At 68.8% G+C, this 55287-nt stretch carries 51 protein-coding genes (2 of these 51 cut by a window edge); 22 read left to right on the top strand and 29 right to left on the bottom strand.

The window, feature by feature from the left end; all coding sequences use genetic code 11:
* From ACVN9Z_RS27530 to ACVN9Z_RS27515, 4 genes are all read left to right on the top strand, one after another.
* Positions 1-450 carry the final stretch of a pilus assembly protein TadG-related protein gene (locus ACVN9Z_RS27530; RefSeq protein ID WP_458212879.1) on the top strand. The gene continues 1650 nt to the left of window position 1, outside the view, so 450 of the gene's 2100 nt are visible here — the last part of the coding sequence; the start codon falls outside the window, past its left edge; its stop codon occupies positions 448-450.
* Between the two features lie 49 nt (positions 451-499).
* The gene (locus tag ACVN9Z_RS27525) at positions 500-1906 is read left to right on the top strand and encodes a sigma 54-interacting transcriptional regulator (protein WP_020928798.1); all 1407 of its coding nucleotides are present in this window, start codon (positions 500-502) and stop codon (positions 1904-1906) included.
* A 115-nt stretch (positions 1907-2021) separates the two neighbouring features.
* Positions 2022-2729 carry a DUF2968 domain-containing protein gene (locus ACVN9Z_RS27520; protein ID WP_045953275.1) on the top strand — a complete coding sequence of 236 codons (708 nt, stop codon included), beginning with the start codon at positions 2022-2024 and terminating at the stop codon, positions 2727-2729.
* 87 nt (positions 2730-2816) lie between these two features.
* Positions 2817-3275 carry a DUF1178 family protein gene (locus ACVN9Z_RS27515; protein ID WP_006387784.1) on the top strand — a complete coding sequence of 153 codons (459 nt, stop codon included), beginning with the start codon at positions 2817-2819 and terminating at the stop codon, positions 3273-3275.
* A gap of 87 nt (positions 3276-3362) precedes the next feature.
* Here ACVN9Z_RS27515 and efp read toward each other — a convergent pair whose 3' ends face one another.
* The 3 genes from efp to ACVN9Z_RS27500 all read right to left on the bottom strand — a co-directional run bounded on the left by efp (position 3363) and on the right by ACVN9Z_RS27500 (position 6458).
* On the bottom strand, positions 3363-3923 hold the full coding sequence (gene efp / locus ACVN9Z_RS27510) for an elongation factor P (protein ID WP_006220534.1): 561 nt from the start codon (positions 3921-3923) through the stop codon (positions 3363-3365).
* A gap of 207 nt (positions 3924-4130) precedes the next feature.
* Positions 4131-5246, bottom strand: coding sequence for an elongation factor P maturation arginine rhamnosyltransferase EarP (gene earP, locus ACVN9Z_RS27505; protein ID WP_054482987.1), 1116 nt, complete (start codon positions 5244-5246; stop codon positions 4131-4133).
* A 9-nt stretch (positions 5247-5255) separates the two neighbouring features.
* Complete coding sequence (locus ACVN9Z_RS27500; protein ID WP_026383342.1) at positions 5256-6458, bottom strand: DUF2863 family protein; 1203 nt, start codon at positions 6456-6458, stop codon at positions 5256-5258.
* 244 nt (positions 6459-6702) lie between these two features.
* On the opposite strand from ACVN9Z_RS27500, the gene ACVN9Z_RS27495 reads away from it, so the two are divergent.
* Positions 6703-7476, top strand: a complete 774-nt coding sequence (locus tag ACVN9Z_RS27495) for a DODA-type extradiol aromatic ring-opening family dioxygenase (protein WP_076472526.1) — start codon at positions 6703-6705, stop codon at positions 7474-7476.
* 43 nt (positions 7477-7519) lie between these two features.
* Here the strand turns inward: ACVN9Z_RS27495 and ACVN9Z_RS27490 are convergent, their stop codons facing one another.
* The 5 genes from ACVN9Z_RS27490 to ACVN9Z_RS27470 are packed head-to-tail and all read right to left on the bottom strand — an operon-like array spanning position 7520 to position 13347.
* Positions 7520-8410: a LysR family transcriptional regulator gene (locus ACVN9Z_RS27490; RefSeq protein WP_006384576.1), complete on the bottom strand. Its 891-nt coding sequence runs from the start codon at positions 8408-8410 to the stop codon at positions 7520-7522.
* A 35-nt stretch (positions 8411-8445) separates the two neighbouring features.
* Positions 8446-9150, bottom strand: a complete 705-nt coding sequence (locus ACVN9Z_RS27485) for a siderophore-interacting protein (RefSeq protein ID WP_024069797.1) — start codon at positions 9148-9150, stop codon at positions 8446-8448.
* Between the two features lie 35 nt (positions 9151-9185).
* A complete protein-coding gene (locus ACVN9Z_RS27480) occupies positions 9186-10715 on the bottom strand; it encodes a DHA2 family efflux MFS transporter permease subunit (protein ID WP_458212878.1) in 1530 nt (509 codons plus the stop codon).
* Positions 10715-11851, bottom strand: a complete 1137-nt coding sequence (locus ACVN9Z_RS27475; RefSeq protein ID WP_070780916.1) for an HlyD family secretion protein — start codon at positions 11849-11851, stop codon at positions 10715-10717. The genes ACVN9Z_RS27480 and ACVN9Z_RS27475 overlap by 1 nt, the downstream gene beginning before the upstream one ends.
* Positions 11848-13347 (bottom strand): efflux transporter outer membrane subunit, encoded by a 1500-nt coding sequence (locus ACVN9Z_RS27470; RefSeq protein WP_159069279.1) that lies wholly within the window; start codon positions 13345-13347, stop codon positions 11848-11850. The genes ACVN9Z_RS27475 and ACVN9Z_RS27470 overlap by 4 nt, the downstream gene beginning before the upstream one ends.
* Before the next feature lie 97 nt (positions 13348-13444).
* On the opposite strand from ACVN9Z_RS27470, the gene ACVN9Z_RS27465 reads away from it, so the two are divergent.
* Both ACVN9Z_RS27465 and ACVN9Z_RS27460 read left to right on the top strand, forming a co-directional pair.
* Positions 13445-14338, top strand: a complete 894-nt coding sequence (locus tag ACVN9Z_RS27465) for a LysR family transcriptional regulator (RefSeq protein ID WP_458212877.1) — start codon at positions 13445-13447, stop codon at positions 14336-14338.
* Positions 14339-14505: 167 nt separating this feature from the next.
* On the top strand, positions 14506-15456 hold the full coding sequence (locus ACVN9Z_RS27460) for an OmpA family protein (RefSeq protein ID WP_238876508.1): 951 nt from the start codon (positions 14506-14508) through the stop codon (positions 15454-15456).
* Positions 15457-15549: 93 nt separating this feature from the next.
* On the opposite strand, the gene acnA is transcribed toward ACVN9Z_RS27460, so the two are convergent.
* Both acnA and ACVN9Z_RS27450 read right to left on the bottom strand, forming a co-directional pair.
* Complete coding sequence (gene acnA / locus ACVN9Z_RS27455; protein ID WP_020928786.1) at positions 15550-18255, bottom strand: aconitate hydratase AcnA; 2706 nt, start codon at positions 18253-18255, stop codon at positions 15550-15552.
* A 304-nt stretch (positions 18256-18559) separates the two neighbouring features.
* Positions 18560-19489 carry a LysR family transcriptional regulator gene (locus tag ACVN9Z_RS27450; RefSeq protein ID WP_006387140.1) on the bottom strand — a complete coding sequence of 310 codons (930 nt, stop codon included), beginning with the start codon at positions 19487-19489 and terminating at the stop codon, positions 18560-18562.
* A gap of 117 nt (positions 19490-19606) precedes the next feature.
* Between ACVN9Z_RS27450 and ACVN9Z_RS27445 the strand changes: the two genes are divergently transcribed.
* The 3 genes from ACVN9Z_RS27445 (at position 19607) to ACVN9Z_RS27435 (ending at position 23043) form a co-directional block, all read left to right on the top strand.
* Positions 19607-20494: an SDR family oxidoreductase gene (locus ACVN9Z_RS27445; protein ID WP_045953644.1), complete on the top strand. Its 888-nt coding sequence runs from the start codon at positions 19607-19609 to the stop codon at positions 20492-20494.
* 68 nt (positions 20495-20562) lie between these two features.
* Positions 20563-22002, top strand: a complete 1440-nt coding sequence (locus tag ACVN9Z_RS27440) for an AMP-binding protein (RefSeq protein WP_458213526.1) — start codon at positions 20563-20565, stop codon at positions 22000-22002.
* A gap of 57 nt (positions 22003-22059) precedes the next feature.
* Entirely contained in the window at positions 22060-23043 is a 984-nt protein-coding gene (locus ACVN9Z_RS27435; protein WP_020928781.1) for a Bug family tripartite tricarboxylate transporter substrate binding protein, read from the top strand.
* A gap of 10 nt (positions 23044-23053) precedes the next feature.
* On the opposite strand, the gene ACVN9Z_RS27430 is transcribed toward ACVN9Z_RS27435, so the two are convergent.
* Positions 23054-23962 (bottom strand): LysR substrate-binding domain-containing protein, encoded by a 909-nt coding sequence (locus ACVN9Z_RS27430; protein WP_006387145.1) that lies wholly within the window; start codon positions 23960-23962, stop codon positions 23054-23056.
* Between the two features lie 118 nt (positions 23963-24080).
* Here ACVN9Z_RS27430 and ACVN9Z_RS27425 point away from each other — a divergent pair, with 118 nt between their 5' ends.
* Positions 24081-25055 (top strand): pirin family protein, encoded by a 975-nt coding sequence (locus tag ACVN9Z_RS27425; protein ID WP_026383333.1) that lies wholly within the window; start codon positions 24081-24083, stop codon positions 25053-25055.
* 284 nt (positions 25056-25339) lie between these two features.
* Positions 25340-27541, top strand: a complete 2202-nt coding sequence (locus ACVN9Z_RS27420; protein WP_006387147.1) for a TonB-dependent receptor — start codon at positions 25340-25342, stop codon at positions 27539-27541.
* 61 nt (positions 27542-27602) lie between these two features.
* Here ACVN9Z_RS27420 and ACVN9Z_RS27415 read toward each other — a convergent pair whose 3' ends face one another.
* The 6 genes from ACVN9Z_RS27415 to ACVN9Z_RS27390 form a co-directional block, all read right to left on the bottom strand.
* Positions 27603-28370, bottom strand: coding sequence for an SDR family oxidoreductase (locus ACVN9Z_RS27415; RefSeq protein ID WP_006387148.1), 768 nt, complete (start codon positions 28368-28370; stop codon positions 27603-27605).
* A complete protein-coding gene (locus tag ACVN9Z_RS27410; RefSeq protein WP_076468366.1) occupies positions 28367-29362 on the bottom strand; it encodes an NAD(P)H-quinone oxidoreductase in 996 nt (331 codons plus the stop codon). Before ACVN9Z_RS27410 ends, ACVN9Z_RS27415 begins: the two co-directional genes overlap by 4 nt.
* Before the next feature lie 19 nt (positions 29363-29381).
* The gene (locus ACVN9Z_RS27405; RefSeq protein WP_053497052.1) at positions 29382-30086 is read right to left on the bottom strand and encodes an ABC transporter ATP-binding protein; all 705 of its coding nucleotides are present in this window, start codon (positions 30084-30086) and stop codon (positions 29382-29384) included.
* The gene (locus ACVN9Z_RS27400; RefSeq protein ID WP_020928776.1) at positions 30079-31860 is read right to left on the bottom strand and encodes a branched-chain amino acid ABC transporter ATP-binding protein/permease; all 1782 of its coding nucleotides are present in this window, start codon (positions 31858-31860) and stop codon (positions 30079-30081) included. The genes ACVN9Z_RS27405 and ACVN9Z_RS27400 overlap by 8 nt, the downstream gene beginning before the upstream one ends.
* A gap of 22 nt (positions 31861-31882) precedes the next feature.
* Entirely contained in the window at positions 31883-32749 is an 867-nt protein-coding gene (locus ACVN9Z_RS27395) for a branched-chain amino acid ABC transporter permease (RefSeq protein WP_006387153.1), read from the bottom strand.
* Between the two features lie 149 nt (positions 32750-32898).
* The gene (locus tag ACVN9Z_RS27390; RefSeq protein ID WP_194957170.1) at positions 32899-34050 is read right to left on the bottom strand and encodes an ABC transporter substrate-binding protein; all 1152 of its coding nucleotides are present in this window, start codon (positions 34048-34050) and stop codon (positions 32899-32901) included.
* A gap of 380 nt (positions 34051-34430) precedes the next feature.
* Between ACVN9Z_RS27390 and ACVN9Z_RS27385 the strand changes: the two genes are divergently transcribed.
* From ACVN9Z_RS27385 to ACVN9Z_RS27375, 3 genes are read left to right on the top strand one after another with little or no spacing between them, the layout of a single operon-like run.
* Complete coding sequence (locus tag ACVN9Z_RS27385; RefSeq protein ID WP_054443849.1) at positions 34431-35213, top strand: SDR family oxidoreductase; 783 nt, start codon at positions 34431-34433, stop codon at positions 35211-35213.
* A complete protein-coding gene (locus tag ACVN9Z_RS27380; RefSeq protein ID WP_458212876.1) occupies positions 35213-36175 on the top strand; it encodes a 3-hydroxyacyl-CoA dehydrogenase in 963 nt (320 codons plus the stop codon). The genes ACVN9Z_RS27385 and ACVN9Z_RS27380 overlap by 1 nt, the downstream gene beginning before the upstream one ends.
* Positions 36168-37103, top strand: coding sequence for a beta-keto acid cleavage family enzyme (locus tag ACVN9Z_RS27375; protein WP_024069782.1), 936 nt, complete (start codon positions 36168-36170; stop codon positions 37101-37103). The genes ACVN9Z_RS27380 and ACVN9Z_RS27375 overlap by 8 nt, the downstream gene beginning before the upstream one ends.
* A 138-nt stretch (positions 37104-37241) precedes the next feature.
* Here the strand turns inward: ACVN9Z_RS27375 and ACVN9Z_RS27370 are convergent, their stop codons facing one another.
* Both ACVN9Z_RS27370 and ACVN9Z_RS27365 read right to left on the bottom strand, forming a co-directional pair.
* On the bottom strand, positions 37242-38309 hold the full coding sequence (locus ACVN9Z_RS27370; protein WP_070540430.1) for a glycerol dehydrogenase: 1068 nt from the start codon (positions 38307-38309) through the stop codon (positions 37242-37244).
* 9 nt (positions 38310-38318) lie between these two features.
* Entirely contained in the window at positions 38319-39023 is a 705-nt protein-coding gene (locus ACVN9Z_RS27365) for a GntR family transcriptional regulator (protein WP_006387160.1), read from the bottom strand.
* A 177-nt stretch (positions 39024-39200) separates the two neighbouring features.
* Between ACVN9Z_RS27365 and ACVN9Z_RS27360 the strand changes: the two genes are divergently transcribed.
* From ACVN9Z_RS27360 to ACVN9Z_RS27345, 4 genes are read left to right on the top strand one after another with little or no spacing between them, the layout of a single operon-like run.
* The gene (locus tag ACVN9Z_RS27360; protein WP_108914219.1) at positions 39201-40016 is read left to right on the top strand and encodes a transketolase; all 816 of its coding nucleotides are present in this window, start codon (positions 39201-39203) and stop codon (positions 40014-40016) included.
* The gene (locus ACVN9Z_RS27355; protein ID WP_458212875.1) at positions 40017-41003 is read left to right on the top strand and encodes a transketolase family protein; all 987 of its coding nucleotides are present in this window, start codon (positions 40017-40019) and stop codon (positions 41001-41003) included.
* A 48-nt stretch (positions 41004-41051) separates the two neighbouring features.
* On the top strand, positions 41052-41861 hold the full coding sequence (locus ACVN9Z_RS27350; protein ID WP_020928769.1) for a shikimate dehydrogenase family protein: 810 nt from the start codon (positions 41052-41054) through the stop codon (positions 41859-41861).
* A gap of 19 nt (positions 41862-41880) precedes the next feature.
* Entirely contained in the window at positions 41881-43479 is a 1599-nt protein-coding gene (locus ACVN9Z_RS27345; RefSeq protein ID WP_458212874.1) for a GMC family oxidoreductase, read from the top strand.
* Positions 43480-43517: 38 nt separating this feature from the next.
* Here ACVN9Z_RS27345 and ACVN9Z_RS27340 read toward each other — a convergent pair whose 3' ends face one another.
* The 7 genes from ACVN9Z_RS27340 to ACVN9Z_RS27310 are packed head-to-tail and all read right to left on the bottom strand — an operon-like array spanning position 43518 to position 49167.
* On the bottom strand, positions 43518-44621 hold the full coding sequence (locus ACVN9Z_RS27340) for a mandelate racemase/muconate lactonizing enzyme family protein (protein ID WP_458212873.1): 1104 nt from the start codon (positions 44619-44621) through the stop codon (positions 43518-43520).
* 13 nt (positions 44622-44634) lie between these two features.
* Positions 44635-45453, bottom strand: a complete 819-nt coding sequence (locus ACVN9Z_RS27335) for a transporter substrate-binding domain-containing protein (protein WP_006387170.1) — start codon at positions 45451-45453, stop codon at positions 44635-44637.
* A 53-nt stretch (positions 45454-45506) separates the two neighbouring features.
* The gene (locus ACVN9Z_RS27330) at positions 45507-46238 is read right to left on the bottom strand and encodes an amino acid ABC transporter ATP-binding protein (RefSeq protein ID WP_024069776.1); all 732 of its coding nucleotides are present in this window, start codon (positions 46236-46238) and stop codon (positions 45507-45509) included.
* Positions 46222-46881 carry an amino acid ABC transporter permease gene (locus ACVN9Z_RS27325; protein ID WP_006387172.1) on the bottom strand — a complete coding sequence of 220 codons (660 nt, stop codon included), beginning with the start codon at positions 46879-46881 and terminating at the stop codon, positions 46222-46224. Before ACVN9Z_RS27325 ends, ACVN9Z_RS27330 begins: the two co-directional genes overlap by 17 nt.
* A 10-nt stretch (positions 46882-46891) precedes the next feature.
* The gene (locus tag ACVN9Z_RS27320; RefSeq protein ID WP_006387173.1) at positions 46892-47575 is read right to left on the bottom strand and encodes an amino acid ABC transporter permease; all 684 of its coding nucleotides are present in this window, start codon (positions 47573-47575) and stop codon (positions 46892-46894) included.
* Between the two features lie 22 nt (positions 47576-47597).
* On the bottom strand, positions 47598-48830 hold the full coding sequence (locus ACVN9Z_RS27315; RefSeq protein WP_458212872.1) for a UxaA family hydrolase: 1233 nt from the start codon (positions 48828-48830) through the stop codon (positions 47598-47600).
* A 10-nt stretch (positions 48831-48840) separates the two neighbouring features.
* Entirely contained in the window at positions 48841-49167 is a 327-nt protein-coding gene (locus ACVN9Z_RS27310; protein WP_054431974.1) for a UxaA family hydrolase, read from the bottom strand.
* Positions 49168-49415: 248 nt separating this feature from the next.
* On the opposite strand from ACVN9Z_RS27310, the gene ACVN9Z_RS27305 reads away from it, so the two are divergent.
* The 3 genes from ACVN9Z_RS27305 to ACVN9Z_RS27295 are packed head-to-tail and all read left to right on the top strand — an operon-like array spanning position 49416 to position 51955.
* Complete coding sequence (locus ACVN9Z_RS27305; protein ID WP_458212871.1) at positions 49416-50186, top strand: SDR family oxidoreductase; 771 nt, start codon at positions 49416-49418, stop codon at positions 50184-50186.
* A 37-nt stretch (positions 50187-50223) separates the two neighbouring features.
* On the top strand, positions 50224-51078 hold the full coding sequence (locus ACVN9Z_RS27300) for a fumarylacetoacetate hydrolase family protein (RefSeq protein WP_024069772.1): 855 nt from the start codon (positions 50224-50226) through the stop codon (positions 51076-51078).
* A 28-nt stretch (positions 51079-51106) separates the two neighbouring features.
* Complete coding sequence (locus tag ACVN9Z_RS27295) at positions 51107-51955, top strand: IclR family transcriptional regulator (RefSeq protein WP_053498358.1); 849 nt, start codon at positions 51107-51109, stop codon at positions 51953-51955.
* 59 nt (positions 51956-52014) lie between these two features.
* Here ACVN9Z_RS27295 and ACVN9Z_RS27290 read toward each other — a convergent pair whose 3' ends face one another.
* From ACVN9Z_RS27290 to ACVN9Z_RS27280, 3 genes are all read right to left on the bottom strand, one after another.
* Complete coding sequence (locus tag ACVN9Z_RS27290) at positions 52015-53151, bottom strand: AAA family ATPase (RefSeq protein WP_054439939.1); 1137 nt, start codon at positions 53149-53151, stop codon at positions 52015-52017.
* The gene (locus ACVN9Z_RS27285; protein ID WP_054443868.1) at positions 53148-54017 is read right to left on the bottom strand and encodes an RNA ligase family protein; all 870 of its coding nucleotides are present in this window, start codon (positions 54015-54017) and stop codon (positions 53148-53150) included. Before ACVN9Z_RS27285 ends, ACVN9Z_RS27290 begins: the two co-directional genes overlap by 4 nt.
* Before the next feature lie 366 nt (positions 54018-54383).
* Positions 54384-55287, bottom strand: the 3' portion of a protein-coding gene (locus tag ACVN9Z_RS27280) for an alpha/beta hydrolase (RefSeq protein ID WP_458212870.1). 143 nt of this gene lie beyond the right edge of the window; the window shows 904 of its 1047 coding nt (coding positions 144-1047); its start codon lies off the right edge, out of view; its stop codon occupies positions 54384-54386.

Below are 55287 nucleotides of genomic sequence, written 5' to 3'. Positions count from 1 at the left end.
ACCACCCTGGTGGGCGGCGGCGGCTCCAATGCCGGCAAGTCCATCTCGCAGGTGGTCAACGATATGCAATGGTCCTCGACCGCGCTCAATCAACTGGGCCAGCGCATGTCCACCGGCGGGCTGACCGGGGTGCTGGGCGGCACGCTGCAACTGGTCGGCAATCTCCTCAATTCGCTGCTGCTGGCGCCGCTGAGCGACGTGACCTGCCTGTTGGGCCTCACGCCGGACGCCATCCGCCAATGCCGCGTCAACGCCGTCTCCACGCTGGCGCTGAGCGGCGGCAACCAGGTGGGCGGCGTGCTGTCGATCGTGGTGACGTTGCTGCAGCCGCTGCTGGGCATGCTGTCGAGCCTGTTGCAGCAGCTGTTGGACCTGCTTGGCCTGAGCGTCGGCCAAACCGATGTATCGCTGCTGTCGGTGGACTGCGGCAAGCCCCGTCTGGTGTACTGATGATGAAGCCCATGATTTTCGCCCAACCCCGGCCGGCGCGAGGGTCGCCATGACCCAGAAATTCGCGCGCGAAGAGTTCGACGTCTACGTCTGGGAAGGCACCTCCGACATCGCCAGCCGCGCTGAACGTTGCCTGGCCGGCATGGATGTCTCGCTGGTGCGGGCCGACGCCGGCACCGCCTTCCCGCCGCCGCGCGATCCGTCGCGGCCGGCGGTGGCGCTGGTATCGGTCTCGGTCATGGGCGACAACCGCTTCAGCGGCTACGACTGGCTGTCGGGCCAGGCGATGCCGGTGATCTGGGTGGCGGCCGAGGCCCGCGGCCGCGATCCGCGTTATTACCCGCCCGAATACTCCTACACGCTGCCGCTGGCCTTCACCACCTCGGACCTGCGCAAGCTGCTGTTCGAGCTGCTGGGCACGCTGGACCAGTTCAGCCGCAGCGCGCCGCGCCGCGAGCAGCCGCTGATCGCGGTGTCCGAACCGATGCGGGCGCTGCTGGCCGAGGCCGACATGTTCGCCGACTGCCGCAGCAACGTGCTGATCCACGGCGAGACCGGCGTGGGCAAGGAACGCGTCGCGCGCCTGCTGCACGATCGCGCCGCCTGGTCGGACGGGCCGTTCGTGGCGGTCAATTGCGGCGCCATCCCCGAAGGCCTGTTCGAGGCGCATTTCTTCGGCCATGCCAAGGGCGCATTCACCGGCGCGGTGGGCGCGCACAAGGGCTACTTCGAGCAGGCCAATGGCGGCACCCTGTTCCTGGACGAAATCGGCGACCTGCCGCTGTACCAGCAGGTCAAGCTGCTGCGCGTGCTGGAGCAGAGCGCGGTGACGCGGCTGGGCTCGACGGTGGAAGTGCCGGTCGATTTCCGCCTGGTGGCGGCCACCAACAAGGACCTGCGCGTCCTGGTGGGACAGGATGAGTTCCGCGCCGACCTCTATTACCGGCTGGCGGTGATCGAGCTGCGCATTCCCAACCTGGAGCAGCGCGGCCCCGATGAGAAGGCGGCGATCTTCCGCGCCTTGCTCGAACGGCTGGGCGCCGAGGGCGAACCGCCGGACTGGCTGATCGAGCGCGTGGCGCGCACCCGCTACGCCGGCAACGTGCGCGAGCTGTCCAACGTGGCCGAGCGCGTGGCCATCGTGCGGCGCCAGTTCCAGGCCTGGGACCGGCCGCGCATCGAACGCATCTTCGACCAGCTCGCCGAGCCGCTGCGCGGGCCGGGCGCGCTGGCCGCCGCCAGCGCCAGCACGCAGTGCGAACCGCCCGTCTTCACCGATGCCGAACGCGCCGAACGGGCCCGCATCCTGGCGGCGCTGGACGTCAACGGCTGGCGCCGCCAGGACACCGCCAATACCCTGGGCATCAGCCGCAAGGTGCTGTGGGAAAAGATGCGCAAACTGCATCTGGGCGGCGGCCAGGGCGAAACCGCGGACGGCATCGTGGAGGCCTCATGAGGCGCAATAGGGAATGGCCCTTAGGGCGCGACAGCGGGGGCGCGGCACATGTAAGCGCGTCAGCCGCGAACGAAATAAATTGCTATAGTTCCGCAACGATTTTTTTGGGGAAGGCATGAACGTCCACTTTATCCGTGCCGCTGCGCGCATGGCGCTGTTGGGTACGGCCCTGTCCGGCCTGGCGGCCTGCGCCAGCGCGCAATCCGAGCCCCCGCGTCCCACGGTGCAGCAGGTCGAGGACAAGCAGGCCGCGTCCACGCCGGTGACCCCGCCCGCGCCGGCGCCCGCCGCGCGCCCGGCCTCCACCGTGTCCGAGCTGCAGGGGCTGATCCAGAACCGCCAGGTCTCCGAGCTGCGCACCAGCTACAACGGCACGTACGGCGCCAGCCTGCTGTTCAAGCCGGACGACCTGACCTACTACGTGGCCCTGTTCCAGCAGAAGGATTTCTGGCGGGTGCTCAAGACCAAGTCGGACAAGCAGGCCGAAGCCACCTACCGCGCTTTCGCCGCCCAGTCGGCCGAGCTGGCCGAGGTGGACATCAAGCGCATCAAGCTGCAGGCCGAGTACACCCATGCCGAGAAGCTGCTGGCCGCCCGCAGCGCCGAACTGAGCACGCTGCAGGCCGACCGCAGCCTGCGCATGCAGCAGGAAGAACAGGTCGCCGCGCGCCAGGAGCAGTCGCGCCAGGAAGCCACCGCGCTGGCCGACCAGCAGAAGGACGTGCGCCAGCAACTGCGCGACCTGCAACGCCAGATCGACGCCTTGCAGGCGCAACAGGCGCAGATCGGCCAGGCGCCGGCCACGCCCAAGCGCGGCAAGTAAGCGCCTCGCGCGCCAGGAAGCGGGCCCCAGGGCCCGCTTTTTCTTTGGCTTTCTTGTATTCTGGTCGCTAGCCCCCATATTTCCATCATGGCTCTCAAAGTTTTCGACCTCCAGTGCGACCACGGCCACATCTTCGAGGGCTGGTTCGGTTCGCACGAAGACTATGACGCGCAGCAGGCGCGTGGCCTGGTGTCGTGTCCCGTCTGCGGCTCGGCCAGCATCACCAAGCGCCTGTCCGCCCCGCGCCTGAACGTGGCGCACCTGCATGCGCCGGCCACGCAGCCGGCGCCGCCGGCCGGCGCCTCCGAGGCCGAGAAGATGGCCGCGCTGCAGGCGGTGGTCATGCGCCAGGTGCGGGCGCTGTTGCGCAATACCGAAAACGTCGGCGCGCGTTTCGCCGAGGAAGCGCGCCGTATCCATGACGGCGATGCCGACGACCGCCCCATCCGCGGCACCGCCACGCGCGAAGAGCGCGAGGCCCTGGCCGAGGACGGCATCGACGTGATGGCCGTGCCCGACTTCCTGGACGACGAGCGCCTGCAGTAAGCCAGCCGCCCCGGGCGCTCGCGCGCGACGGCCAAAAAAAAGCGCCAGACCCCGAAGGGCTGGCGCTTTTTCGTACCTGCTGCCGGATCAGTTGTTGACGCGGCTGCGGTATTCGTTGGTGCGCGTGTCGATTTCGATCTTGTCGCCGATGGCGCAGAACAGCGGCACGTTCAGTTCGTAGCCGGTGTTGATCTTGGCGGGCTTGGTCACCTTGCCCGACGTGTCGCCGCGGACGGCCGGTTCGGTGTAGGTGATTTCGCGCACGATGGTCGTGGGCAGTTCCACCGAGATGGCGCGGCCGTCGTAGAAGACCACTTCCACGGGCATCGCTTCTTCCAGGTAGTTCAGCGCGTCGCCCATGCTTTCGGCTTCGATTTCGTACTGGTTGTACTCTTCGTCCATGAAGACGTACATCGGGTCGCCGAAGTAGGAGTACGTGCACTCCTTGCGATCGAGCTGGACGACTTCGAACTTTTCGTCGGCCTTGTAGACCGATTCGCTGGCCGAGGCGGTCAAGAGGTTCTTGAACTTCAGCTTGACGACGGCGGCGTTACGGCCGGACTTGTTGTATTCGGCCTTCTGGACCACGAGGGGATCCTTGCCGACCATGACCACGTTGCCGACTCGCAATTCCTGAGCGGTTTTCATCGATAAAACTCCGGGGGGAAAGGGTGCACTCGCCGTGCTTGCAGGAAGCCGCCGCAAATGAAGGCGCCAGGCGCCGGTGCCGCGAGGCCCGTCCGTCCTGAGCCCGAAGGCCCGCAAAGGGGCCCGCACACTCGGCTTCATGCACACCCCGGGAGGCGTCATAGTTGAGGCGCCGAAAATTCCAGGCGTCTCAGAAAACTCTCTATTCTAGCGTTTCTTGGCCAACTCTGCGCAAAAGCCGGCCAGATTTTCCGCCAGGTCGGGACGGGCGGCCTGCGCCGCGTCCCAGTCGCGCGCGGCGCGGGCCCAGGCCTGCCAGGCCGGCGGCGCCAGCGCGGCGGCCAGCGCCGCGGCGGTTGCCGCGCCCGCGCCGGGCTGGTTCCAGGCGCGCATGAGCGCGGTGGCGGTTTCAGGGGCCGGATAGCGAGCCAGCCAGGCGTCCAGCTTTTCCAGATGGATGTTCTCGTCCTGGGGGTAGATCTGCCAGACCAGCGGCCTGGCGGCCCAGGCGGCGCGCACGAAGGAATCCTCGCCGCGCACGAAGTTCAGGTCGGCGCACCACAGCACGCGGTCGAAATCCGGCTGGGCCACGAACGGCAGGCGCGCCACGGCCGGGCCGCCGGGCATGGTGCAGGCCGCTTCCAGGCCCGGGGCGACCCCTTCCGGCGCCAGCAGCAATGCCGGTCGCGGGTCCGCGGCCAGGGCTCGCGCCAGGCCGTCGACGGGGGCATCCGGATAACAAAACAGGGACATGGTACGGGCGCCGTTGTGCCGCAGCGACAGATGCGCCTCGGCCACGCCCAGGCCGCGCAGGAACGTGTCCTGGGCCGCCGTGTCGGCCTGGAATGCGTCGCGTTCGGCCGACAGGCCCGGTTCGCGCAGCAGGCCGCCGGTGGCCGGCGTGAAGCCCGGGAAGTAGAAGTGCTTGACCAGCCCGTCGGGCCGCTGCGACGGCAGGCCGTGGCAGCTTTCCACCCAGGCTTCGGCGCTCAGGTATTCCAGGTTGATCCAGGCCGGATGGCGCTGGCGCATGCTATCCAGGAAGGGTTCGGGCGGGTCGCAGGCGAAGGCTTCGATCACCACGTCGCGCGCGCCCAGCGCCGGGTCGGGCGCGTCCGACCAGCGCACGATATCCACGCCATTGAAGGCCTGGCGCGCCAGGCCGGCGTCGATGCCGGGCTGGATGCGCGCGAAGCTGGCCAGGTCGTCGACCCACAGGCGCACCTCCCAGCCATGGCCGTGCGCCAGCCGCCGCGCCAGGCGCCAGCAGACGCCGATGTCGCCGTAGTTGTCGACCACGCGGCAGAAGATGTCCGCTTGCATCGGCGCGGCTCAGTGGAACTTGGCGGGCGCGGCCTCGGCGTCCTCGGGCAGCTCGGCGTGCACCAGTTCGCCCAGCGGATTGGGGAAGTAGGGCGCGCCGCAATCCTCGCAGTATTCGGGCGGCAGCACGCCGGGAATGCGGCGCACGTCGCTCACGCCGTATTCCTTGAGCAGCGCGGCGATTTCATCGACCACGTCGGGCTGGCCCTCGTCGGCCGGCAGGTCTTCCTCGCGGCCGTACAACGGCCAGACGCAGCCGTAATAGACGTCGTTGCTGTTGCGCGCGGTGAAGCTGACGCGGTATTCGTCGACGCGGCTTTCGCCACAGCCGGCGATCACGGCGCGCAGCTGCGAGGCATCGAGGCTGACCGCGCCTTCGAGCCAGCTGATGGCGGCGCGCAGCGACAGCGGCCGCACGCGGCGGTCGGCCTCGCGGTTGCTGACGTAGTAGGCGTCCGGCAGCAGGGCCTCGAAACCGCAGCCCGGCAGCAGGCCGGCCAGCGTCGGCTGGGCCTGCGCGGCCCATTGCGCCAGGCAGGCGTCGCGGCTGGCGTCGGCCTCGCCGATCTGTTCCTGCCAGCGGAACACGGGCGCGAACTCGGGCACCGCCACGGCCGCCACGATGTAGCGCGTGTCGGCCAGCATGTTGGCGGTTTCGACTTCGGTGTTCAGCGCCGGCTTGGTGGTCTCGGCGCCCAGCGCCTGCGAGCCCAGCCGTTGCAGCCATTGCCAGGTTTCGGAGAACGTGCGCGGCATCTGGTCGACGCTGACCAGGTGCGGCATCAGCGCGCTGCGCGCCTGGCTCGACAGCACATGGCCATGCAGCTGCGCCAGCAGCGCCTGCTGGGCGCCGGCCGGGACCGGGCCGGTGGGGATGGCGTAGCGCGTCCAGGCGACGACGGGCGCGACGATCAGCAGGATGTCGTAGCGCACGCCGTTCTTGTCGATCTTCATCGACTCGGACAGCGTCTCGGCCTGCTCGATCAGGACTTCATAGGCGCCCACGTCGCCCTGGGCCAGGTGGTCCAGCGCGGCTTCCAGCGGGGCATCCTGGCCTGCCTTGAGCAGCTTCGGAATCGCTTCGCCAAGCTGATTCTCCCAGTACACGTCTTCGACGCGGCTGCCCGAGCGGTTCAGCGATTGGGCAAGCGTGATGAGGCGGGTGGCGTCGCGGGTCAAGCGGGGAGCGGATTGGCTGCGGGATCGGGCCATAACTTCGGAGGACGTCCAGTAAGTGTGCAACGACGTAGTTTAACGCCCGCCACGCTTGCGGTCGCCGTCGCCTGCCGGCGTGCGCGGGTCCGGCCGCTGGCGCGGTCCGTCGCCATCGGGCCGCTGTTGCGCGGCGTGCCTGCATTGGTGCTTATCTGGCAACAGACCATCCCTTTTGAAAGGGTTTATTGCCGATTGGAATCGCCCGACAATCAAGGCATCGATATTTCCTGGAGGCGCCGCCATGCGCTGGCCCACGCTTTTCGTTTCCCACGGTTCTCCCATGCTGGCCGTCGAGCCCGGCGCGACGGGCCCGGCGCTGGCCGCCTGGAGTCGCTCCCTGGGCCGCAAGCCCGGCGCGATTCTGGTGGTGTCGCCGCACTGGATGGGCCACGGCCTGGCCCTGTCCACCCGAGACCGGCAGGTGGCCTGGCACGACTTCGGCGGCTTTCCGCCCGAGCTCTACACGCTGCAATACGCCGCGCCCGGCTCGCCCGAGCTCGCGGCCCGCACGCAGGCCCTGCTGGCCGAGGCCGGCATCGCCGCCGACCGCGATCCGCGCCGGCCGCTGGACCATGGCGCCTGGGTGCCGCTGCGCTACCTGTATCCCGAAGTCGACGTGCCGGTGGTGCAACTGTCGCTGGACATGGGCCGCGATGCCGCCGGCCAGCTGGAACTGGGCCGCGCCCTGGCGCCGCTGCGCGACGAGGACGTCCTGATCATCGGCTCGGGCTCGCTGACGCACAACCTGCGCGACGTGCGCATGCCGCAGGATGCGCCGCCCGCGCCGTACGTGCCGGCCTTCCAGGCGTGGTATGCCGATCGCCTTGCGGCCCACGACGTGCCGGCGCTGCTCGACTGGCAGGCGCGGGCGCCGGGCGCGGCGCAGGCCCATCCGCACGACGACCACCTGATGCCGCTCTACGTGGCGCTGGGGGCCGGCGGAGCGCGGGCCACGCGGCTCACGGACGAGATTTCGTATGGCGCATTGGCCATGGACGCCTACGCCTTCGACTGAGCGGCTCTTCCCGGTCGTTGCGCGCCATCACGACGCCGCCGGCCTACGTCACCACCCGGGCCACGAGCAGGTCGATGAAGCCGCGGACCCGCGCCGGCAGCGCCCGCGATGCCGTCAGCGCCAGGATGGGCCGCGGCGGCAGTGTCCAGCCGGGCAGCACCGGCGCCAGGGCGCCCTCGCGCACCAGCGCGTCGGCGCGTCCCCGCGTCAGCGGCCCGATACCCAGGCCGTCGCGCAGCAGGTTTTCCACCGCCAGCTGATTGTTCAGCACCAGCAGCGGCGCCAGCGCCACTTGCGCGCTGGCGTTGCCGTCGGTCAACGCCAGGCCCGATTCGGAGTCGGGCATGACGACACAACGGTGCCGCGCCAGCTCCGCCGGATGCGCCGGCACACCGTAGGCGCGCAGATAGGCGGGCGCGGCATACAGCTGATACTCCGCCATGCCGATGCGCCGCCGCACCATGCGGCTGGCCTGCGGCGGTTCGGTGGTGGCGATGCAGATGTCATAAGGCTCGGTGGCCAGGTCCGGCAGCTGCGCTGAGCAATGCAGCTCGAAGCGCACGCCGGGATGGCTGGCGCAGTAGTCGGCCAGCGCGGCTTCCGGAAAATAGGCGTTGAAGTCGACCGGCGCGCAGACGCGCAGGTGGCCGGTGGGGCGGCCCATTTCTTCTTCGAGTTCGCCGCTGATGGCGCGGGCGCGGTCGACGACGTCGGTGATGCGTTCCAGATAGCGCTGGCCGATGTCGGTGAGCGCCAGGCGGCGGGTGCTGCGATGGAGCAGCTTGACGCCGATCTGGCTTTCGAATTCGGAGATCCGGCGCGACAGCGTCGAGGCCGGCACGCCGGTGCTTTCGGCGGCGCGCGTGAGCGAGCCCAGGGCCGCCACCTGGACGAACAACGCCATGTCCCGCATGCGATCCAGTTCCTTCTTCATGGTCGTTCCTCCTGTTCACAGGCCCAGGCCGGCGCCTATTCCTTGTAGTCCTGCTCGCCCGCCTTCCAGTATCCCTTGGCCGAGAGCCGCGCCGGGTCGAAACGCAGGCGTTGCAGCCAGTGCGCGCGCCAGGCCTTGACCCAGGCGGCCTGGCCGGCCAGCCAGACCTGGCCGGGCCCGTCGGGGGCGGGGGCGGAAGGTTCATCGCCGCCGGGCGGCAGGCTGCGCGCCGCCCATTGCGGCGCGCGCGCGCTGGCGATGGCGGGCCAGTCGTCGTCGCCGGCCGGGTGGCGCACGCCCAGGACCTGGATGCCGCCGGGCAGTGATTCGATGATGCGCGAGGCCGCCGGCCAGGCCGAGGCGTCGGCGCCGAGCCAGACCCAGCGCGTGTCCGCCAGCAGCGAGAAGCCGCCGTCGCGCGGCCCGGCGATCGAGACGGCATCGCCGGGACGGGCGCGGCGCGCCCATTCGGAGACGGTGCCGGGGGCGTCGCCGTGGACCACGAAGTCGATCTCGACGCTGGACGCCTCGAAGTCGATGCCGCGCAGGGTATAGGCCCGGCCCGGCACGCCGGGCGGGAACACCTTGACCCAGGCGCCGGGCTGGTCGACGCCCGGGCGCGCCAGCCAGGCGCTCAGTTCGGGGCCGCCCAGCGTCAGCCGGCGCATGTCGCGCGCCACATCGCGCGCCCGCAGCACGATGCAGGGCACGTCACGGCGCGGCAGGGAAAAGGGTTGCATGTCGGATCTCCTTGGGGCGGTAAGCGCGGCGGCCGTCAGGCCTTGGCGGCGCGGTTGTGGCGGGCCAGCCAGACGAGCGCGATGGACAGCGCGAACGCGAGGCTCGACCACAGGAAGAAGTCGTTCAGCGCCAGCATGTCGGCCTGGGTCTTCAGGCCGTTCCAGATCACGCCCCACGACTGCGGCTCGTCCAGGCCCGCGCCCGCCAGCGCGTTCAGGGTGTCCTGCACGGCGGGCCGGGCGGGCGTGGCGCTGTCGACCAGCACGTTCTGGTAGTAGCGCGAGCGCTCGTCCCAGTACGTCGACGCGAGCGAGGCGACCAGGCTGCCGGCCATCATGCGGATGGCGGTCTGCAGCCCGGACGCGGCGGCGATGCGCTCGGGCGGCAGGCCGGCCAGCGACAAGGACACCAGCGGCGTCAGGAACAGGCCGATGCCGATGCCCTGCAGCAGGCAGGCCAGCGAGATCAGGCCGACGCCGACGTCCGTGGTCATCGACGCGCGCCACCAGGCCACCAGCGACCACGCCACGAAGGCCAGGCTGGCGAACACGCGGGCGTCGCCGCGCTGCACCCAGCGGCCCAGCAGCGGCGCCAGCAGGATGCCGAACACGCCCATCGGCGCCGTGGCCAGGCCGGCCCACGTGGCCGTGTAGCGCATGTCGGTCTGCAGCCACAGCGGGATCAGCACCAGCGCCGCGAAGTACAGGCCGAAGCCCACCGCCACGGCCAGCGTGCCCATGGCGAAGTTGCGGTGGCGGAACAGGCTCAGGTCGACGATCGGATGCGCTTCGCCCAGTTCCCAGATGACCAGGAACACGAAGCCCAGCGCCGACAGCAGCGCGGTGGTGACGATGAACGGCGAGGCGAACCAGTCCAGCGTGCGGCCGCGGTCCAGCGTCAATTGCAGGCAGCCGATGGCAACGGCCAGCAGGATCAGGCCGCGCAGGTCCACCGGCAGGCGGGTGCTGGGCGTGTCGCGGCCGCGGAACATGGTGGCGGTCACGGCGACCACGGCGATGCCGACGGGCGCGTTGACCAGGAAGATCCAGGGCCAGCTGAAATCGTCGGTCAGCCAGCCGCCCAGCACCGGTCCGGCCACGGGGCCGGCCATGTTGGTCATGGCCCACATCGACAGCGCCAGCGTGCGCTTGTCGGGCGGGAAGATGGCGACCAGCAGCGCCTGGCTGAGCGGCACGATGGGGCCGGACACCATGCCTTGCAGCACGCGGAAGGCCAGCAGCGATTCGAAGTTCTGCGCCACGCCGCACAGCACCGAGGCCAGCGTGAAGGCCGCCACCGACAGCACGAACAGGCGCACCTGTCCGAGCCGGCGCGACAGCCAGCCGGTCAGGGGAATGCAGATGGAGTTGGCGATGGCGAAAAAGGTGATGGCCCATTCGCCGATTTCCGGGCTGACGCCCAGGTTGCCGGAGATGGTGGGCACCGAGACGTTGGCGATGGTGATGTCCACCACCGCCATGAAGGACGCCAGGCTGATGGCCACCGCCGCGACCACGCGCGGCAGCCCGGTCATCGGCTCGATGGGACGGGGCGCGGCGGACATCACTGCAATCCCTGGCCGGCCTGCGCCAGCGTGTCGGCGGCCTGGCGCTGCTGCCGGTAGATGTCGGTGGTCTCGCCCCGGGCCGCGCCGGCCTGCGCCGGATCGCAGCGCGCCGTGTCCACCGTCACCTCGGCCGACAGGCCGATGCGCAGCGGGTGGTCCGCCAGTTCCTTGGGATCGAGGTTGATGCGCACCGGCACCCGCTGCACCACCTTGATCCAGTTGCCGGTCGCGTTCTGCGACGGCAGCAGCGCGAAGGCCGAGCCGCTGCCCGCCATCACGTCGCCGACGCGGCCGCGATAGCGCACCTTGGCGCCGTGGGCATCGACGGTGACGACGGCCGGCTGGCCGGGGCAGATGCCGGCCAGCTGGATTTCCTTGAAGTTGGCGTCGATCCACATCTGGTCCAGCGGCACCACGGCCATCAGCTTGTCGCCGATCGCCACGTGCTTGCCCAGCTGCACGCTGCGCTGGGCAACCATGCCGCCGACCGGTGCGCGGATGGTGGTGCGCTGCGCGTCCAGCGCGGCGGCGCGCAGGCGCGCCTGGGCCAGCGTCACGTCGGGATGGGTATCCGGGGTCACGCCGTCCACCTGGGCCTGCGCGGCGCGCTCGGCGGCTTGCGCCACCGCCAGCGCGGCGCGGGCGGCGTTCAGCGCGTCGGCCGCATGGCGGGCTTCTTCGGACGTGATGGCGCCTTGCGCGGCGATGCCGCGCCGGGCCGAGACGTCGGCCTGGGCGCGGTCCAGTTCGGCCTGGCGGCGCGCGACTTCGGCGCCGGCCTGGTCGCGGCTGGCGAACAACGCCTGCACGCGGCGGCGGGCGCGGGCCAGGTCGGCGCGGGCGCCGGCCAGGGCGATCTGGGTGTCGGCGGGATCCACCTCCACCAGCGTCTGGCCGGCGCTGATGCGGTCGGCATTGTCGGCCCAGATGGCCGAGACGGCGCCGCCGACCTGCGGCGTGATGGCCACGACGTGGCCATTCACGTAGGCGTTGTCGGTGGTCTGGGTCGCGGCGCCCGCCAGGAAGGTCCAGGCGGCCCAGCCGGCGCCGGCCAGCAGGGTGGCGCCGCCGGCGAGCATCAGGCGGGATTTGCGGGTCGAGGTCCGCGAGTCGGGAGTTTGCGTGGCAGTCATTTCAGGGCTTCGTTGTCAGAGGATTGGGAGGGCGACCAGCGGCCGCCGAGCGCGCCGGCCAGCGCCGTCCGGGCCAGGCCCAGGTCCAGGTCGGCCGCGGCCAGCTCGCTGTCGGCGCGCAGGCGTTCCAGGTCGGTGTCGATTTCGTCCTGCCGGGCCGACAGGCCGCGGCTGGCGCGCACCGCTTGCAGCCTGGCCAGCGTGCCGGCCTCGCGCAGCGAGACGCGGGCGGCGTCGCGCCGGGCGCGCGCCTGGGCCATGCCGGCCAGGCCGTCGGCGACTTCCTGCAGGGCGCGCACGACGGTGGCGTCGTAGTCGGCCACCGCCAGGTCGTAGCCGGCGATGCGGTCGCGCAGTCCGGCGCGCAGGCGGCCGCCGTCGAAGATGGGCAGGGTCAGGGCGGGGCCGATGCCGGCCGCCAGGCTGTTGCCTTGCAGCAGGTGCGACAGCCCCAGGCTTTGCAGGCCGGCAAAGGCCTTCAGGTCGATATCCGGATAGAACTCGGCCTTGGCGGCCTCGATACGCCGGTCCGCCGCGTCGAGGCGCTTGCGCTGCGCCAGCACGTCGGGCCGCAGGCCCAGCAGGCGGGCGGGCAGGGCCGCGGGCAGGGCGGGGTCGGCGCGCAGCGCCAGCCGGGGGCGGCGCAGCGCATCGCCGTAGCCGGGGGCCTGGCCCGCCAGCGCGGCCAGCGCATGGCGCTGGCGCGCAATCTCGCGGTCCAGCCGTTCGACCTCGGCATCCATCCGGGCCAGGCGGCCGCGGGCGTCGGCGACGGGGGCGTCGCTGCCCAGGCCGGCCTGGCGGCGCGTCTGGTGCAATTCCAGCGCTTGCCGCTGCCGCTCGCGCTGTTGCCGCGCCAGCTCGTGCAGCCGGAAGGCGGCGTCCAGGCGCAGGTAGGCGGCGGCGATGCCTTGTTGCAAGGCCAGTTGCGCATCCGCATGGGCCAGCGCCGCGCCTTCGGCATCGAGCCGCGCGGCATCGGCCAGCGCGCGCCATTTGCCCCAGATGTCCAGGCGCAGGCGCAGCGAAGCCAGCAGCGAGCCGCTGCCGCCGGTGTTGTCGGCGTAGGGGGCGCCGTAGGTGTAATGGCCGGGGTAGCGGTCGGCGGTGATGGTGGCGCTGCCGTCCAGCGTCGGCTGGCGGTTCGCGTCGACGCTGCCGAAGACGGCTTCGGCCTGGCCCAGGCGGGCCTGGGCGGCCCGCACGCCCGGCGCCTGCCGCAGCGCATCCGCCATCAGGCGGTCGAGTTGATCGTCGCCCCACGCGCGCCACCAGGGCGCGGCGTCGTCGGCCGTGTCGCGGACGGCGGCGGCGATATCCTGGCCGGCATCCAGCGCGGCCAGGTCCAGGGGCTTGCCGGCGGGGCGCAGGCCGTCGTGGCTTGCGCATCCCGCGACGGCGACAAGCGCCGCCAGCGCGGCGGCGAGCGGGGCATGCCGCAAACGCATGCGGCGCGCGGGCCGGGCGTCGGGGCGATACCGTGTTGAGTGAATCATGGCGTGCTTCCGTGTTGAACTGGCCGCCATGGTGCCGCTGCGCTACAGTTGCGTATATGGACAAGCTGATAACTAATACTTGCGTTTGGTGCAACTGATGGATCTGAACCTGTTGATCGCGCTCGATGCGCTGCTGGCCGAGGGCAGCGTCACCGGCGCCGCCGAACGCCTGCAATTGAGCGTGCCCGCCATGAGCCGCACGCTGGAGCGCATCCGCCGCATGATGGGCGACCCGCTGTTCGTGCGGGCCGGGCGCGGCCTGGTGCCGACGCCGCGCGCCGAAGCCCTGCGCGAACCGGTGCGCGCCCTGGTGGCGCAGGCCCGGGAACTGTTGGCGCAGGATGCCGCCTTCGATCTCAAGACCCTGCGGCGCGTGTTCACCATCCGCGCCGACGACGGCGCCGTCAGCACGCTCGGGCCGGCCTTGCTCGACACGCTGGCCAAAGAGGCGCCGCGGGTCACGGTGCGCTTCATCTCGCAGGGCAAGCAGGACGTGCTGTCGCTGCGCGAAGGCGCCATCGACCTGGACATCGGCGTGATCGAGGACATGGGGCCCGAGATCGTGCGGCAACGCCTGTTTCCCGATCGTTTCGTGGCGGTGTTCCGGCCGGCCAATCCCCTGGCGCGGCATCGCAAGCTCACCCCCGAACGCTTTGCCAGGGCGCGCCACGCCACGGTCTCGCGCCGCGGCGTGCTGAGCGGTCCGGTGGACATCGAACTGGGCAAGGTCGGCCTGGCGCGCCATATCAGCGCCGTCACCCATTCCTTTGCCGAGGCGCTGGCGATCACCCGCAAATCCGATCTGGTCGCCACCGTGCCGGACCTGCTCACGCTGCACCTGCGCGACGATCTGCAGATGCGCGCCTTGCCCTTCGACACTCCCGCCGTGACCATCTCGCAGGCCTGGCATCCGCGCTTCAACGAAGACCCGGCCCATCGCGCCATCCGGCAGATGGTGCACCGGATCAGCCTGGCGATCAGCGGCCGGTGACGCTGTCGGCGTTGGTCACCGCGACCAACGTTTGGTTACCCGATGCGGTTCCAAACGGTGGACCGTCTATGCATAATGGCTGCCGCCCGCATCGCGGGCGTTTCCTTGTTCTGGACGCATGCCGGCGCCTGCCGGCCGGGAGTGTAGAGATCGTGAAAGCGCATATCGTGAAAGTCGCGAGTCTGGCCATCGTCGCCGCCACGCTGACGGCGGCTTCGTCCGCCTGGGCCGGGGACGTCGAGGGCTCGCGCGACCATCCCGCCCTGACCCGCTTCGAGGGCGCCGAGATCCGCGCCTACGAACACAAGGACTACGACGAAGCCTTGATGCCCGACCGGCCCGTCGCGCGGGAATCCGAGGCCAAGGGCCTGACGCTGGAAGGCAAGCTGACGCGCATCGCCTATCGCATCGACGGCAAGAAGTCGGCGCTGGAGGTCTACCGCAACTACCAGGGCGCGCTGCAGGCTGGCGGCTTCAAGACCGTGTTCGAATGCAAGGGCGACGAGCAGTGCGGCGGCGACTTCCAGTCGTTCGTTCTTAACAGCGGCAAGGTCAGCCAGCCCGGGCAGGGCGACGCCGCGTTCGGCGGCAAGTACTACGTCGTGCTGGCAAAGAAAGAGGCGCCCACTGGCGACATCTACGTGTTCCTGGACGTGATGGAAGACAGCTCCAACAACATCACGCCGGTGTTCCAGCAGGTGATCGAGACCAAGCCCATGCAGACCGGGCAGGTCAAGGTGCTGGACATGGCCGCCATGCAGAAATCACTGGCCGAATCGGGCCGCGTCGCGGTCTACGGCGTGTACTTCGATACCGACAAGGCCGAGGTCAAGGCCGAATCGAAGGCGGCGCTGGACGAGATGGGCAAGCTGCTCAACGCCAACCCCAAGCTGAAGGTCTACGTGGTCGGTCACACCGACAACCAGGGCACGCTGGCCGGCAACCTGGAGCTGTCGCAAAAGCGCGCCGACGCCGTGGTCAAGGCGCTGGAAGCGGGCTACAAGATCCCGGCCGCGCGCCTGTCGGCGCGCGGCGTGGCCTCGCTGGCGCCGGTGGCGGCCAACGACGCCGAGGCGGGCCGCGCCAAGAACCGGCGGGTCGAATTGGTCGCGCAATGATGCGGTGAGCCTGCCTAATCTTGAGGCGGCTCTACGATGAAAAAGCCCCTGGAACCTCGCGGTTCCAGGGGCTTTGCCTTTGCGGCCCGGGCGTTACGCGGCCAGCAGCTGGCGCAGCACGAAGGGCAGGATGCCGCCGTGCTGGTAGTAGTCGACCTCGATCGGGGTGTCGATGCGCAGCAGCAGCGTCACGTCCTGCTTCGAACCGTCCTTGCGGGTGATCGTCAGCGTCACGTCCTGCATCGGCTTGATGCCGTTCTCCAGGCCCGAGATGTCGTAGGTTTCCTCGCCGGTGATGCCCAGCGACTGCACGCTGTCGCTGCCCTTGAACTGCAGCGGCAGCACGCCCATGCCCACCAGGTTGCTGCGGTGGATGCGCTCGAAGCTGCGCGTGATGACGGCCTTGACGCCCAGCAGCTGGGTGCCCTTGGCGGCCCAGTCGCGCGACGAGCCGGTGCCGTATTCTTCGCCGCCGAACACCACGGTGGGGGTGCCCGCCGCCACGTACTTCATGGCCGCGTCGTAGATCGACATCTGTTCGCCGGTGGGCTGGAACAGGGTTTCGCCGCCCTCGAAGCGGCTGCCGTCGGGGCGCGCCGGGATCATCAGGTTCTTGATGCGCACGTTGGCGAAGGTGCCGCGCATCATGATTTCATGGTTGCCGCGGCGCGAGCCGTAGCTGTTGAAATCGGCCTTCATGACGCCGTTTTCCTTGAGCCACTTGCCCGCGGGCGAGGTCTCCTTGATGGAGCCCGCCGGCGAGATGTGGTCGGTGGTGACCGAGTCGCCGAACACGCCCAGCGCGCGGGCGTTCTTGACGGTCGGCATCGCGCCCGGGGTCATGCCAAAGCCCTCGAAGAACGGCGGCTCGGCGATGTAGGTGGAATCGGGCCAGTTGTAGGTCTCGCCCGTGACGCCCTTGATGTTCTCCCACAGCTTGCCGGGGTTGCTCTTGACCTGGCCGTAGTTGGCCTCGAACGCCTTGGGGTCCAGCGCGTACTTGAGCAGCGCCTCGACTTCCTCGGTGGTCGGCCAGATGTCGCCCAGCCAGATGTCGCCGTTCTTGCCGCGGCCGACCGGTTCGGTCATCAGGTCGCGCGTCACGGTGCCGGCCAGGGCGTAGGCCACCACCAGCGGCGGCGAGGCCAGGAAGTTGGCCTTGATGTTCGGGTGGATGCGCGCCTCGAAGTTGCGGTTGCCGGACAGCACCGCCGAGCACACCAGGTCGTTGCTGGTGATGACCTCGTTCAGGTCGGGCGTCAGGTCGCCGGCGTTGCCGATGCAGGTGGTGCAGCCGTAGGCGGCCACGTCGAAGCCCAGCTTCTCCAGGTAGGGCAGCAGGCCGGTCTTGGTCAGGTATTCGGTGACCACGCGCGATCCGGGGGCCAGCGAGGTCTTGATGTGCTTGGGCACCTTCAGGCCGGCTTCGACGGCCTTCTTGGCCAGCAGGCCCGCCGCCAGCAGCACGCTGGGGTTGGACGTGTTGGTGCACGAGGTGATGGCGGCGATCAGGATGTCGCCGTTCTTGACCTTGGTGCCGGTGCTGGTGGTGAAGGTCTGCTGCAGCTTCTCGGCCGGCTGGTTGAAGCCGTTCTCGGCGACCGGCTTGGAGAACAGGTCGATGAAGGTGCTCTTGACGTTGCCGATCTCGATGCGGTCCTGCGGGCGCTTGGGGCCGGCCAGCGACGGCGCCACGGTGGACAGGTCCAGCGTCAGCAGCTTGGTGTAGTTGATGTCCTGGGCGGCGGGCACGCCGAACATGTCCTGGGCCTTGAAATAGGCCTCGAACGCGGCGATTTCGTCTTCGGTGCGGCCGGTGCCGCGGAAGTAGTCGATGGTGCGGCCGTCGACCGGGAAGAAGCCCATGGTGGCGCCGTACTCGGGCGCCATGTTGCCGATGGTGGCGCGTTCGGCCACCGACAGGCTGGCCGTGCCTTCGCCACAGAACTCGACGAACTTGCCGACCACTTTTTCACGGCGCAGCATTTCGGTGATGGTCAGCACCAGGTCGGTGGCGGTGACGCCGCCGCGCAGCTTGCCCTTGAGTTCCACGCCGACCACGTCAGGCGTCAGGAAGTACACCGGCTGGCCCAGCATGCCGGCCTCGGCCTCGATGCCGCCCACGCCCCAGCCGACCACGCCGATGCCGTTGATCATGGTGGTGTGGCTGTCGGTGCCCACCAGCGAATCCGGGTAGTAGACGTTGTTCTTCTTGTCCTGGTGCACGCCGCGCGCCAGGTATTCCAGGTTGACCTGGTGGACGATGCCGAAGCCCGGGGGCACCACGCCGAAGGTGTCGAAGGCCTGCATGCCCCACTTCATGAACTGGTAGCGCTCCTGGTTGCGCTTGAATTCCAGCTTCATGTTCAGGTCCAGCGCATTCTTGGTGCCGAAGTAGTCGATCATGACCGAGTGGTCCACCACCAGGTCCACCGGCACCAGCGGCTCGATGCTCTTGGGGCTCTTGCCCATCTTGTCGGCCACCGAACGCATGGCGGCGATGTCGGCCAGCAGCGGCACGCCGGTGAAGTCCTGCAGCACCACGCGCGCCACCACGAACGGGATTTCATCCTCGCGCTTGGCGTTGGCCTGCCAGTTGGCGAGCTGGCGCACGTGTTCCTCGGTGACCTTCTTGCCGTCGCAGTTGCGCAGCACGGATTCCAGCACGATGCGGATGGAGACCGGCAGCCGCTGCACGTCGATGCCCAGGGCCTTGCCCAGCGCCGGCAGCGAATAGTACTGACAGGACTTGTTGCCGATCTTGAAATTCTTGAGTGTATCGAGGGTGTTGTGCGGCATGATGGACTCCGTGGTTTTGCCCGCGTAAAGCCGGCATTTTCAGGCGTTTCGGCGCGTTTGTCATTCCGGGCGACAGCGGCGCGGGTTCGGTCTATGTCTTATATCTTATATAAGACTTGAGGGGCGCGTCAAAGTTCCCGCCCGCGCCGGCCTGCGGGTTGCGCGGCGGCCGCGCAAACCCCTACTGTGCGGCAGCCGCGCCATCCCTGCAAGTCCCCCGTTTTTTAACAAAGAAGTCCTACAAGCGCATGGCGGGGGACGGAGGGCCGCCGCCGTGGCGCGCCACCGGGTGGCAGCCCCCCGCTCAGGCCAGGAAGGTGCGCAGCAGGGGTTCCAGTTCCCGTTTCAGGAAATCGACCAGGGCGCGTTGGGCGCTCGAGGGATAAGGGGTTGGCGAGGTCAGGATATAGAGCTTGTCGCCCGGGCCTTCGGCCTGGTAGGCGGGCAGCACCTGCAGCAGGCGCCCGGCCTCCAGGTCGGGACGCACGATGTAGGCCGGCAACAGCGCCACGCCCGCGCCTTCGCGGGCGGCTTGGGCCAGGAACGGGAAATACTCGGATTGCAGGCGAGTGGCCAGCTTGACTTCATGCGGTTGGCCCTTGCCGCGCAGGCGCAGCGTTGCCTGGGGGCGGGGGCCGGGCGGCCCCAGGAAATCGAAGCGGCCCAGGTCGCGGGGATGGGCCGGCATGCCCATGCGCGCCAGGTACTCGGGCGCGGCGCACAGGTGCCATTTGATGCGGCCGAGTTCGCGCGCCACATAGTCTTGCGGCGGCACCGAGATGGCCCGCAGCGCCACGTCGATCTCCGAAGAAATCAGGTCGCTGACGCGGTTCGAGAACAGCACCCGCAGGCTCAGGCTGGGGTGTTCCAGGGCGAAGCGCACCAGCAGGGGCCGCAGCATGTCCAGTTCGCCCAGGCCGGTGGGCAGGCTCAGCCGCACGTGGCCGGTGGGCTCGGCGCCCAGCTTCTGCAGGGCATGGCGCGCCGATTCCACTTCGCGCGCCATGCGGGCGCCATGGTCGTACAGGACGCTACCCTCGTGCGTCAGTTCCAGCCGCCGGGTGGTGCGGCGGATCAACTGCGCGCCGAAGGCCCGCTCCAGCTTTTGAAGGTTGCGGCTCACATGCGAGCGCGTCACACCCTGGCGCAGCGCCGCCTCGCTCAGCGTGCCGGCCTCGACGATCGTCACGAACAGCTGGATCAGGTTCAGGTCGAGCACGGGCGGGGTGGTCATGGGCAGTCTTCATTGTTGCCTGTGAGGAAACAGAGTTTACCCATCCTGAAGGATTGTCGCGGCAAAGGTTCGTGGATATTCTGAAAAAAACCAAGGAGACACCCCATGCGGCAAACCATGTTCCGCGCCGACCTGTTCCAGGGCCAGCGCATCCTGATCACCGGCGGCGGCACCGGCCTGGGTTATGCCATGGCCCGCCAGCTGGCGGCGCTGGGCGCCACCGTGCACCTGTGCGGACGCCGCCTGGCGGTGCTGGAACAGGCCGCCCAGGCGCTGCGGGGCGAGTCCGGCGGCCAGGTCCACGTCCATCCGGTCGACATCCGCGACGCCGGCGCGGTGGACGCGATGGTGGCGCGCATCTGGGACCAGCATGGCGGGCTGGATGCGCTGGTGAACAATGCCGCCGGCAATTTCATCAGCCCCACCGAAAAGCTGTCCGAACGGGGTTTCAATGCCATCGCCGACACGGTCTTTCGTGGCACGTTCTACATGACCCAGGCCGTGGGCAAGCGCTGGATCGGCAGCGGCGCGTCCGGGGCGGTGGTGTCCATTGTCGTGACCTGGGTCTGGACCGGCTCGCCGTTCGTGGTGCCGTCCGCCATGTCCAAGGCCGGCATCGACGCCATGACCAAATCGCTGGCCGTCGAATGGGGCCGGCACGGCATCCGCCTGAATGCCATTGCGCCGGGCGTCATCCCGACCGAGGGCGCATCGGCGCGGCTGCGGCCCAACGACAGCGGCACCGACGCGCTGGTCAAGCAGAATCCGATGCAGCGGCTGGGGCAGGGCCAGGATATCGGCGAACTGGCCGCGTTCCTGCTGGCGCCGGGCAACGATTGGATCAACGGCCAGACCATCGCCCTGGACGGGGGCGACTACCTGGCCAATGGCGCGTACTTCAAGCAGTATTTCGATTGGTCGGACGAAGATTGGGCCGCCGCGCGCGCCGCCATCGAGGCGCGCACCGCCGCCGACAAGGCGCAACGCTCGGCGGGCCAGGCATGAGCGCATCCGTCACGCAAGGGGCCGGCCGCATCATCGCCGGCGACTGCCAGCTGGACCGCGCGGCCCTGATGCGTCGCGGCGAGCAGGTCGCGGCGGGCCTGGCGGCCATGGGGATCGGGCAGGGCGACGTGGTGGCGGTGCTGCTGCGCAACGGCATGCCCTACCTGGAAATCATCCAGGCCTGCAAGCGCCTGGGCTGCTATTACTGCCCGATCAACTGGCATTACACGCCCGACGAGGTTGCCTACCTGGTGCGCGACAGCGGCGCGCGCCTGCTGATCGCCGAGGAAGACTTGTGGCAGGCCGCCAGGGCGGCGCTGCCGGCGGACCTGCCGTCGCGTCGCGTGGGCGCGGCTGCCGTGTCCGAGGATTACGCCAGCTGGCGCGAGGCGCAGGCGCCCTACGACGGCCCGTTGGTCGCGCCGCGCGGCCACATGGCCTATACCTCCGGCACCACCGGCCGGCCAAAGGGCGTGGTGCGCGCGCCGTTTCCGCTGGACCAGTTGGCGCAGCGGCTGGCGGCGGTCGAGGTGGTGGTGGAGCAGGCGTACGGTTTGCGGCCCGGCTGCCGCGCATTGCTGCCCGCGCCGGTCTACCATAGCGCGCCCAGCGTGTTCGCCCAGGTGGCGCTGCGGGTCTGCGAGACCCTGGTGCTGGCGCCGCGGTTCGATCCGCTGGAGGTGTTGCGCCTGATCGAGCGCCATCGCATCGACACGGTCTACCTGGTGCCCATCATGTACGTGCGCCTGCTCAAGCTGGATCCGGCCCAGCGCGCCGCCTTCGACCTGTCTTCGCTGCGCTTCGTGGCCTCGACCGGGGCCCCCTGCGCGCCGGCGCTCAAGCGCGCCATGATCGATTGGCTGGGGCCGGTGATCCACGAGACCTATGCCTCCAGCGAGGCCGGCATGGTGACCGTCATCGATTCGCACGAAGCGCTGGCCCGGCCGGGCAGCGCCGGCCGGCCGATCGGCGGCGCGCAGATTCGGATCTACGGCGACGACGGCGCGCTCTGCGCGCCGGGCCAAATCGGCCGCATCCATGTGCGCCAGCCGGCCTACGCCGACTTCACCTACCGCAATAACCCGGAAGCGCGCAGCCGGATCGAACGCGATGGATTGATCGGCCTCGGCGACCTGGGCTACCTGGACGACGACGGCTACCTGTTCGTGTGCGACCGCGAATCGGACATGGTGATCTCCGGCGGCGTGAACATCTATCCCGCGGAAATCGAACACCACCTGACGCAGTACCCGGGCGTGGCCGATTGCGCGGTGTTCGGCGTGCCTGACGACGAGTTCGGCGAGCGCTTGCTGGCACTGGTTCAGCCGGCGGCGGACACCGCGCTGGCGCCCGAGGAAGTGCTGCGCTGGCTGTCCACGAGGGTGGCGCGCTACAAGGTGCCGCGCGAATTGCGGTTGCGGCAGACCCTGCCGCGCGATGACAACGGCAAGATCGCCAAGCGCCGCCTGCGCGACGCGTTCTGGGCCGAGCGCGACAGGAAGGTCTAGGAATACCAAGGCGGCGCGCATCCCGGGCCGTACGCCATCACCACAGGGGAGACAAGCATGTTCATGAGGAATTTTGGGATAGGCCGCGCCGCGGCCGCGCTGCTGTTGTGCATGGCCGCCGCATCGCCCGCCCAGGCGGCGTTTCCGGAGCGGCCGGTCAAGCTGGTCGTGCCGTATACGCCGGGCGGCGCGGCCGACCTGTTGTCGCGGGTGCTGGCCGAAAGGCTGTCGCAGGAACTGGCGCAACCGGTGGTGGTGGAAAACAAGCCGGGCGCCAACACGATGATCGCGGCCACGCAAGTGGCGCGGGCGCAGCCCGATGGCTACACGCTGTTCCTGGCCAGCAATGCCAGCATGGTGCTCAACCCCATGCTCTATCGCAAGATCTCGTACGACGCGCAGCGGGACTTCCGGGTGCTGTCGGTGGTGGCGGAATTGCCGCTGGTGGTGGTCGCCAACAACAGCGTGCCGGCCTCGACGCTGGCGCAATTCGTCGACTACGCCCGCGCCCGCCCGGGCAAGTTGAACTATGCCTCCGTGGGCATCGGCAACCCGCTGCAACTGGCGACCGAACTGCTGAAGTCGCGCACCGGCATCGACGTGGCGCATGTTCCCTATAACGGTAGCGCGCCGGCATTGAGTTCGCTGATGGCCAACGACACCCAGCTGATGGTGGACGTCATCAGCACGTCATTGCCGCTGGTTCGCGAGAACAAGATCAAGGCCCTGGCCGTGACCGGCGCCCAGCGGCTGCCGGTGCTGCCTGACGTGCCCACCGTGGCCGAGAGCGGGTTCGCCGGCTTTCGCGCCGCGACCTGGTTTGGCGTGGCCGTGCCGCGCGGCACGCCGCCGGCCGAGGCGGACAGGCTGCGCGAGGCCGTGGCCGCGGTGATGCGCCAGGCGGATTTCCGCGACCGCTTCCAGGCGCAAGGCCTGGTGATCCAGGCGCCGCGCGGCCAGGCCGAGGTCGACGCCTATCTGGCCGAGGATCGCGAGCGCTGGAATGGGGTGATCCAGGCCAACCATATCCGCCTGGATTGAGAGGCGCGCGTCAGGCCAGCAACGCCGGCATTTCGGCGGCCGCGAAATCCAGGAAGCGCCGCAAGGCCAAGGGCGCGCCGCGGCGGGCGGGCATGACGGCGTAGATGCGTGCCGGCGCGGCGCGCCAGGCGGGCAGCAATTGCGCCAGGTCGCCTTTGGCCAGGGAGCCTGCGCACAGGTAGTGCGGCAGCAGCGCCACCCCCAGTCCGGCGCGCGCCATTTCGCGCAGCGCCGCCAGGTTGCTGCTGAGGCAGCGGGGGCGGAATTCGATCGATTCGGCCTCGCCCGCCGGGCCGACGAAGTGCCAGCTCTGCGGGCTGTCCTGGGTCGCATGGGCCAGCAGCGGCAGCGCGTTCAGGTCGCGCGGATGGCGCGGCGCGGCCCGGGCCATGGCGGGGGCTGCGACCAGGATCAGCGGCACCGGCGCCAGTTCGCGCGCCACCAGCCGCGAGTCGGTGAGCGAGGCGCCCTGGGCGCGGAAGGCCAGGTCGTAGCCTTCGCCCACCAGGTCGATGACCTGGTCGCGGGTGTCCAGCAGCACCCGCACGCCGGGATGCTGCAGGCAAAAGCGAGCCACCAGTTCGCCCAGCAGCGTCACCGCCAGCGCCGAGGGCGCCGTCATGCGCAGCAGGCCGCTGGGCGTGTCGCCCATGGCGGCCGCCAGGTCGAAGGCGCTGCGGGCCTCGCGCGCCATCGCCAGCGCATGCACGTAGATCTGTTCACCCATGGGCGTGAGCGAGACCCGCCGCGTGTTGCGCTGGAGCAGCCGCAGGCCCAGGCGCGCCTCCAGCTCGGCCACGCGCCGGCTGAGCTTGGAGCGCTGCATGTTGAGCACGCGGGCGGCGGCGGAAAAGCCGCCTTTTTCCACCACCTCGGTGAAAAGCAGCAGATCGTCGAGGTGATGGATATAGGAATGCATGGGGGCTGGGCGAGTGATTGTCCTGTAGCGCAGGACAATTATTCCTGAAATTTGGCTCTACTGTGCCGGTGGCGGAACCCATAAGCTCTGCGCCAATTTGTCATCAGGCCATACATCCTTGACCATCCGCCTCAGCCCGCCCGTCGCCCGCCCGTTCGAACCCGAGGGCGACATCTGTTCGTACCGGCATTTTCGGCATTCCGATTTCCCCCAGGGCATGTCGCCGCTGGTGCTGGTGGACCACTTCATCATGACCGGGCCGGCGGTCGCGCCGCACCCTCACGCCGGCATATCGACGGTGACGCTGCTGCTGGAAGACACCCAAGGCGGCCTGCGCATCCGCGACAGCCTGGACAACGAACACGAAGCCCGGGCGGGCGACCTGCACTGGACAGTGGCCGGCCGCGGCATCGTGCACGGCCACGAATTGGTGGGCGCGGCGCGGCTCAATGGCCTGCGGTTGTACGTCAACCTGCCGGCGCGACTGAAATCGATGCCACCATCGGCAACGCTGGTGCGGGGCTGGGAAATGCCGGTGCTGCAAAGCGATGCGGGCCGGGTGCGGGTGGTGTCGGGCCGCTACGACGGCTGGGACGCGCCGCTGGCGACGCCCGAGCCGCTGCTCATCCTGGACGGCTGGCTGCGGCCGGGAGCGTCGCGCCTGGTGCCGCTGCCTGCGGGCTGGAACGCATGGTTGTACGCGGCGCAGGGGGAACTGGGCGTGCGGGCACGGCATGAGACCACGCCGCCGCCGCGACCGCCGGTAGAAGCGGCGCCGGTCATTCCGGCGGCACGGTTCCGCCCCGCCGGGCGCGCGGCGACGACCGGTCGGCGCGCGGCCGATCCCGATTTCGCCGTCCTGCCCCCGGGCGCGGCGCTGACCGCCACGGCGGACCGCGACGGCTTTCTTCAACTCCTGGCGGCGGGCGCGCCGGCGCACTTCATCCTGGTGGCCGGAGCGGCCATCGACGAGCCGGTGATCCAGCGCGGCCCCTTCGTCATGACGGACGCGCGCGCCCTGGCGCAGGCCGTCGCGGCCTACGAAGCGGGCGACTTCGGCCAGCTGCGCCAGGAGAGCGGCGTGCCGGGCTGAGCAAGGCGCCGCCCGGTGACAGCGGGCTGTCAGGATAGGGGACAGATCTGTTGTGTGATGGCAACAAAATGGCTTTCTATATAAGGGACGCAATGAGAATGATTTCTCTTTATATAGAATTCAAAACGCACGATCTCAATCCCTCCCATGGTGAACGGGCTCGACAAGGCCGGCACGACCGGCCCTGCCGCAGTTCGAGTGGCAAGCCGTTACCCGCGTGACCCCCCATCGGGATTTTTGCGATTCCCAGCTTCTCGCGAAGCGCCCGCCTACTGACTCCCGATATGAAAATACGAACTCTTGCGTGCGTGGTTGCGGCCCTGCCGTACACCGCCATCGTCCACGCCCAGTCCGCCGCGCCCGCCGCCGACGGTTCCGTCGTCTCGATGGAAGCGATCAAGGTCGAGGCCAGCGCCGACGCCTCGGCCGGCGGCCTGGCCCAGCCCTATGCCGGCGGCCAGGTGGCCCGCGGCGGCCGCGTCGGCGTGCTGGGCACGCAAGACATCATGAGCACGCCGTTCAGCGTCACCAGCTACACCAACGAGCTGATCCAGGACAAGCAGGCGCGCAGCGTCGGCGACGTGTTGCAGAACGATGCCGGCGTGCGCGTGGCGCGCGGCTTCGGCAACTTCCAGGAGTCGTACTTCATCCGCGGCTTCATTCTGAGCTCCGATGACGTGGCCTACAACGGCCTGTACAGCCTGCTGCCGCGCCAGTACATCGCCACCGAACTGTTCGAGCGCGTCGAAGTGCTGCGCGGGGCGTCGGCCTTCCTGACGGGGGCGGCGCCCAGTGGCGGCGGCATCGGCGGCGTCATCAACCTGGTGCCCAAGCGCGCGCCCAACGAGCCGCTCACCCGCTTCACCACCGGCGTGTCCAGCGGCGGCCAGTTCTCCGTGTCGACCGACATCGCGCGCCGTTTCGGGCCGGACGACAGCACCGGCATCCGCCTGAACGTGGCCAACCGCAGCGGCGACACCGGCATCGATGACGAGCATTCCCGCACCAGCCTGGTGTCGCTGGGCCTGGACTGGCGCTCGGCCGACACGCGGTTGTCGGCGGATATCGGCTGGCAGGAGAACAAGCTCAAGCGCGCGCGGCCGAACGTCACGCTGCGCGGCGTGACCAGCGTGCCGGACGCTCCGGATGCCAGTTCCAACTACGCCCAACCCTGGTCGTACTCGAACGAACGCGATGTGTTCGGCACGGTGCGCGCCGAGCACGATTTCAGCGACAAGCTGACCGGCTGGGCCGCCTTCGGCATGCGCCGCAGCGACGAGGCCAATTCGCTCGGCAACGTCACCGTGACCAATGGCAGCACGGGCGACGGCAACTTCTATCGTTTCGACAATACCCGTGAAGACAGCGTGAACACGGGCGAACTGGGCCTGCGCGCCAAGGTGCGCACCGGCCCGGTCGGCCACGAATTCGTCGCGTCCGCGTCCTTCTTCGATCTCAAGAAGAAGAACGCGTACGTCATGGACTACCTGAACACCTTCCCGACCAACATCTACGACCCGGTCAGCTACGACCGTCCCGCCTACGGCTCCAAGGCGCTGTTCGGCAACGACCTGGACGATCCGGCGCTGCAGGGCCGCACCCGCCTGAGCAGCTATGCGTTCGGCGACACCATGTCGTTCCTGGACGACAAGGTGCTGCTGACGCTGGGCATCCGCCACCAGCGCCTGTCGCAGCGTGACTACGCCTACAACACCGGCAAGGAGCAAAGCGCCTACGACGCCAGCCGCAACTCGCCGGCCGCCGGCATCGTCTTCAAGGTGGCGCCGAGCGTGTCGCTGTACGCCAACTACATCGAAGCCCTGGTGGCCGGCGATACGGCGCCGCAGACGGCCAACGGCAAGCCCGTGCCCAACGCCGGCCAGAGTCTGCAGCCCTACGTGTCCAAGCAGAAGGAGATCGGCGTCAAGTACGACGGCGGCGGCCTGGGCGCCGGCCTGGCGCTGTTCTCCACCGACAAGCCGCGCGCGGCCTACAACGCCAGCAACGCATTCACCGCCTCCGGCAAGGACCGCCACCAGGGCATCGAACTGACGGTGTTCGGCGAACCCGTCAACCGCGTGCGCGTGCTGGGCGGCATGACCTTCCTGGACGCCAAGCAGCGCTCCACCGGCAACAGCGCCATCGACGGCAACCGGGTCATCGGCGTGCCGCGCTTCCAGGCCAACCTGGGCGCGGAATGGGACATTCCCGGCGTGCAGGGCCTGACGGTGGATGGGCGCGTGGTCTACACCGGCGCCTCCTATGCGGACGACGCCAACACCCTCAAGGTGCCCGGCTGGACCCGCTTCGACGCCGGCCTACGCTACATGATGGACGTCGACGGCCACGTGGTGACGCTGCGCGCCCGCGTCGAGAACATCGCCAACCGCAACTACTGGTCGTCGGTGGGCGGCTACCCGGGCAACGGCTACCTGGTGCTGGGCGGCCCGCGCACGTTCTCGCTGAGCGCCAGCATGGACTTCTGAGCGCGGATGCCCGCCGCCAGGCGGGCGCCGCGCAGGCCAGGAAAGGCAACGCCCCGGCGGTCTAGGTCATCAGCCAGCCGCCCGCCACGTCCAGCACCTGCCCGGTCACGAACCGCGCCTGGTCCGACGCGAAGAACAGGCAGGCGTCCGCCACTTCCTCGGGCGTGCCGAGCCGGCGCAGCGCGGTGACCTCGGCCACCGCGTCGTTGATCTCCTTGGGCACGCTTTTCAGCAGCGGCGTGCTGATGCGCCCCGGCGCCAGGCCGTTGACGGTGACGTCGTGCTCGCCCAGTTCCGCGGCCCAGTGGCGCGTCAGGCCCAGCAGCGCCGCCTTGGTGGCGGCGTAGTGCGCGGCGACGATGTCGCAATAGGCCTTGCCCGCCACCGACGACATGTTGATCACGCGTCCCTGGCGCTGGCGCACCATGTGCGGCGTGGCCAGGTGGGTCATGTAGAACACGCTGTTCAGGTTGACCGCCACCACCTTGTCCCATTCGCCCGGCGTCATCTCCCACACCTTCAGCGCGCGGCCGTCGGTCTTGGGCGAGATGCCGACGTTGTTGACCAGGATGGTGGCCGGCCCCAGGTCGCGCGTGATGCGCTCGTAGGCGGCCTGGCACTGGTCGAAATGCGAGACGTCGGCATGCACGAAGCTCACGGCGTGGCCGCGCTTCTTCAGCTCCTTCTCGTAGGCCTGGCCGCCCTGCGAATTGAAGTCGATCAGCCCGACCTTGCCGCCTTCGGCCAGGAAACCCTCGACGATGGCCGAACCGATGCCGCCGACGGCGCCGGTGACGATGATGACCTGATCCTGGAAGCGCGCGCTCATGCCCGCACCTTCAACATGATCTTGCCGATGTGCCGGCTGCTTTCCATCAGCGCGTGGGCCTGGGCCGCCTGTTCCAGCGGGAACACCTGGTGGATCAGCGGCAGGCAGCGCCCCTGTTCCATCAGCGGCAGCACCTTGTCGGCCAGCGCCTGGGCGATGGCGCCCTTGTCTTCGTCGGAACGCGGACGCAGGGTGGAGCCGGTGAACGACAGCCGCTTGGTCATGATGGGCAGGGCGTCGATTTCGGCCTTGCTGCCTTCCAGGAAGGCGATCTGCACCAGCCGGCCATTCACCGCCAGCAGGCGGATGTTCTTGTTGATGTAGGCGCCGCCGACCATGTCCAGGATCACGTCCACGCCCTGGCCGCCGGTGGCCTGGCGGATGTCGGCCTCGAAGTCGGTGTCGCGGTAGATCAGCGCGTGCTGCGCGCCGGCCTTAAGGCAGGCCTCGGCCTTTTCCTGGTTGCCCACCGTGGTCCAGACCTCGGCGCCGAAGGCGCGCGCCAGCTGGATCGCGGTCAGGCCGATGCCGCTTGAGCCGCCGTGCACCAGGAACTTCTCGCCAGCCGCGAGGCGGGCGCGCTCGAACACGTTGGTCCAGACGGTGAAATAGTTTTCCGGGATGGCGGCGGCGGACAGCAGGTCCAGGCCGCGCGGCACCGGCAGGCAGTGGCGTTCGTCGGCCAGGCAGTACTGGGCGTAGCCGCCGCCGGGCGTCAGCGCGCAGACCCGGTCGCCGACCTGCCAGCGCGTGGCGTCGGGACCGACGGCGACGATGGTGCCGGCGACCTCCAGTCCCAGGTAGGGCGAGGCGCCGGGCGGCGGCGGATACGAGCCCGAGCGTTGCAGCACGTCGGGGCGGTTGACGCCGGCGTAGGCGACCTCGATCAGCACCTGGCGGCCGGCGGGCGCGGCCATCTCGCGTTCGGCCAGGCGCAGGCAATCGGGCGCGCCGCCGGTGCCGTGGTCGATGAATGTGCAGCGTAGAGACATGAATGCGGTCCTTCGGATTTCAGTGGCCCAGATAGGCCTTCTTGACATGGGGGTCGGCCAGCAGCTCGGCGCCGGTGCCCGTGCGCACGATGGCGCCGTTCTCCAGCACGTAGCCGCGGTCGGCCAGGCGCAGCGTGCGGAACACGTTCTGCTCCACCAGCAGCACCGTGACGCCGTGCGAGGTGACGTCGCGGATGATGTCGAACATCTGCTGCACCAGCAGCGGCGACAGGCCCAGCGAAGGCTCGTCGAACACCAGCAGCTTGGGGTCGGCCATCATGCCGCGCGCGATCGCCACCATCTGCTGCTCGCCGCCGGACAGCGAGCCGGCGTACTGGCCCAGGCGCTCGCGCACCCGCGGGAAGATCTGCAGCACTTCCTCCAGCTTGCGCTGCACGATGGGGCGGGCGGCGCGCTTGTACGAACCCATCAGCAGGTTGTCGCGCACCGTGAAGTGCGGGAACAGCTGGCGGCCCTCGGGAATCATGGTGATCCCGGCGTCGACGATGTCGTAGGGCGTGCGGTTGGTCAGGTCGAGGCCCTCGAACTCGACCCGGCCGGCGGTGGCGGGAACCACGCCGCACAGCGTCTTCAGGGTGGTGGTCTTGCCGGCGCCGTTGGCGCCGATCAGCGTCACGATCTCGCCGGCATTGACCTCGAAGTTCAGGCCGTTGAGCACCTGGCTCTTGCCGTAGCCCGACGACAGATCCGAAACCTTAAGCATCCTGGTACTCCTTGCCCAAATAGGCCTCGATGACGGCGGGGTTCTCGACCACGTCCTTGGGGGCGCCGCTCACCAGCACCGCGCCTTCGTTCAGCACGATGATGCGGTCCGACAGCGCCATGGTGGCCTGCATCATGTGCTCGATCAGCAGCACCGACACGCCCGAATCGCGGATGCGGCGGATCATCTTGATCGACTTCTCGATGTCGGTGGGGTTCAGCCCCGCCATGACCTCGTCCAGCAGCAGGATGCGCGGCCGGATCGCCAGGGCGCGGGCGATCTCCAGCCGCTTCATGCCGCCCACCGTCAGGCTGCGGGCCTCGGTGTTCAGGTACTTGAGCAGGTCGGTTTCCTCGGCCACCTTGAGCGCGATCTGCTCGGCCTCCTCGCGGTCGGACGTGCGGATGAAGGCGCCCAGCATGATGTTCTCCAGCACCGTCAGGCCGGTGAACGGCTTGGCGATCTGGAAGGTGCGGCCCAGGCCCTGGTGCGCGAACTGGTCCGGCGTGCTGCACGAGACCCAGTTGCCCTTGGCGTCGACCATCGACACCGCGCCCTTGTCCGGCGACAGGAAGCCCGACAGCAGGTTGAACACCGTGGTCTTGCCGGCGCCGTTGGGGCCGATCATGCCCAGGATCTCGTACTGGTTCAGCGTCAGCGACACGTCGTTGGTGGCGCGCAGGCCGCCGAAGCTCTTGAACAGGTTCTCGGCCTTGAGCACCGGCTGCTCGCGCCGCGCCGCGTCGGTCGGGCGGGCCGCCTCGACCAGCTGGCGCCGGGCGCGCGGCGTGCCCAGGTAGGGCAGCCGCGCCAGGGCGCGCTCGATGGCCGGACCGAAGGCGCCGGCCAGGCCGCGCGGGATGGTCAGCACCACCGCCACCAGGATCAGGCCGTAGATCAGCCCGTGCATGCCGTTGCCCACGCTGGACAGCCAGCCGCGCGCCAGCTCGGCGATCGGCAGCACCAGGAAAGTGCCGGCGATGGGGCCGGCCACCGTGCCCAGGCCGCCGATCAGCGCGAACATCGCCACCTGGATCGACAGTTCCAGCGAGAACGCCGAGCTGGGATCGACGAAGGTCAGGTAGGTGATGTGGAAGGTGCCGATAATGCTGGTCAGCATGGCCGACACCACCGCGGCGATGATCTTGACGCGCACCGTGTGGATGCCCACGGCCAGCGCCGCGTCCTCGCGTTCGCGGATGGCGATCAGGTAATGGCCGATGCGCGACTTGCGGATGGTCCACGACACCCAGGTCACCAGCAGGAACAGCCCGAAGGCGATGATCACGTAGTTGATCTTCTCGCGGAACACGATCCAGGCCCAGCCGATGTTCAGCGGCAGGCTGATGCCGCTGGAGCCGCCAGTCCAGCTTTCCTCGTGGATCACCAGCAGCCGCACCACTTCCAGGATGGCGATGGTGGCCAGCGCGAAGAACGGCCCGCGCAGCCGCAGCGTGGGATAGCTGATGATGATGGCCACCACGGCCGAGATGGCCGCGCCCACCAGCATCCCGAACCACGGCGAGATGCCGAAGTTCTGCGTCAGCAGGGTGGCGGTGTAGCCGCCGATGCCGTAGAACACCGCGTGGCCCAGCGACAGCTGGCCGGCGTAGCCGCCGACGATGTTCCAGGCCACCGACAGCGCGGAAAAGACGAACAGCAGGACGAACAGGTTGGTCCAGAACGGCGTGCCCGTGGCGACGGGCACGATGAACATGACGATCAGCAGAATCAGGCTGACGTAGGCTTTGGGGCTTCGAAAGTCGGGAAACACGTCTCGCTCCTTGTGGCTCTGATCACTCTGTGCCGACGCCGAACAGGCCGGTCGGACGCAGGACAAGGATCAAGAGGAAGATCCCGAAATAGACGACCTCTTTCAGGTCGGGGGCGATGTAGTAGCCGGCCAGCGTATCGACGATGCCGATGATCATGGACCCGGCCACCGCGCCGTACAGGCTGCCCAGGCCGCCCAGCACCACGATCACGAAGGCGGTCAGCACGAAGTACGTGCCCACCGTCGGGAACACCGGATACTGCGGCGCCAGGAGGCCCGCGGCGATGCCGACGAAGGCGGTGCCCAGGCCGAAGGCGATGGCGTAGACGTTGTTGACGTTCACCCCCATCAGCGTGGCGGCGTAGCGGTGCTGCGCCACCGCCCGCAGCGCGCGGCCCAGGTAGGTGCGGTGCATGAACAGGTGCAACAGCACGGCCAGGCTCAGGCCGACCACGAAGGTCACCAACTGGCCGGTGACCATGGAGTAGTTGCCGACGTCCAGGGTGCTGGTGCCCAGTTGCACCGGGGCGCGGAACACGTTGGCGCCGAAGATCACCAGCGCCAGGTTCAGCAGGATGGTGGACACGCCCACCGTGGCGAAGATCTGGATGTGCTGGTCGGCGTTGAGCAGCGGCTGGATGATGCCTTTCTGCGTCAGCGCGCCCAGCGCGAACAGGATGACCGCCACCGGCACCAGGCCGATGTACGGGTGCACGCCGAACTGCGCCGCGATCAGGTAGACCGCGTACATGCCGATCATCAGGAATTCGCCATGCGCGAAATTGACGACGCGGACCACGCCGAAGATCAGCGTCAGCCCCAGGCTGATGATGGTATAGGCGCCGCCCAGCAACAGGCCGTTGATGACCAGTTGAATGAAGATATCCATGGTGCAACCTCTTGGAACGGGGCGCGTCCCGGCCGCGCGCCGTCGCCGGCGGGGCCGGGGCCGCGGGCCCCAGTGAAACGCCGGACGCCCCCGAGCGTCCGGTTTGCTGGCTTGCCGTGCCGGGCCTGCCGGGTGGCGGCCCCGGCGTTCTATTTCTTGAAGACGGGCTTGCCCAGCGCGAGGTTGTCAGGCGCGATGGTGACCAGCTTGCCATCCTGCCACTGCATCACGTAGAAGGTCGAGGCGTTGTTCTGGCCATCCTCGCCGAAGTCGAAGGCCCAGCCGTTGGCGGTCTGGCCGGCCGGCTTCTTGTACGCCAGCACGGCCGCGCGGATCTTGTCCTTGTCGGTCGACTTGGCGTTGGCGATGGCTTCGAAGAAGGCCTTGGCGCCGACGTAGTTGGTCAGGCTGTGGCCGGACTGCGGATCGCTCTTGTAGGTGGTCTTGTAGGCTTCCAGGAACTTGTCCAGGCCGGGCGCGCCGGCCGGATTGATGGACGATTGCGGGAAGTCCAGGTCGAACACGCCGTTCATGTCGGCGCCCACGGCCTTGGCGGTGTCGGCCAGCGAATAGCCGCCACCGGCGCCGATCACCACCTTGGGCTTGAAGCCGGCGGCGCGCGCCTGGCTGAAGTACAGGATGGCGTCGTTCTGGTAGGCGGTCTGCAGCACCACGTCGACCTTGGCGCCCTTCAGGCGCAGGATCAGCGAGGACAGGTCGACCGTCTTGGCCGAATAGGGCAGCACCTCGGCCACGGTGTAGCCGAGTTCCTGGGCGCGCTTTTTCTCGGTGGCGGCCACGTCGGTGCCGTAGGGGCCGTCCTCGTGGATGATGCCGATGCGCACTTCCTTCGGGTTCAGGCCCATGCCCGGCCCGATGATGTCGTGCAGCGCGTTGACCACCGACACGCCGTACAGCGCGGTGTTGGGGTTGCTGCGGAACAGGTACTTGTAGCCGCGCGTGGTGATCTTGTGGGCGGTGGCGCCCAGCTCGAAGTAGGGCACGCCGGCCAGTTCGGTCACGGGCGAGGCCGCGTACGAGATGCCCGAGGCGTAGCTGCCGAACACGCCGACCACGTTCGATGAGATCAATCGCTTGGTCTCGGACACCGCCTGGGTCGGGTCGACCGCGTCGGCCTTGATGATCTGGATCTTCTCGCCGTTGATGCCGCCGGCGGCATTGATTTCGTTGACGGCCAGTTCCAGGCCGCGATAGCTCTCCTGTCCCAGCAGCGCCAGCGCGCCGCTGAACGGGAAGAGCGCGCCCACTTTCATGTCGGCCGCCGCGGTGCCGCTGGCCATGACGCCGCACAGGCCCAGCGCGATGGCGAATTGTTTGATCTTGAACACTGTCTACGCTCCTTTGTGGGTTTGGATGCGGACTGTTGTCTGAGTCGTCCGTCTGTTTTTGAATATATGATATATGAGCCGGCGGGGTGTGAGAACCTCGTCCTGGATTCTAGTGCCGGACTTGGCCGGCTGAATCGGGGATTTCCCTCAAGCCGCATGAATAAAGCGTTTGCGGGCAGTTTTCCGCTGCGCGGCAGGGCGGATTTCGCTGTCCGGACGCTGTTTCGCGGACCTTTTCATGGCTGCGTTGATGGCAATAAAACTCCCCTTTGAATCATATATCCTATATGATCAAAAGGCGTTTGAGCATAAGAATCCAGGAGACAAAGAGCATGTTCGAGGAAGTGGATTTCGCCGGAAAAAAGGTACTGATCACCGCCGGCGCCGATGGGCTGGGCCTGGAAATGGCGCAGGTGTTCCACCGGGCCGGGGCGTCGGTGCTGGTGTGCGATGTCAACCGCGAGCGGCTGGCCGCGCTGCCGGCCGAATTGCCCGGCGTGCGCGCGGTGCATGCCGACGTGTCGGATGAAGACAGCGTGGCCGCCCTGTTCGACGCCGTGCGCCAGCAGCTGGGCGGCCTGGACATCCTGGTCAACAACGCCGGCGTGGCCGGCCCCACCGGTTTCGTCGAGACGCTCTCCAAGGCCGACTGGGATCGCACCCTGGCGGTCAACATCACCGGCCAGTTCCTGTGCGCGCGCCAGGCCATCCCGCTGCTCAAGCTGTCGCGCGCCGGCGTCATGATCAACCTGTCGTCGGCCGCCGGGCACCTGGGCTTTGCCGGGCGCTCGGTCTATTCGGCGTCCAAGTGGGCGGTGATCGGCTTCACCAAGTCGCTGGCGATCGAGCTGGGCGGCCACGGCATCCGCGTCAACGCCATCCTGCCGGGCGCGGTCGAAGGCCCGCGCATCCGCGCCGTGATCGAGGCCAAGGCCAGGACGCTGGACAAGCCGGTCGAGGAAATCGCCGCGCTCTACGAGAACCAGGCGGCGCTGGGCCGCATGGTCACCGCGCGCGACATCGCCAACATGGTGCTGTTCAACGCCAGCGAGGCCGCCCGCAGCGTCACGGGGCAGGCCATCGTGGTGGACGGCTTCACGCAGAAGCTCTACTGATGGCGGCCGATCCGCGGCGGCGCCGCGCCGCCATCATCGGCACCGGCCTGATCGGCCAGGCCTGGGCCATCGTGTTCGCGCGCCAGGGCTGGCAGGTGCGGCTGTACGACGTCGACGCCGCCATGCTGGCCGAGGCCGGCGCGCTGATCCGGCGCCAGCTCGATGCATTGCAGGCGCACGGCCTGCTGCGCGACGCGGCGGTGGCCGCCGCCCGCATCGAAGTGGCCGCCAGCCTGCCCGAAGCGCTGGCCGGCGCCCGCTACATCCAGGAGAACTCGCCCGAGCGGCGGGATCTGAAGCGCGATCTGTTCGCGCAGCTGGACGCGGCGGCCGATCCCGACGCCATCATCGGCAGTTCCACTTCCAGCATTCCCGCCAGCGAATTCACCGAAGGCCTGCCCGGCCGCCACCGCTGCCTGGTGGCGCATCCGGTCAATCCGCCTTACCTGATCCCGGTGGTGGAGCTGTGCCCGGCGCCCTGGACCAGCGAGGCCGCCATGCAGGCGGCGCGCGACATCATGCTGGATATCGGCCAGAAGCCGGTGACGATGCGGCGCGAGATCGAAGGCTTCATCCTCAACCGCCTGCAGGGCGCGCTGCTGCACGAGGCCTTCCGCCTGGCCGCCGCCGGCATCGCCAGCGCCGAGGACATCGACACCACGGTCAAGGACGGCCTGGGCCTGCGCTGGTCGTTCATGGGGCCGTTCGAGACCATCGACCTGAACGCGCCCGGCGGCATTGCCGACTACTGCGCGCGCTACGGCGGGCTGTACCAATCCATCGGCGCCAGCCAGCGCGAACCCGTGCCCTGGGACGGCGCGCTGGTCAAGGCCCTGGCGGCCGAGCGGCGCGGCCTGCTGCCGGCCGATGAGCTGACGGCGCGCCGCTACTGGCGCGACGAGCAACTGATGCGCCTGATGCGCCACAAGCAACAGCAAGACAACGGAGACGAAAATGGCTAAAGCCAAGCAGAAAGTCGTGATCACCTGCGCCGTGACGGGCGCCATCCACACGCCCAGCATGTCGCCGCACCTGCCGGTGACGGCCGACGAGATCGCCGAGGCCGCCATCGGCGCGGCCCGCGCCGGCGCCGCCGTGCTGCACCTGCATGCGCGCGACCCGCAGACCGGCAAGCCGTCGCAGGACCCGGCGCTGTTCGAGCCATTCCTCAAGCGCATCAAGGCCGAGACCGACGCCATCATCAACATCACCACCGGCGGCAGCCCGCACATGACGGTGCAGGAACGCATGCGGCCGGCCACCACCTTCAAGCCGGAGCTGGCGTCGCTGAACATGGGCTCGATGAACTTCGGCCTGTTCCCGATGCTGGGCCGCTTCCAGGACTTCAAGCACGAGTGGGAGCGCGAGCACCTGGAGAACAGCCGTTCGCTGATCTTCCGCAACACCTACCAGGACATCGAATCGATCCTGGAGCTGGGCAACGCCAACGGCACCCGCTTCGAGTTCGAGTGCTACGACATCAGCCACCTGTACAACCTGGCGCATTTTGTGGACCGCGGCCTGGTGAAGTCGCCGCCGTTCATCCAGTCGGTGTTCGGCATCCTGGGCGGCATCGGCCCGCACCCCGAAGACCTGATGCACATGAAGCGCACCGCCGACCGCCTGTTCGGCAATGAATACGAATGGTCGATCCTGGGCGCCGGCCGCAACCAGATGCCGCTGGCCACCATCGGCGCGGCCATGGGCTCGAACGTGCGGGTGGGGCTGGAGGATTCGCTGTGGATCGGGCCGGGCCAGCTGGCCGAGTCGAACCGCTCGCAGGTCGAACGCATCCGCACCATCCTGGAGGCGCTCAACCTGGAAGTGGCCACGCCCGCCGATACCCGCGCCAAGCTGGGCCTGAAGGGCGGCGACAACGTGGCGTTCTGACGCCAATCCGGGCAAGGGCGTGCGCGCCGCCGCCGGGCCGATGCCCCCGCTGATGGGGCGGCGCGCGGCCCGCCGGATGCGGGTCGCGGCGCTCCCGGGCGCCGCCCGCGGGAGGCCGCCGGCGCGAGCGGCGGGGCGTCAGGCGTGGCGGCGCAAGGCGGCGACGAGGGTCTTGATGTCCAGCGGACGATCGAAATTGGCGGCATGGCGCGCGGCCAGCGTCAACTCGGCCGCCCGCGCCAGTTCGGCGTCGGACGGCGCGGCCGCGCCCAGCGCTTGCAGCGTGGTGGGCAACCCCACCTGTTCATACCACTGCGTCAGGGTGGCCAGCATGCCGTCCTGGCGCGCCTCCAGGTCCAGCTGCACCAGCAGGCCGACGGCCACCTGCAGGCCGTGCGGCGCGCTGGCCAGGCCGGCGATCTTCGGCAGGCCGCGCGTCAGGGCGTGGGCGATGGACAGGCCGCCGCTCTCGAAGCCCAGGCCGCTCATCAGGATCATGGCTTCCACCACCCGTTCGAAGGCGGGCGTGGGCTGGCCGCTGCCGGCCGCCGCCAGCGCGTCGGCGCCGTCGGCCAGCAGCGTGCGCAGGCAACCGTCGGCGATCAGCTGGGCCGTCAGCGGCGGGACGCCGTCGTACATGTTGCGTCCGCCGTTGCGGGCGCATTGTTCGGCTTCGAATTTCTTGGAGATGGCGTCACCCAGGCCGGCGCGGAAGAACGCCGCCGGCGCGGTGGCGATGACGGCGGTGTCGACCAGCACGATGGTGGGGTTGAACAGCATGTGCTCGACCGCCAGGAGGTTGTGATGGGCGTCGTACAGCACGTAGTTCTTGCTGGTGGGGGCATCGTTCGAGGCCACCGTGGGCACCGTGACCAGGTGGCAGTGCTCGGCCTTGGCCACCGCCTTGCCGGCGTCCAGCGCCTTGCCGCCGCCCACCGCGATCACCATGTCGACGCCGGCGGCCGCGGCCTGCGCGCGCAGCGCCGCGATCAATTCGGGCGTGATGTCGCCTTCGACCGGCAGGGCCGTCAGCGCCACGCCGTGGGCACCGCACAATGCCTCGATTCTCGGGCCCAGCACGCCCTGCACGTAGCGGTCGATGACCAGGGCGGCGCGGCGGCCGAACAGGGCGGCGTATCCGCCCAGCGCGTCGAGCGCGCCGGCTCCCTGGATGTAGCGGCCGGGAGCGCCGAAAATCTTCAGCATCGAGTCTTCCTATTTGCGAGGCCCGGGCGGGCGGTAGTCGAGTTCTTTTTCGCGTTCGACCAGCCAGTCGATCATGATCTTGCCGCCCCACACCAGGTCGGCCTGGATCGCCTTGGTGGCGGCTTCGGGGTCGCGCGCCTCCAGCGCGGCCAGCACGGCCTCGTGGCGGTGTTCGTCCTGGGAGTAGTCCAGCCCGGCCGTCTTGATGTGGAACACCTTGAGGATCGGGCCGGTGATGACCCAGAACGATTCCACGGTATTGCGCAGGATGGGCTTGTTGCTGGCTTCCAGGATGCCGAAGTGGAACTTGCGGTTCAGGTAGCTGGCGCGCTTGGGATCGGTCGAGGTGCAGGAGATGAAGTCCTTCTGCAGCGCGATCAGGTTGTCCAGTTGCTTGCGCGTGATGTTCCTGGCGGCCTCGGCCGCGCCCATGCCTTCCAGGTGGAAGCGGATCTGCTGGATCTCGCGCAGCTTTTCCGAATTGACGTAGGGCACGTAGACCGCGGTGGCGGCCTGCATTTCCAGGCCCTGTTCGCTGATGAGGCGGAAGATGGCCTCGCGCACGGGCGTGATCGAGACGCCCATTTCCTGGGCCAGCTCGCCAATGATGAGGCGCTCTCCGGGTTCGTACTGCCCGTTGATCAGGGCGTTACGGATCTCGTTGTAGACCTTGACGGAGAGGTTCTCTTTTTTTACCGGTTTAAGGCTGGGCATGACGGTCGAGGCTTGGGTTCGATGGAATGGCGGAGGCCGTGAAACGGCGCCCGGCTGAATTCTATCCCGCCCTGGCCAATTCAAGCGCGATGGGTATATTATATATCATATATTTTGATAAGCGAAGGAGACGCCATGCGCCAGGACCGGGGAGACCCAAGCGAAGACGAGGTCCGGATGCTGCGGGAAAAGGCCCGCCACATCCGGTTGGAAACCATCCGGCTGATCGAGATCGCCAAGGTCGGGCACTACAGCTCGGTCTTTTCGTGCGCCGAGATCTTTGCCGCGCTGTACTACGACGTGATGCGGCTGCGCCCGGGCGAGCCGGCCTGGCCGGACCGCGACCGCTTCCTGATGGGCAAGGGCCACGCCGCGGTGGGGCTGTTCCCGGTGCTGGCCGACCATGGCTTCATCCCGCATGAACTGCTGGACGGCTACACCCGCCTGGGCAGCCCGCTGGGCGACCACCCCGACATGACCAAGGTGCCGGGCGTCGATTTCAGTTCCGGCTCCATCGGCCACGCGCTCTCCAACGGCGCCGGCATGGCGCTGGGCGGCCGCATGAGCCAGCGAGACTTCAACGTGTTCGTGATGCTGGGCGATGGCGAGATGCAGGAAGGGCAGGTGTGGGAAGCGGCGTTGTTCGCCGCGCACCACAAGCTGTCGCGCCTGGTCGCCATCATCGACCGCAACGGCTACCAGCTCGACGGCAAGGTCGACGACGTGATCGGCGTGGAATCGCTGCGCGACAAGTGGCAGGCCTTCGGCTGGGAGGTGCACGAGGTCGACGGCCACGACCTGGTGGCGCTGACCGCGCTGCTGCGGCGGCTGCGCGCGGACGAGGCGCGCGAGCGGCCGGCCTGCGTCATCGCCAAAACCATCAAGGGTAAGGGCGTTTCCTATATGGAGACCGAACCCGGCTGGCATCTGGGCTACCTGGCGCCGCAGGACGCGCAGGCCGCCATCGACGAAATCATGACCCGCGAGATCTGAATGGCACAGGCACAGACGCTTTCCCCCGATTCCTGGCAGTACCGCGCGCTGAACGCGGTGAACCCCGGGCTGTCGTATCTTTCCGACGCGCTGATCGACCTGGCGCGGGCCGGGCATCCGGTGGTGGCCGGCTCGGCCGACCTGCAGTATTCCAACGGCCTGAACCGCTTCGCCTCGTCCTATCCCGAGCGCTACGTGCAGTTCGGCATTTCCGAGCAGAACATGGTGTCGGCCGCGGCCGGGCTGGCCACCACCGGCGCGATGCCGTTCGTGGCGACCTTTGCCTCGTTCCTGGGTCTGCTGTGTTGCGAGCAGATCCGCATGGACGTGGCCTACACCAAATTGCCGGTGCGGCTGATCGGCCATCACACCGGCATCAGCCTGGGCTTCTATGGCACCTCGCACCACGCCACCGAGGACATCTCCACCATGCGCGCCATCGCCGGCCTGACCGTGGTGTCGCCGGCCGACGGTCCGCAACTGGCCGCCGCCATCAAGGCCTCGGTGGACTGGCCCGAGCCAATCTACTTCCGCATCGGCCGTGGCCGCGATCCGCAGGTCTATGAGGACGGCGCGCCGTTCACGTTCGGCCGCGCCATCGTCCACTCAACCGGCAGCGACCTGAACATCATCGCTTGCGGCATCACGCTGCACGCGGCGCTGGAAGCGGCCGCCCGGATGCGCGAGGACGGCCTGTCGGTGGGCGTGATCGACATGCCCACCCTCAAGCCGCTGGACCGCGAGGCGGTGCTGGCGGCGGCCGGGCAGGCGTCCGTCCTGCTGACGGTGGAAGAGCACAATGTGATGGGCGGTTTGGGCTCGGCGGTGGCCGAGGTGCTGGCCGATGCCGGCAGCGGCACGCGGCTGCGGCGCCATGGCATCTACGACGAATACAGCCTGATCGCCCCGCCCACCACGCTGTACGCCCACTACCGGCTGGACGGCGCCGGCATCGAGGCGGTGGCGCGGGAATTGGTGCGGCGCTAGGACAGCATTGAAGGGCGCCCGGCGTGGCGCCACGACACGGAGACAGCAATGAAGGAAATCAGCGGCAACACCCGCCTGTTCGGCATCCTGGCCGACCCGATCTACCACGTCAAAACCCCGCAGCGCCTGAACGAGCATTTCGCCCGCATCGGCTTCGACGGCGTCTGCGTGCCGTTCCATGCGCGGCCCGACAACCTGGCCGAGGTGGTGGCCGGACTGCGGCGGCTGGAGAACCTGGGCGGCCTGATCGTCACCATGCCGCACAAGACGGCGATCCTGGCCCTGGCCGACGAGGCCACGCCGGTGGCGCGCAAGATCGGCGCGGCCAACGTGGTGCGGCGCGAGGCCGACGGCCGCCTGGTGGCGCACATGCTGGACGGCGAGGGCTTCGTGCGCGGCCTGCGCACGCACGGCGTGGCGCCCGAGGGCAAGAGCGCCTATCTGGCCGGCGCCGGCGGCGCGGCCAATGCCATCGGCTTCGCGCTGGCGCAGGCGGGCGTGTCGCGGTTGACGATTGCCAACCGCACGCCGGCCAAGGCCGAGGATCTTAAGGCACGCATCCTGTCGCTGCACCCCGAGGCCCGCATCAGCGTCGGCACGGCCGATCCGTCGGGCCACGACCTGGTGGTCAATGGCACCTCGCTCGGCATGAAACCGGACGACGCGCTGCCGCTGGACGCGGCGCGGCTGACGCCGGACCAACTGGTGTGCGAGGTCATCATGCAGCCGGCCGACACGCCGCTGCTGGTGGCGGCGCGGGCGCGCGGCTGCAAGGTGCACTACGGCGCGCCGATGCTGGCCGGGCAGATCGAGCTGATGGCGGAAATGATGGGCGTGGCGCCGGCCGCGCAGGGCTGAGGCGGCGACGGACGAGACGATGGGCGACTACGACTTCATTATCGCGGGCGGCGGCACCGCCGGCTGCATCCTGGCCAACCGCCTGACGGCCGATGGCCGCCACCGGGTGCTGATGCTGGAAGCGGGGCACGAGGCTCGCAGCATGTGGATCTCGATCCCGGCGGGCTTTTCCAAGCTGTTGGTGAATCCGGACTACAACTGGCGCTTCGCCACCGAGCCGGAGGACAACGTCTACGGCCGCACCATCGCCGTGCCGCGCGGCAAGGGCCTGGGCGGCTCGACGCTGATCAACGGCATGATCTACGTGCGCGGCCGGCCGCAGGACTACGACGGCTGGGAGGCCGCCGGCGCCACCGGCTGGGGCGGCGGCACCGCCGAGCGGGTATTCCGCAAGATTGAACGCTATGAGCCCGGCGGCGAGACCCGCGGCAAGTCCGGGCCGATGCACCTGGAGGAAGTGGCCGAGCGCTTTGCGCTGTCCGACGCCTTCCTGCGCGCGGCGCAGGAGGATGGCCTGCCGCTCAACCCGGACTACAACGCCGGCCGCCAGGACGGGGTCGGCTATTACCAAGTGGTGCAGCGCCACGGCCGCCGCTGGAGCGTGGTCGACGGTTACCTCAAGCCCGCCGCCGGCCGCAAGAACCTGACGGTGGAGTGCGGCGCGCACGTGACGCGGCTGCTGTTCGAGGGCAAGCGTTGCGTCGGCGTGGCCTACCGCAAGAACGGCCAGGAATTCACCGTGCGGGCGCGGCGCGAGACATTGCTGTGCCTGGGCGCGGTGCAGTCGCCGCAGTTGCTGGAGCTGTCGGGCGTGGGCAACCCCGCGCTGCTGCAATCCTTCGGCATTCCGCTGGTGCACGCGCAGCCGCAGGTGGGCGAGAACTACATCGACCACTTCGCCACGCGCATGAACTGGCGGGTCAGGAACACCGTGACGCTCAACGAGATGTCGCGCGGCTGGCGCCTGGCGCAACAGGTGGCGCGCTACTACACCCGCCGCAAGGGCATCCTGACGCTGGGCACGGGGCTGGTGCATGGCTTCGTCAAGAGCGCGCCGGACCTGCCGGCGGCCGACGTGCAGTATTTCTTCGTGCATGCCAGCTATGCCAACGCGGCCGAGCGCATCCTCGACCGCGAGCCGGGCATGACCATCGGCGTGGCGCAATTGCGGCCGGAGTCGGTCGGGTCGATCCACCTGAAGTCGGCCGATCCGCTGGCCGCGCCGTCGATCCGGCCCAACTTCCTGTCGGCGCAGATCGACCGCGACAGCCTGGTGGGCGGCATGCGAGTGGCGCGCCGCATCGTGCAGCGGCCGGCCATGCAGCGCTATATCGAAAGCGAGTTGAGCCCGGGGGCGGATGTGGACAGCGACGAGCAATGGCTGGACTTCGCGCGCCGCAACGGCCAGACCATCTATCACCCGATCGGCACCTGCCGCATGGGCGCGGATGCCGGCGCGGTGACCGATCCGCGCCTGCGGGTCAACGGCATTGCCGGCCTGCGGGTGGTGGACGCCTCGGTGATGCCGAAGATGGTGTCGGGCAACACCCAGGCGGCGGTGATGATGGTGGCCGAGCGCGGCGCCGAGATGATCCTGGAGGATGTTGCCGCGGTGTGAGGGCGGGTCGGCCCGCATGGGCCGGCCGCCTCGCGCTTTCAACCGTGCCGGCTGCGGTGCAGGGTCAGCTTGCCGATGCGGTCCCAGTCCCAGGCGATGCCCAGGCCGGGCGCGTCCGACGCAATGGCGCGGCCGTTCTCGATGCGCATGCCGTGCTCGGTCACCATGTCCAGCTGCGGGATGTATTCCAGCCAGCGGCTGTTGGGCACCGCGCAGCACAGCGCCACGTGGATCTCCATCAGGAAGTGCGGGCACACCGGCACGTTGTAGGCTTCGGCCATGTGCGCCACCTTGAGCCACGGCGTGATGCCGCCGATGCGGCCCACGTCCACCTGCACGATGGAGCAGGCCTCGCCCTGAAGGTAGTCCTTGAATTGCGACAGGCTGTAGAGCGATTCACCCACGGCAATGGGCAGGGTGGTGGACTGGCTCAGGCGGCGATGGGCCTGCACGTCGTCGGCGTGGATGGGCTCCTCGAACCAGGCCAGGTCCAGCGGCTCGAAACAGCGCGCGCGGCGGATCGCCTCGGGTAGCGAGAAGCCCTGGTTGGCGTCGGTCATGATGTCCCAGTCCGCGCCGACGGCGGCGCGCACCGCGGACAGCCGCGCCACGTCCTCGGCCACGTGCGGCCGGCCGACCTTGATCTTCGCGCCGCCGAAGCCGGCCTCGCGCGCCTTGAGCGCCTCTTCCACCAGTTGCGAGGGCGGCAGGTGCAGCCAGCCGCCCTCGGTGGTATAGAGCGGGATGTCCGACTTGGCGCCGCCCGCCAGCCGGTGCAGCGGCAGCCCGGCGCGGCGCGCGCGCAGGTCCCACAGCGCGGTGTCGATGGCGGCCAGCGCGATCGAGGTCAGCGCGCCCACGGTGGTGGCGTGCACGCGGTACATCAGGTCGCGCCAGAGCTGTTCGATGTCGTCGGCCTCGCGCCCCAGGAGCAGCGGCGCCAGGTGGTCGTCCAGCAGCCGGATCACGGACGAGCCGCCGGTGCCGATGGTGTAGCTGTAGCCGGTGCCGGTGACGCCATCGGCGTCGGTGATGCGCACGATCGGCGTTTCCTGGCGCTCGAAGCTCTGCACGGCGTCGGTGCGCCGGACCTTGGGCTGCAGGTCGACCTGCAGGATCTCGACGGAAGCGATGCGGGCCATGGGGTCTCCTGGGTCAGCCGCCGGCCTTGCCGACTTCCTGCGGCAGGTCGACGCCGTGGAACTGCTTGTAGATGGTGTTCAGTTCACCGCTCTTGAGATTGGCGCGCACCCAGCCGTCCAGCTTGTCCTTGAGCGCGGGCTCGTTCTTGCGCAGGCCGATGGCCAGCATGTTCAGGCGCATCACGAATTTCGATTCCATCTGCTTGGCCGGCGCCTTTTCGTTGATGGTGCGCAGCAGGGCGGGCGCGGTGGCGAAGATGTCGGCCTGGCCGCTGACCACCGCGGTGATCGAGGTGGCGTCGTCGTCGAAGCGGATGATCTGCGCGTCCTTGGGGGCGATCCGGGTCAGCTCGGTGTCGTTGGTGGTGCCGCGGGTGGCGATGACCTTCTTGCTGGACAGGTCGGCCGCGCTGGTCAGCTTCATGTCCCTGGGCGCGCCGACCACCGCCAGGATGGCGGCGTAGGGCGTGGAAAAGTCGATGACCTTCTGGCGTTCGGGCGTGACCGACATGCTGGAGATGACGATGTCGGCCTTGCCGGTCTGCAGGAACGGCACGCGGTTGGCGCCGGTGGTGGGCACGATCTCCAGCGTCACGCCCAGGCCCTTGGCCAGCAGGCGCGCGGTCTCGACGTCGGAGCCGGTGGGGTTGAGCGCGGCGTCCTTCATGCCGTAGGGCGGCACGCCCAGGTCGATGGCCACGCGCAGCTTGCCGGCCTTCATGATGTCGTCGAGCTGGTCGGCGTGGGCGGCGCCGGACACGGCCAGGCCGCCGATCAGGGCCAGGCCGGCGAAAGCGGCGCGCAGCCGCGGCGGGAATACGGACTTGTTCATGCGGGTTGTCTCCATTGTCGTTGTCATCGGGGCAGGGGGCGGGGCCGGCGGCCCTACAGTCCGCTGCCCAGGAACTGCCGCAGTTCCGGCGTGGCGGGGGCCGACAGCATGCTGGCCGGCCCCTGCTCCCAGACCTGTCCCTGGTGCATGAAGATGACCTTGTCGGCCACTTCGCGCGCGAACGCCATCTCGTGCGTGACCAGGATCATGGTCATGCCGTCGGCGGCGAGGTTTTCCATCACCTTGAGCACTTCGCCGGTCAGTTCCGGGTCGAGCGCCGAGGTCACTTCGTCGAACAGCATCACCTTGGGCTGCATCGCCAGCGAGCGGGCGATGGCCACGCGCTGCTGCTGGCCGCCCGACAACTGCTCGGGATAGGCGTCGGCCTTGTCGGCCAGGCCGACGTGGGCCAGCGCCTGCATCGCCTGTTCGCGCGCCTGGGCCGGCTTGACGCCCTTGACCGAGCGCGGCGCCAGCGTGATGTTCTGCAGCGCCGTCATGTGCGGGAACAGGTTGTAGCTCTGGAACACGATGCCGACATCCTTGCGCAGCGCGCGCAGGTCCAGCCCGTCGCGGTCGTGCAGCGCGTGGCCGCAGACGCGGATGGTGCCGGCGTCGGTGGTCTCGAGCCGGTCCATGCAGCGCAGCGCGGTGCTCTTGCCCGAGCCGCTCTTGCCGATGATGGCCGCGACCTCGCCGCGGTTGACGGAAAACGACACGCCGCGCAGCACGTGGGTGCCGCCGAAGCGCTTGTGGACCTGGTCCAGTTCAACGACGGGATGCATTGAGTCTCCTTTCCAAGGAACGGCTCCAGCGCGACAGCGGGTAGCACATGAGGAAGTACAGGATGGCGGCGCAGCCGAAATAGACGAAGGGCTGGAAGGTCGAGTTGTTGAGGATCTTGGCGTTGTAGGCCAGCTCCGGATAGCCGATCACCAGCGAGGCGATCGAGGTGTTCTTGATGATCTGCACCAGGAAGCCGACGGTGGGCGGGGTGGCGATGCGCAGCGCCTGCGGCAGCACCACCTTGGCCATGCGCTGCAGCCGCGACAGGCCCAGGCATTCGGCCGCTTCCCACTGGTTCTTCGGCACCGCCTGGATGCAGCCGCGCCAGATCTCGCCCAGGAAGGCGCTGGAATAGATGGTCATGGCCAGGCCGGCCGCGGCCAGCGCCGACAGCTCGCCCAGGCCGAACAGGCTGGGGCCGAAGAAGCACAGGCCCATCAGCACCAGCAGCGGCGTGCCCTGGATCACCTGGATGTAGCCGGCCGCGGCCGCGCGCAGGGCGCGGCGCGGCGAGACGCGGGCCAGCGCCAGCAGCAGGCCGGCCAGGCCGCCGCCGGCGAAGGTCCAGGCCGACAGTTTGACGGTGCCCCAGGCGCCTTCCACCAGATACCAGGCGTGTTGTTCGGGAATGAAGAAAGCCATGGCGCGTCCCCTACAGCGGCGTGCCGAGCTTGCGCCGGCGCGGGAACACGACCTGGGCCAGCAGCCAGAACCCCAGCCGCATCAGCCACGACAGCGCCAGGTACACGCCCCACAGCACGATGAAGACCTCGAAGTTGCGGTAGGTGTCCGACTGGATGCGGTTGGCCACGCCCAGCAGTTCCTCGGCGCCCACTGCCGACATGATGCTGGAGGCCAGCATCAGCAGCACGAACTGGCTGGTCAGCGACGGATAGACGCGTTCGACCGCCGGGCGCAGCACCACGTGCCAAAACACTTGCAGCCGCGACAGCGCCAGGCATTCGCCGGCCTCGAGCTGGTCCTTGGGGATGGATTCGATGCCGGCACGCACGATCTCGCAGGTGTAGGCGCCGATGTTGATCACCAGCGCCAGCACCGCGCCCGCCATGATCGGCATGGTGAGGCCGGCGCTGGACAGGCCGAAGATGAGGAAATAGGCCTGGATCAGCAGCGGCGTGTTGCGGATCAGTTCCACATAGCCGCCGGCCACGGCGCGCAGCCAGCCCAGGCGGCTGTTGCGCGCCAGCGCGCACAGCGTGCCGAGGATGAAGCCCAGCACGGTGGCGCAGAACGACAGCTTGACCGTGACCCACGCGCCCTGCGCGAGCAGGGGCCACTGTTCAAGCACCGAGGCGAAATCAAACGTGTAGTTCACCGTCTCGCTCCCTGGGGCCGCGTCAGGCCGCGCGGCTCAATGGCAGGCAGGACGGGCCGATCGGCTCGAACGCCTTGTAGGTGAGGATGAATTCGCGGTGGCCCAGGTCCTCGGATTTGCTGGGCGCGCCGTTGGCGACCGCGCGGACCTGGGCGTGGATTTCCTCGGCCACTTCCTGCAGCGAGCCGCGGCCCTCCAGGATGCGGCCGGCGTCCACGTCCATGTCCTCGCCCAGGGCGCGGTAGGTGTCGGGGTTGGCGCAGACCTTGATGACCGGGGAGACCGCCGAGCCCACCACCGAGCCGCGCCCGGTGGTGAACAGGATCACGTGCGAGCCGCAGGCGATCAGTTCGACGATCTCGGCGTTGTCGCTGATGTTGGGAAAGCCGAAGCGCGGTTCGCCGTCGGGCACCACGTCCAGCAGGTACAGGCCGCCGAAGGGCGGCACGTCGCCCGGCTTGATGATGCCGTCGATGGGCGAGGCGCCGCTCTTGGCGTAGGCGCCGAGCGATTTTTCCTCGATGGTCGAGAGGCCGCCGTCGGCGTTGCCTGGGGCGAAGCTGCCGTGGCCCATGATGCTGTAGTAGCGCGCCGCCTTGTTGACGCAGGCCACGATCTCCTCGCCCAGTTCGGGCGTGGCGGCGCGGCGCCGCATGTGGAATTCGCAGCCGACCAGTTCGCCGGTCTCTTCGAAGATACAGGTGGCGTCCTGCGCGATCAGCATGTCGAAGGCGCGGCCGACTGCTGGGTTGGCGGTGATGCCGCTGGTGCCGTCCGAGCCGCCGCAGATGGTGCCGATCACGAGTTCGTCGATGCCCATCGGCACGCGCTGTTGCCGCGCCAGGTCCTGGGCGGTGGCGCGCACCCAGGCGCGGCCCTCGGCCACGGTGCTGCGGGTGCCGCCGCGCTGTTGGATGGTGAGGGTCTGGACCGGCCGGCCGGAGTCGGCGATGGCCGCTTCCAGCTTGTGCTTGTTCATGCTTTCACAGCCCAGCGACACCAGTAGCGCGGCGCCGACGTTGGGATGGGTGGCGATGGCCGTCATCATGCGTTCGGCATAGGCGTTGGGGTAGCAGCCGGGAAACCCCACCAGGTGCACCTGCACGTCGCCGGCCAGGTCGCGGAAATCCAGCGCGATCTCGCGCGCCACGTGATGGGCGCATTCGACCAGGTAGGCGACGACGACCACGTTGCGGATGCCTTTGCGGCCGTCGGCGCGCGGATAGCCCTGCAAGGGCTGGGACAGATCGGTCATGGCGGAAACCTCAGTGCCGGTCGGTGAAGGCGCGGCCTTCTTCCAACGTGTAGGTGGGGGTGTAGTCGCTGTCGAGGTTGTGGGTGTGGATGTGGTCCCCGGCCGCGACGGCGGCGGTCAGGCTGCCGATGATGGCGCCGTACTTCAGGATCTTTTCGCCGGCCGGCATGGCGTGGCGCGCCAGCTTGTGGCCCAGGCCCAGCGGCGCGGCGATGACGGCGCTGCCGTCTTCGAGCTGCACGCGGGCGCCGGCGGGCAGGGCGTGGCGCACGATCAGGCAGTTGTCTTCGGGGGAGATCAGCAGGAGCTGAGGGTCCAGGGTGGCTTGTCTCGTCATGATTTTTGTGTGTTGATGTTTTGCATATAAAAGCAAGTTTCATATTCGTGGTCAACACACGTTTGCCCTTGAGTGAGGGAAAAAGGGTTGAAATTCGGGTAATTACTGAGTTGTTCGGCATGTCGCCGGCTTGCGGTGCGCCATAAATCCCGTATATTTGTTTTTATGAATGAAATTTAGTTTTCATAAGGCAAATGAGGGCGGCCATCCGGCCGGCACTCCAGGCCTATCCACCCACGGGAAGAGACATGACCCTACGTTTGCAGGACAAGCGGGCGCTGGTCACGGCGGCCGGCAACGGCATCGGCCGCGCCAGCGCCCTGGCCATGGCGCGCGAGGGCGCCCAGGTCTGGGCCACCGACATCAACGAGGCCGCGCTGGCCGATCTGGCGCGGGAGGCGCGCGCGGCCGGCCTGGACGGATTGCGCACCCGCGTGCTGAACGTGCGCGACGGGGCGGCCGTGGCCGACTGCGCCCGCGAGACCGGCGCGGTCGACGTGCTGTTCAATTGCGCCGGTTTCGTCCACGCCGGCTCCGTGCTGGACTGCGACGAGGCCGACTGGGACTTCAGCATGGACCTGAACGTCAAGACCATGTACCGCACCATCCGCGCTTACCTGCCGCTGATGCTCGAGCGCGGCGGCTCGATCATCAACATGGCCTCGGCCGCCTCCAGCGTGAAGGGCGTGCCCAACCGCTTCGTCTATGGCGCCTCCAAGGCCGCCGTGATCGGGCTGACCAAGGCGGTGGCGGCCGACTTCGTGGCGCGCGGCATCCGCTGCAACGCCATCTGCCCCGGCACGGTCGAATCGCCCTCGCTGCGCGAGCGCATCGCCGCGCAGGCGCGCCAGCAGGGCAGTGACGAGGCCGCGGTGCGCGCCGCCTTCGTGGCGCGCCAACCCATCGGCCGCGTCGGCCGGGTCGAGGAGGTCGCGGCGCTGGTGGTCTACCTGGCCAGCGACGAATCCGGCTTCACCACCGGTACCATCCAGGTTATCGACGGCGGCTGGTCCAACTGAGCCGCCGTCCCGCTTTGTTCCCTTTCAAGGATTCCGCATGAAACTCGTACGCTACGGCCAGCCCGGCCAGGAAAAACCCGGCCTGATCGACGCCCAGGGCGCGCTGCGCGACCTGTCGGGCGTGGTCGCCGACATCGACACCGCCGCCATCGCCCCGGCCGAGCTGGCCCGGCTGGCCAAGCTCGACCCCGCCAGCCTGCCGCGCGTGGACGGCGCGGTGCGCTACGGCTGCCCGGTCAACGGCGTCGGCAAGATCGTCTGCGTCGGCCTGAACTACGCCGACCACGCCGCCGAGTCCGGCCTGCCGGTGCCGGCCGAGCCGGTGCTGTTCCTCAAGCCCAGCTCGTCGCTGAGCGGCCCGAACGACCCGGTGATCATCCCGCGCGGCTCGGTCAAGACCGACTGGGAAGTGGAGCTGGGCGTGGTCATCGGCAAGAAGGCCTCGTACGTGGAAGAAAGCGAGGCCATGGACTACGTGGCCGGCTACACCGTGGTCAACGACGTGTCCGAGCGCGAATACCAGATCGAGCGCGGCGGCCAGTGGGACAAGGGCAAGGGCTGCGACACCTTCGCGCCGGTCGGCCCGTGGCTGGTGACGCGCGACGAGATCGCCGATCCGCAGAACCTGGACATGTGGCTAGAAGTGAACGGCCACCGCTTCCAGAACGGCAGCACCCGCACCATGGTGTTCGGCGTGAAGACGCTGGTCAGCTACATCAGCCGCTTCATGTCGCTGATGCCGGGCGATATCATCAGCACCGGCACGCCGCCGGGCGTGGGCCTGGGCCAGAAGCCGCCGGTGTACCTGAAGGCGGGCGACGAGATGCGCCTGGGCATCGCCGGACTGGGCGAGCAGCGCCAGGCCCTGCAGGCCTGGGTCCGCGCCGAATAAAATCGGGTTCCACTCCTTTGCCGCCGCCATGACCGCATCCAAGATTCCCGTTCCCGATCCCGCCACGCCCGAGGCCGACGCCGCGGACTCGCCGGGCGCGCAACGCTACGCCGCGCCCGCCCTGGAAAAGGGGCTGGACATCCTGGAGGCGCTGGCGGCCAGCCCGGCCGGCTACACGCTGGCCGAGCTGGCGCAGAAGATCGGCCGCAGCGTCAGCGAGATCTTCCGCATGGCGGTGACGCTGCAGCGGCGCGGCTTCGTGCAGGTCGACGACAACGACCGCTACACGCTGACGCTGAAGATGTTCGAGCTGGCGCACCGCCAGCAGCCGCTGAAATCGCTGGTGAGCGTGGCGCTGCCGTTGCTGCGCGAACTGGCCAACCGCGCGCGCCAGTCGTGCCACCTGGCGGTCTACCAGGCCGGCCGGGTGGTGGTGATCGCGCAGGTCGACAGCCCCGAGCGCTGGTCGTTCGGCCTGAAGGTGGGCGTGATGATGGGCCTGACCGACACGTCCTCGGGCCACGTGCTGCTGGCGTTCCGCGACGAGGTCGAGCGCACCCGCATGCTGGCCGCCCACATCAAGGTGGAAGGCGAACTGGAGTCCGACCCGGGCGAACTGTTCCCGATACTGGCGGACGTGCGCAAGAACGGCTGCGCCTGCATGCCCAGCCGCCAGATCCGCGGCATCACCAACGTCGCCTATCCGGTGATGGGCGTGGGCAACCAGGTCATCGCCGCGATCAACGTGCCGCACATCGAGCGCATCGACCGCAAGGAATCGCCCAGCATCGCCCAGGTGCAGGAGATCGTCGGCAACGTCGCCCAGCGGTTGTCGACGCTGATGGGGTATAGCGGTTATCTGCCGGAGCAGGCGTAGGCGAATGGGCCTTCGCGCTCCGCCGTCGCCCGCGTTGAACGCTGTGGTGGCCTGGCCGCCTACACCGCGTACACCACCCGGTGCGCCTCCGTTGGCAGCGGCAGGTCCCAGCGGTGCAGCATGCCCAGCAAGGTCTTGTTCGGCAGCGACGTGTCGCGCCGGGCGTTGCGCCGCAGCAGTTCGGCGCGCGGCTGTTCCAGGTACACCAGCTCGACCTCGGCGTGGTAGGCGTACAGCAGGTCCAGCGTCTTCTTGCGCATCAGCTGGCTGAGGTTGGTGGCGTTCCAGACGAACGGCCGCCGCTGGCGCAGCAATGCCTTGGCCCGGTCGATCGCCAGGTGCGCCACCTTGCCCTCGTTCTTGCCGTGCGCCAGGCCGAGCGCTTCGCGCGCGTCGTCGAACGACACCACCGGCAGGTCGGGGTGGTGCGCCGCCACCCAGCTGTTCTTGCCGCTGGCCGGCAGGCCCGCCATCACGATGACGCGCGAGCCGGGCTCCTGGAACAGGGGATAGTCCGGATGCACGTCGGCGCCGCGAAAGTAGCTGACGGCGGTGTGCGCATCGGCGAAGCGCCGCGGCTGGCCGTAGCAGTCTTCCTCGCGCGCGGCCTCGCGGAACAGCGCGATGTTGTCCAGCACCTGCCGCTGGTCGCGGCAGATGCGGCCGCGCATGTCGGCCTCGGCCAGCATCGCCAGCAGCGGAATGCTCAGTTGCCACGACAGTTCGCGCACGATGAATTCCACCGATTTGCCGCGGCGCGAGCCGGACAAGGCGAAGAACGGCACCTGGTGCACGGCGATCAGGCGGCAGATGGCCTCGCGCACGGCGAAGGGCACGCCGGCGTCCCACAGCGCGATGCGCGCGTCGATCGCGCCCCGGGCGGAATGGCCCGGTTGCGAAATTGCGCCGCTGACGGGATCGATCACCGTGGTGGCGTGTTTGGCGACGTCGTGCAGCAGCGCCGCCAGGAACACGATCTCCTGGTCGGCGCGGCTGGCGGCCTGGTAATCGGGCAGCGCCAGCAGCGCTTCGACCACCATGCGCGTGTGGGTCCAGACGTCGCCCTCGCCGTGGTAGCGCGGGTCCTGCGGCGTGGCCTTGGCCAGCTCCAGCGCCGGAAAGGCCGCCAGGCAGGCGGCGAAGTCCGGCGCCTGGCCGGCGGCGGGCGCCAGGGCCCGCAGTTGTTCGTAGTTCATGATGTCTCCCTGTCGCCGCGCAGTGTGTCCCAATCCACCCGCGGTCGCGGGGCGTACAGGTCGACGCCGGGCGCGAGCTGGTTGGGCACGTAGGGCTGCTCGGAATGATGTTTCTCGGATGCCAGGATGGCCTGGACGAAGTCGGCGCGCACCCACTTGTAGCGGCCCAGCGTCTGGCCGTCGGCCTCGACCTTGAGATACAGGCCTTCGGAAAGATCCGACTTGTCGCATTGCTTCCAGGCCAGCGCCAGGTCCAGGCCTTCGCGCCGCACCGTGGCCTCGAACGCGTCGCGCCAGCGCGCCGTCTTGGCCAGCGACGGCCGCAGCAGGGCCTTCAGGTCGGCCAGGCGCGCGGGCGCCAGGCCGTCGTACAGCACCGGCACCGACAGCACCGGGCCGCCGGCCAGCAGTTCGCGCCGCGCCGCGGTGGACAGGAACTGTCCGGTGCGGCGGTCGAGCACGTCGAACTCGAAGAAGTGGTGCGGCAGCGCGTCGTAGAACACCGAGTGTTTCTTCGACAGCGTTTCGCCGTACATCACGTAGCGGTCTTCGAGCCGTTGCAGCAGCCAGTCGGCGTGGGCCTGCGCCCAGGCCTTGATGAAATTGAACTGGCGCTCGCGCCCGCCGCCCACCAGGTAGTGGCCGCGAGATTGCAGCAGCAGTTCGCCCGCGGGGCTGAAACTGATGCCGGTGTTGGCGCCATCGAGTTTCTCTTCCACCACCAGGCGCAGGCCGCGCAGCTCGCGGTAAGGCACGTGGTCGTGGCCGTGGTCGCCTTCCTGCAGCCGCGAGCCTTCCAGGTGCGGGGTGCGGGGGTAGCGGAACAGTTCAAGGGATTGCGCGCAGGCGCGGAAATCCGGCGTCATGGGTCTTCTCCAGGAAAAGTGGGGAAGCCGACGACACGGTCTTGCGGGGAAGGGAAGCGAGGGGGGGATGTGTTGCGCGTTCCGGAACCGCGCCTGCCGCGGGTCGCGCTCAAGACCGGGAAGGTCGAGCCGCGTGAATGGACAGGCTGACCGCGATTACCGGAAGGTAGTCGTCGGCGTTTAGGCGAATTGACGAATGGCAGACACGTTGGCACCCGGAAAGAAAGGGGTTGTTGAAAAGCAAGGGCGCATCCTAAGGCAACGATGATGACGCTGTCAACGCAGTGTCCGCCGGTTGTTGTCCGGCGGACACGCGGCGCTATCACTTTACTATCACATTGCTATCACAATCGTGCTTTCTTCACGTCACAGCCGCGTCACCTGCAGCACCGCGTCGGCGAAGGCCTCGGGCGCTTCCTGCGGCAGGTTGTGGCCGATGCCGCCGGTGACGTCGATGTGCCGGTACTTGCCGGTGAATTGGCCGGCGTAGGCGGCGGGCGCGGGATGCGGCGCGCCGTTGGCGTCGCTCTCGAGCGTGATGGTCGGCACCGCGATCTTCGGCGCGACGGCCAGGCGTCGCTCCAGGTCGTCGTAGCGCGCTTCGCCATCAGCCAGCCCGAGGCGCCAGCGGTAGTTGTGGATGACGATGGCGACGTGGTCGGGGTTGGCGAAGGCGCGGGCGCTGCGCGCGTAGGTGGCGTCGTCGAAGCGCCATTGCGGCGAGGCCAGTTGCCAGATCAGCTTGTTGAAGGCGTCGACGTTGGCGGCGTAACCGGCCGCGCCGCGTTCGGTGGCGAAGTAGAACTGGTACCACCACTGCAATTCGGCCTGCGGCGGCAGCGGCTTGCGGTTGCCTTCCTGGCTGCCGATCAGGTAGCCGCTGACCGACACCAGCGCCTGGCAGCGGTCGGGCCACAGGGCGGCCATGATGTTGGCGGTGCGCGCGCCCCAGTCGAAGCCGGCGATGACGGCCTTGCCGATTTTCAGGGCGTCCATCAGGGCGATGATGTCGACCGCCACCACCGCCTGTTCGCCGTTGCGCGCGGTATCGGCCGACAGGAAGCGGGTCGAGCCGTAGCCGCGCAGGTACGGCACGACGACGCGGTAGCCGGCGGCGGTCAGGCGCGGCACGACGTCGATGAAGCTGTGGATGTCGTAGGGCCAGCCGTGCAGCAGGATGGCGACCGGGCCGCCGGCCGGGCCGGCGTCGACGTAGCCGATGTCCAGGTCGCCGGCGCGGATCTGGCGGATGCCGGCGAAGGGAGCGGCG

The sequence above is a fragment of the Achromobacter sp. KK8 genome (assembly GCF_054188005.1).
This window is presented reverse-complemented; position numbering and strand designations above follow the sequence as displayed.

Bases quoted from the DNA above. Each gene is read 5' to 3' on its own strand.
- ACVN9Z_RS27525 (WP_020928798.1), top strand. From the start codon at position 500: ATGACCCAGAAATTCGCGCGCGAAGAGTTCGACGTCTACGTCTGGGAA.
- ACVN9Z_RS27520 (WP_045953275.1), top strand. From the start codon at position 2,022: ATGAACGTCCACTTTATCCGTGCCGCTGCGCGCATGGCGCTGTTGGGT.
- ACVN9Z_RS27515 (WP_006387784.1), top strand. From the start codon at position 2,817: ATGGCTCTCAAAGTTTTCGACCTCCAGTGCGACCACGGCCACATCTTC.
- efp (WP_006220534.1), bottom strand. From the start codon at position 3,923: ATGAAAACCGCTCAGGAATTGCGAGTCGGCAACGTGGTCATGGTCGGC.
- earP (WP_054482987.1), bottom strand. From the start codon at position 5,246: ATGCAAGCGGACATCTTCTGCCGCGTGGTCGACAACTACGGCGACATC.
- ACVN9Z_RS27500 (WP_026383342.1), bottom strand. From the start codon at position 6,458: ATGGCCCGATCCCGCAGCCAATCCGCTCCCCGCTTGACCCGCGACGCC.
- ACVN9Z_RS27495 (WP_076472526.1), top strand. From the start codon at position 6,703: ATGCGCTGGCCCACGCTTTTCGTTTCCCACGGTTCTCCCATGCTGGCC.
- ACVN9Z_RS27490 (WP_006384576.1), bottom strand. From the start codon at position 8,410: ATGAAGAAGGAACTGGATCGCATGCGGGACATGGCGTTGTTCGTCCAG.
- ACVN9Z_RS27485 (WP_024069797.1), bottom strand. From the start codon at position 9,150: ATGCAACCCTTTTCCCTGCCGCGCCGTGACGTGCCCTGCATCGTGCTG.
- ACVN9Z_RS27480 (WP_458212878.1), bottom strand. From the start codon at position 10,715: ATGTCCGCCGCGCCCCGTCCCATCGAGCCGATGACCGGGCTGCCGCGC.
- ACVN9Z_RS27475 (WP_070780916.1), bottom strand. From the start codon at position 11,851: ATGACTGCCACGCAAACTCCCGACTCGCGGACCTCGACCCGCAAATCC.
- ACVN9Z_RS27470 (WP_159069279.1), bottom strand. From the start codon at position 13,347: ATGATTCACTCAACACGGTATCGCCCCGACGCCCGGCCCGCGCGCCGC.
- ACVN9Z_RS27465 (WP_458212877.1), top strand. From the start codon at position 13,445: ATGGATCTGAACCTGTTGATCGCGCTCGATGCGCTGCTGGCCGAGGGC.
- acnA (WP_020928786.1), bottom strand. From the start codon at position 18,255: ATGCCGCACAACACCCTCGATACACTCAAGAATTTCAAGATCGGCAAC.
- ACVN9Z_RS27450 (WP_006387140.1), bottom strand. From the start codon at position 19,489: ATGACCACCCCGCCCGTGCTCGACCTGAACCTGATCCAGCTGTTCGTG.
- ACVN9Z_RS27445 (WP_045953644.1), top strand. From the start codon at position 19,607: ATGTTCCGCGCCGACCTGTTCCAGGGCCAGCGCATCCTGATCACCGGC.
- ACVN9Z_RS27440 (WP_458213526.1), top strand. From the start codon at position 20,563: ATGCGTCGCGGCGAGCAGGTCGCGGCGGGCCTGGCGGCCATGGGGATC.
- ACVN9Z_RS27435 (WP_020928781.1), top strand. From the start codon at position 22,060: ATGTTCATGAGGAATTTTGGGATAGGCCGCGCCGCGGCCGCGCTGCTG.
- ACVN9Z_RS27430 (WP_006387145.1), bottom strand. From the start codon at position 23,962: ATGCATTCCTATATCCATCACCTCGACGATCTGCTGCTTTTCACCGAG.
- ACVN9Z_RS27420 (WP_006387147.1), top strand. From the start codon at position 25,340: ATGAAAATACGAACTCTTGCGTGCGTGGTTGCGGCCCTGCCGTACACC.
- ACVN9Z_RS27415 (WP_006387148.1), bottom strand. From the start codon at position 28,370: ATGAGCGCGCGCTTCCAGGATCAGGTCATCATCGTCACCGGCGCCGTC.
- ACVN9Z_RS27410 (WP_076468366.1), bottom strand. From the start codon at position 29,362: ATGTCTCTACGCTGCACATTCATCGACCACGGCACCGGCGGCGCGCCC.
- ACVN9Z_RS27405 (WP_053497052.1), bottom strand. From the start codon at position 30,086: ATGCTTAAGGTTTCGGATCTGTCGTCGGGCTACGGCAAGAGCCAGGTG.
- ACVN9Z_RS27395 (WP_006387153.1), bottom strand. From the start codon at position 32,749: ATGGATATCTTCATTCAACTGGTCATCAACGGCCTGTTGCTGGGCGGC.
- ACVN9Z_RS27390 (WP_194957170.1), bottom strand. From the start codon at position 34,050: ATGGCCAGCGGCACCGCGGCGGCCGACATGAAAGTGGGCGCGCTCTTC.
- ACVN9Z_RS27385 (WP_054443849.1), top strand. From the start codon at position 34,431: ATGTTCGAGGAAGTGGATTTCGCCGGAAAAAAGGTACTGATCACCGCC.
- ACVN9Z_RS27380 (WP_458212876.1), top strand. From the start codon at position 35,213: ATGGCGGCCGATCCGCGGCGGCGCCGCGCCGCCATCATCGGCACCGGC.
- ACVN9Z_RS27375 (WP_024069782.1), top strand. From the start codon at position 36,168: ATGGCTAAAGCCAAGCAGAAAGTCGTGATCACCTGCGCCGTGACGGGC.
- ACVN9Z_RS27370 (WP_070540430.1), bottom strand. From the start codon at position 38,309: ATGCTGAAGATTTTCGGCGCTCCCGGCCGCTACATCCAGGGAGCCGGC.
- ACVN9Z_RS27365 (WP_006387160.1), bottom strand. From the start codon at position 39,023: ATGCCCAGCCTTAAACCGGTAAAAAAAGAGAACCTCTCCGTCAAGGTC.
- ACVN9Z_RS27360 (WP_108914219.1), top strand. From the start codon at position 39,201: ATGCTGCGGGAAAAGGCCCGCCACATCCGGTTGGAAACCATCCGGCTG.
- ACVN9Z_RS27355 (WP_458212875.1), top strand. From the start codon at position 40,017: ATGGCACAGGCACAGACGCTTTCCCCCGATTCCTGGCAGTACCGCGCG.
- ACVN9Z_RS27350 (WP_020928769.1), top strand. From the start codon at position 41,052: ATGAAGGAAATCAGCGGCAACACCCGCCTGTTCGGCATCCTGGCCGAC.
- ACVN9Z_RS27345 (WP_458212874.1), top strand. From the start codon at position 41,881: ATGGGCGACTACGACTTCATTATCGCGGGCGGCGGCACCGCCGGCTGC.
- ACVN9Z_RS27340 (WP_458212873.1), bottom strand. From the start codon at position 44,621: ATGGCCCGCATCGCTTCCGTCGAGATCCTGCAGGTCGACCTGCAGCCC.
- ACVN9Z_RS27335 (WP_006387170.1), bottom strand. From the start codon at position 45,453: ATGAACAAGTCCGTATTCCCGCCGCGGCTGCGCGCCGCTTTCGCCGGC.
- ACVN9Z_RS27330 (WP_024069776.1), bottom strand. From the start codon at position 46,238: ATGCATCCCGTCGTTGAACTGGACCAGGTCCACAAGCGCTTCGGCGGC.
- ACVN9Z_RS27325 (WP_006387172.1), bottom strand. From the start codon at position 46,881: ATGGCTTTCTTCATTCCCGAACAACACGCCTGGTATCTGGTGGAAGGC.
- ACVN9Z_RS27315 (WP_458212872.1), bottom strand. From the start codon at position 48,830: ATGACCGATCTGTCCCAGCCCTTGCAGGGCTATCCGCGCGCCGACGGC.
- ACVN9Z_RS27310 (WP_054431974.1), bottom strand. From the start codon at position 49,167: ATGACGAGACAAGCCACCCTGGACCCTCAGCTCCTGCTGATCTCCCCC.
- ACVN9Z_RS27305 (WP_458212871.1), top strand. From the start codon at position 49,416: ATGACCCTACGTTTGCAGGACAAGCGGGCGCTGGTCACGGCGGCCGGC.
- ACVN9Z_RS27300 (WP_024069772.1), top strand. From the start codon at position 50,224: ATGAAACTCGTACGCTACGGCCAGCCCGGCCAGGAAAAACCCGGCCTG.
- ACVN9Z_RS27295 (WP_053498358.1), top strand. From the start codon at position 51,107: ATGACCGCATCCAAGATTCCCGTTCCCGATCCCGCCACGCCCGAGGCC.
- ACVN9Z_RS27290 (WP_054439939.1), bottom strand. From the start codon at position 53,151: ATGAACTACGAACAACTGCGGGCCCTGGCGCCCGCCGCCGGCCAGGCG.
- ACVN9Z_RS27285 (WP_054443868.1), bottom strand. From the start codon at position 54,017: ATGACGCCGGATTTCCGCGCCTGCGCGCAATCCCTTGAACTGTTCCGC.